Origin of the sequence: Novosphingobium jiangmenense (assembly GCF_015694345.1) — a bacterium.
Lineage (GTDB): Bacteria > Pseudomonadota > Alphaproteobacteria > Sphingomonadales > Sphingomonadaceae > Novosphingobium > Novosphingobium jiangmenense.
This window is the reverse complement of record NZ_JADQDC010000006.1, coordinates 55456-111936: the sequence shown is the minus strand read 5'-3', so window position 1 is coordinate 111936 and position 56481 is coordinate 55456. Positions and strand designations below refer to the sequence as shown.

Annotated in this window: 53 protein-coding genes (2 of these 53 cut by a window edge); 35 read left to right on the top strand and 18 right to left on the bottom strand. The window is 65.3% G+C overall.

Annotation, left to right across the window (positions count from 1 at the left end):
* Positions 1-1251, top strand: partial view of an NAD-dependent DNA ligase LigA gene (gene ligA, locus I2488_RS10625; protein WP_425492393.1) — the 3' portion only. 816 nt of this gene lie to the left of the window's left edge; the window shows 1251 of its 2067 coding nt (coding positions 817-2067); its start codon lies off the left edge, out of view; its stop codon occupies positions 1249-1251.
* Positions 1248-1754 carry a CinA family protein gene (locus I2488_RS10620; protein ID WP_196275776.1) on the top strand — a complete coding sequence of 169 codons (507 nt, stop codon included), beginning with the start codon at positions 1248-1250 and terminating at the stop codon, positions 1752-1754. The genes ligA and I2488_RS10620 overlap by 4 nt, the downstream gene beginning before the upstream one ends.
* Here I2488_RS10620 and I2488_RS10615 read toward each other — a convergent pair.
* From I2488_RS10615 to bla, 3 genes are all read right to left on the bottom strand, one after another.
* Positions 1739-2536, bottom strand: coding sequence for an enoyl-CoA hydratase/isomerase family protein (locus I2488_RS10615; protein ID WP_196275775.1), 798 nt, complete (start codon positions 2534-2536; stop codon positions 1739-1741). The genes I2488_RS10620 and I2488_RS10615 overlap by 16 nt on opposite strands.
* A 65-nt stretch (positions 2537-2601) precedes the next feature.
* Positions 2602-3558: a 50S ribosomal protein L11 methyltransferase gene (locus I2488_RS10610; protein WP_196275774.1), complete on the bottom strand. Its 957-nt coding sequence runs from the start codon at positions 3556-3558 to the stop codon at positions 2602-2604.
* A complete protein-coding gene (gene bla, locus I2488_RS10605; RefSeq protein WP_196275773.1) occupies positions 3555-4415 on the bottom strand; it encodes a subclass B3 metallo-beta-lactamase in 861 nt (286 codons plus the stop codon). Before bla ends, I2488_RS10610 begins: the two co-directional genes overlap by 4 nt.
* 161 nt (positions 4416-4576) lie before the next feature.
* Between bla and sdhC the strand changes: the two genes are divergently transcribed.
* The 4 genes from sdhC (at position 4577) to I2488_RS10585 (ending at position 8104) form a co-directional block, all read left to right on the top strand.
* Positions 4577-5002: a succinate dehydrogenase, cytochrome b556 subunit gene (gene sdhC, locus I2488_RS10600; RefSeq protein WP_196275772.1), complete on the top strand. Its 426-nt coding sequence runs from the start codon at positions 4577-4579 to the stop codon at positions 5000-5002.
* Between the two features lie 34 nt (positions 5003-5036).
* Positions 5037-5420 (top strand): succinate dehydrogenase, hydrophobic membrane anchor protein, encoded by a 384-nt coding sequence (gene sdhD / locus I2488_RS10595; RefSeq protein ID WP_039333991.1) that lies wholly within the window; start codon positions 5037-5039, stop codon positions 5418-5420.
* Between the two features lie 3 nt (positions 5421-5423).
* Positions 5424-7235, top strand: coding sequence for a succinate dehydrogenase flavoprotein subunit (gene sdhA / locus I2488_RS10590; RefSeq protein WP_196275771.1), 1812 nt, complete (start codon positions 5424-5426; stop codon positions 7233-7235).
* Between the two features lie 137 nt (positions 7236-7372).
* On the top strand, positions 7373-8104 hold the full coding sequence (locus I2488_RS10585) for a hypothetical protein (RefSeq protein WP_196275915.1): 732 nt from the start codon (positions 7373-7375) through the stop codon (positions 8102-8104).
* 9 nt (positions 8105-8113) lie between these two features.
* Here the strand turns inward: I2488_RS10585 and I2488_RS10580 are convergent, their stop codons facing one another.
* A complete protein-coding gene (locus tag I2488_RS10580) occupies positions 8114-8776 on the bottom strand; it encodes a hypothetical protein (RefSeq protein ID WP_196275770.1) in 663 nt (220 codons plus the stop codon).
* Between the two features lie 75 nt (positions 8777-8851).
* Entirely contained in the window at positions 8852-9709 is an 858-nt protein-coding gene (gene ypfJ / locus I2488_RS10575) for a KPN_02809 family neutral zinc metallopeptidase (RefSeq protein WP_196275769.1), read from the bottom strand.
* 95 nt (positions 9710-9804) lie between these two features.
* On the opposite strand from ypfJ, the gene I2488_RS10570 reads away from it, so the two are divergent.
* The 5 genes from I2488_RS10570 to I2488_RS10550 all read left to right on the top strand — a co-directional run bounded on the left by I2488_RS10570 (position 9805) and on the right by I2488_RS10550 (position 15561).
* A complete protein-coding gene (locus I2488_RS10570; protein WP_196275768.1) occupies positions 9805-10590 on the top strand; it encodes a 3-hydroxybutyrate dehydrogenase in 786 nt (261 codons plus the stop codon).
* Between the two features lie 118 nt (positions 10591-10708).
* Positions 10709-12241 carry a M28 family metallopeptidase gene (locus tag I2488_RS10565; protein ID WP_246465605.1) on the top strand — a complete coding sequence of 511 codons (1533 nt, stop codon included), beginning with the start codon at positions 10709-10711 and terminating at the stop codon, positions 12239-12241.
* A gap of 91 nt (positions 12242-12332) precedes the next feature.
* The gene (gene guaB / locus I2488_RS10560; protein ID WP_196275767.1) at positions 12333-13790 is read left to right on the top strand and encodes an IMP dehydrogenase; all 1458 of its coding nucleotides are present in this window, start codon (positions 12333-12335) and stop codon (positions 13788-13790) included.
* A gap of 10 nt (positions 13791-13800) precedes the next feature.
* Positions 13801-14988: an RsmB/NOP family class I SAM-dependent RNA methyltransferase gene (locus I2488_RS10555; RefSeq protein WP_196275766.1), complete on the top strand. Its 1188-nt coding sequence runs from the start codon at positions 13801-13803 to the stop codon at positions 14986-14988.
* 66 nt (positions 14989-15054) lie between these two features.
* Entirely contained in the window at positions 15055-15561 is a 507-nt protein-coding gene (locus I2488_RS10550; RefSeq protein ID WP_246465604.1) for a tetratricopeptide repeat protein, read from the top strand.
* A gap of 291 nt (positions 15562-15852) precedes the next feature.
* Here I2488_RS10550 and I2488_RS10545 read toward each other — a convergent pair whose 3' ends face one another.
* Positions 15853-16338, bottom strand: a complete 486-nt coding sequence (locus I2488_RS10545; RefSeq protein ID WP_196275764.1) for an RNA pyrophosphohydrolase — start codon at positions 16336-16338, stop codon at positions 15853-15855.
* Positions 16335-17288 (bottom strand): alpha/beta hydrolase, encoded by a 954-nt coding sequence (locus I2488_RS10540; RefSeq protein WP_196275763.1) that lies wholly within the window; start codon positions 17286-17288, stop codon positions 16335-16337. The genes I2488_RS10545 and I2488_RS10540 overlap by 4 nt, the downstream gene beginning before the upstream one ends.
* Positions 17289-17491: 203 nt before the next feature.
* Here I2488_RS10540 and I2488_RS10535 point away from each other — a divergent pair, with 203 nt between their 5' ends.
* The 3 genes from I2488_RS10535 (at position 17492) to I2488_RS10525 (ending at position 21460) form a co-directional block, all read left to right on the top strand.
* Positions 17492-19375 (top strand): 2-oxoacid:acceptor oxidoreductase subunit alpha, encoded by a 1884-nt coding sequence (locus I2488_RS10535; RefSeq protein WP_196275762.1) that lies wholly within the window; start codon positions 17492-17494, stop codon positions 19373-19375.
* An 11-nt stretch (positions 19376-19386) separates the two neighbouring features.
* A complete protein-coding gene (locus I2488_RS10530) occupies positions 19387-20439 on the top strand; it encodes a 2-oxoacid:ferredoxin oxidoreductase subunit beta (protein ID WP_196275761.1) in 1053 nt (350 codons plus the stop codon).
* 82 nt (positions 20440-20521) lie between these two features.
* The gene (locus I2488_RS10525) at positions 20522-21460 is read left to right on the top strand and encodes a metal-dependent hydrolase (RefSeq protein ID WP_196275760.1); all 939 of its coding nucleotides are present in this window, start codon (positions 20522-20524) and stop codon (positions 21458-21460) included.
* Here I2488_RS10525 and I2488_RS10520 read toward each other — a convergent pair.
* The gene (locus I2488_RS10520) at positions 21457-22197 is read right to left on the bottom strand and encodes a phosphatase PAP2 family protein (protein WP_196275759.1); all 741 of its coding nucleotides are present in this window, start codon (positions 22195-22197) and stop codon (positions 21457-21459) included. The two genes, I2488_RS10525 and I2488_RS10520, sit on opposite strands and share 4 nt — an antisense overlap.
* Before the next feature lie 82 nt (positions 22198-22279).
* Here I2488_RS10520 and I2488_RS10515 point away from each other — a divergent pair, with 82 nt between their 5' ends.
* Together I2488_RS10515 and I2488_RS10510 are read left to right on the top strand one after the other, a co-directional pair.
* Positions 22280-23659: an FAD-binding domain-containing protein gene (locus I2488_RS10515; protein WP_196275758.1), complete on the top strand. Its 1380-nt coding sequence runs from the start codon at positions 22280-22282 to the stop codon at positions 23657-23659.
* 37 nt (positions 23660-23696) lie between these two features.
* A complete protein-coding gene (locus I2488_RS10510; protein ID WP_196275757.1) occupies positions 23697-24965 on the top strand; it encodes an SAM-dependent methyltransferase in 1269 nt (422 codons plus the stop codon).
* 3 nt (positions 24966-24968) lie between these two features.
* Here the strand turns inward: I2488_RS10510 and I2488_RS10505 are convergent, their stop codons facing one another.
* From I2488_RS10505 to purF, 3 genes are all read right to left on the bottom strand, one after another.
* A complete protein-coding gene (locus I2488_RS10505) occupies positions 24969-25322 on the bottom strand; it encodes a PilZ domain-containing protein (RefSeq protein ID WP_196275756.1) in 354 nt (117 codons plus the stop codon).
* A gap of 91 nt (positions 25323-25413) precedes the next feature.
* On the bottom strand, positions 25414-26121 hold the full coding sequence (locus I2488_RS10500; protein WP_196275755.1) for an SDR family NAD(P)-dependent oxidoreductase: 708 nt from the start codon (positions 26119-26121) through the stop codon (positions 25414-25416).
* Between the two features lies 1 nt (position 26122).
* On the bottom strand, positions 26123-27613 hold the full coding sequence (gene purF, locus I2488_RS10495; protein ID WP_196275754.1) for an amidophosphoribosyltransferase: 1491 nt from the start codon (positions 27611-27613) through the stop codon (positions 26123-26125).
* 348 nt (positions 27614-27961) lie between these two features.
* On the opposite strand from purF, the gene I2488_RS10490 reads away from it, so the two are divergent.
* The 9 genes from I2488_RS10490 (at position 27962) to I2488_RS10450 (ending at position 37985) form a co-directional block, all read left to right on the top strand.
* Positions 27962-28897: an MASE1 domain-containing protein gene (locus I2488_RS10490; protein ID WP_196275753.1), complete on the top strand. Its 936-nt coding sequence runs from the start codon at positions 27962-27964 to the stop codon at positions 28895-28897.
* 100 nt (positions 28898-28997) lie between these two features.
* Complete coding sequence (locus tag I2488_RS10485; protein ID WP_196275752.1) at positions 28998-30239, top strand: lipoprotein-releasing ABC transporter permease subunit; 1242 nt, start codon at positions 28998-29000, stop codon at positions 30237-30239.
* On the top strand, positions 30232-30906 hold the full coding sequence (locus tag I2488_RS10480) for an ABC transporter ATP-binding protein (RefSeq protein WP_196275751.1): 675 nt from the start codon (positions 30232-30234) through the stop codon (positions 30904-30906). The genes I2488_RS10485 and I2488_RS10480 overlap by 8 nt, the downstream gene beginning before the upstream one ends.
* 52 nt (positions 30907-30958) lie before the next feature.
* Positions 30959-31222 (top strand): hypothetical protein, encoded by a 264-nt coding sequence (locus tag I2488_RS10475; protein ID WP_196275750.1) that lies wholly within the window; start codon positions 30959-30961, stop codon positions 31220-31222.
* Between the two features lie 64 nt (positions 31223-31286).
* Positions 31287-31520 (top strand): hypothetical protein, encoded by a 234-nt coding sequence (locus I2488_RS10470; RefSeq protein WP_196275749.1) that lies wholly within the window; start codon positions 31287-31289, stop codon positions 31518-31520.
* Positions 31517-32005, top strand: coding sequence for a glutathione peroxidase (locus I2488_RS10465; RefSeq protein ID WP_196275748.1), 489 nt, complete (start codon positions 31517-31519; stop codon positions 32003-32005). The genes I2488_RS10470 and I2488_RS10465 overlap by 4 nt, the downstream gene beginning before the upstream one ends.
* 324 nt (positions 32006-32329) lie before the next feature.
* A complete protein-coding gene (dnaE, locus tag I2488_RS10460; protein WP_196275747.1) occupies positions 32330-35920 on the top strand; it encodes a DNA polymerase III subunit alpha in 3591 nt (1196 codons plus the stop codon).
* A 20-nt stretch (positions 35921-35940) separates the two neighbouring features.
* Positions 35941-37569, top strand: a complete 1629-nt coding sequence (locus I2488_RS10455; protein ID WP_246465603.1) for a long-chain fatty acid--CoA ligase — start codon at positions 35941-35943, stop codon at positions 37567-37569.
* Positions 37566-37985, top strand: coding sequence for a DUF1330 domain-containing protein (locus I2488_RS10450; RefSeq protein WP_196275746.1), 420 nt, complete (start codon positions 37566-37568; stop codon positions 37983-37985). The genes I2488_RS10455 and I2488_RS10450 overlap by 4 nt, the downstream gene beginning before the upstream one ends.
* A 998-nt stretch (positions 37986-38983) precedes the next feature.
* Here the strand turns inward: I2488_RS10450 and I2488_RS10445 are convergent.
* The 4 genes from I2488_RS10445 to I2488_RS10430 are packed head-to-tail and all read right to left on the bottom strand — an operon-like array spanning position 38984 to position 43172.
* Complete coding sequence (locus I2488_RS10445; protein ID WP_196275745.1) at positions 38984-40051, bottom strand: PA0069 family radical SAM protein; 1068 nt, start codon at positions 40049-40051, stop codon at positions 38984-38986.
* A gap of 52 nt (positions 40052-40103) precedes the next feature.
* Positions 40104-40631, bottom strand: a complete 528-nt coding sequence (moaB, locus tag I2488_RS10440) for a molybdenum cofactor biosynthesis protein B (RefSeq protein WP_196275744.1) — start codon at positions 40629-40631, stop codon at positions 40104-40106.
* Entirely contained in the window at positions 40621-42417 is a 1797-nt protein-coding gene (locus I2488_RS10435; protein WP_196275743.1) for a lytic transglycosylase domain-containing protein, read from the bottom strand. The genes moaB and I2488_RS10435 overlap by 11 nt, the downstream gene beginning before the upstream one ends.
* A complete protein-coding gene (locus I2488_RS10430; protein WP_196275742.1) occupies positions 42393-43172 on the bottom strand; it encodes a uracil-DNA glycosylase family protein in 780 nt (259 codons plus the stop codon). The genes I2488_RS10435 and I2488_RS10430 overlap by 25 nt, the downstream gene beginning before the upstream one ends.
* Positions 43173-43282: 110 nt before the next feature.
* On the opposite strand from I2488_RS10430, the gene I2488_RS10425 reads away from it, so the two are divergent.
* The 8 genes from I2488_RS10425 (at position 43283) to I2488_RS10390 (ending at position 51976) form a co-directional block, all read left to right on the top strand.
* The gene (locus I2488_RS10425; RefSeq protein ID WP_196275741.1) at positions 43283-44932 is read left to right on the top strand and encodes an electron transfer flavoprotein-ubiquinone oxidoreductase; all 1650 of its coding nucleotides are present in this window, start codon (positions 43283-43285) and stop codon (positions 44930-44932) included.
* Between the two features lie 78 nt (positions 44933-45010).
* Positions 45011-45481 carry an endonuclease domain-containing protein gene (locus I2488_RS10420; RefSeq protein ID WP_343071051.1) on the top strand — a complete coding sequence of 157 codons (471 nt, stop codon included), beginning with the start codon at positions 45011-45013 and terminating at the stop codon, positions 45479-45481.
* Positions 45482-45539: 58 nt separating this feature from the next.
* Entirely contained in the window at positions 45540-46337 is a 798-nt protein-coding gene (locus I2488_RS10415) for a 4-(cytidine 5'-diphospho)-2-C-methyl-D-erythritol kinase (protein WP_196275740.1), read from the top strand.
* The gene (locus tag I2488_RS10410) at positions 46334-47056 is read left to right on the top strand and encodes an N-formylglutamate amidohydrolase (RefSeq protein WP_343071041.1); all 723 of its coding nucleotides are present in this window, start codon (positions 46334-46336) and stop codon (positions 47054-47056) included. The genes I2488_RS10415 and I2488_RS10410 overlap by 4 nt, the downstream gene beginning before the upstream one ends.
* Positions 47057-47177: 121 nt before the next feature.
* A complete protein-coding gene (gene ilvD, locus I2488_RS10405; protein WP_196275738.1) occupies positions 47178-49025 on the top strand; it encodes a dihydroxy-acid dehydratase in 1848 nt (615 codons plus the stop codon).
* Positions 49025-49381 carry a hypothetical protein gene (locus I2488_RS10400; RefSeq protein WP_196275737.1) on the top strand — a complete coding sequence of 119 codons (357 nt, stop codon included), beginning with the start codon at positions 49025-49027 and terminating at the stop codon, positions 49379-49381. Before ilvD ends, I2488_RS10400 begins: the two co-directional genes overlap by 1 nt.
* Positions 49365-50774 carry an NAD(P)H-hydrate dehydratase gene (locus I2488_RS10395; protein ID WP_196275736.1) on the top strand — a complete coding sequence of 470 codons (1410 nt, stop codon included), beginning with the start codon at positions 49365-49367 and terminating at the stop codon, positions 50772-50774. Before I2488_RS10400 ends, I2488_RS10395 begins: the two co-directional genes overlap by 17 nt.
* Positions 50771-51976, top strand: coding sequence for a class I SAM-dependent RNA methyltransferase (locus I2488_RS10390; RefSeq protein ID WP_196275735.1), 1206 nt, complete (start codon positions 50771-50773; stop codon positions 51974-51976). The genes I2488_RS10395 and I2488_RS10390 overlap by 4 nt, the downstream gene beginning before the upstream one ends.
* Here the strand turns inward: I2488_RS10390 and I2488_RS10385 are convergent, their stop codons facing one another.
* From I2488_RS10385 to I2488_RS10375, 3 genes are all read right to left on the bottom strand, one after another.
* Complete coding sequence (locus I2488_RS10385; RefSeq protein WP_196275734.1) at positions 51977-52411, bottom strand: MAPEG family protein; 435 nt, start codon at positions 52409-52411, stop codon at positions 51977-51979.
* 27 nt (positions 52412-52438) lie between these two features.
* Positions 52439-52885: an MAPEG family protein gene (locus tag I2488_RS10380; RefSeq protein ID WP_196275733.1), complete on the bottom strand. Its 447-nt coding sequence runs from the start codon at positions 52883-52885 to the stop codon at positions 52439-52441.
* Between the two features lie 63 nt (positions 52886-52948).
* A complete protein-coding gene (locus I2488_RS10375) occupies positions 52949-53959 on the bottom strand; it encodes a threonine ammonia-lyase (RefSeq protein WP_196275732.1) in 1011 nt (336 codons plus the stop codon).
* 91 nt (positions 53960-54050) lie between these two features.
* Here I2488_RS10375 and I2488_RS10370 point away from each other — a divergent pair, with 91 nt between their 5' ends.
* Both I2488_RS10370 and I2488_RS10365 read left to right on the top strand, forming a co-directional pair.
* Positions 54051-55256 (top strand): saccharopine dehydrogenase family protein, encoded by a 1206-nt coding sequence (locus I2488_RS10370; protein ID WP_196275731.1) that lies wholly within the window; start codon positions 54051-54053, stop codon positions 55254-55256.
* A 236-nt stretch (positions 55257-55492) separates the two neighbouring features.
* Positions 55493-56481, top strand: partial view of a carboxynorspermidine decarboxylase gene (locus I2488_RS10365; protein ID WP_196275730.1) — the 5' portion only. 211 nt of this gene lie beyond the right edge of the window; 989 of the gene's 1200 nt are visible here — the first part of the coding sequence; its start codon is at positions 55493-55495; its stop codon lies off the right edge, out of view.

The following is a 56481-nucleotide window of genomic DNA, read 5'->3' as shown; positions in this document are numbered from 1 at the left end:
GCCGCCGAGATGGTCGCGCACTATCGCTCCATCGGCGCGCAGCGGGCCGATCTGCCCTATGATATCGACGGTGTGGTCTACAAGGTCGACCGCCTCGACTGGCAGGAGCGCCTCGGCTTCGTCGCCAAGGCCCCGCGCTGGGGCATCGCCCACAAGTTCCCGGCCGAGAAGGCCGAAACCACGCTCGAAGCCATCGACATCCAGGTCGGCCGCACCGGCAAGCTGACACCTGTCGGGCGGTTGAAGCCGGTGCTGGTCGGCGGCGTCACCGTCACCAATGTCACGCTCCACAATCGCGACGAGATCGGTCGCCTTGGCCTTCGCGTCGGTGACCGCATCGTCCTCCAGCGCGCGGGCGACGTCATCCCGCAGGTTGTCGAGAACCTGACGAGGGAGGAACCGCGCGAACTTTACCACTTTCCCGATCATTGCCCCGAATGCGAGTCCGAGGCCGTGGCGGAGGAAGGCGAGGTCGACGTGCGCTGCACCGGCGGCCTGATCTGTCCGGCTCAGCGCGTCGAACGCCTCAAGCATTTCGTCAGCCGGGCGGCACTCGACATCGAGGGGCTGGGCGAGAAGACCATCATCGAGTTCTTCCAACTCGGCTGGCTCGAAAGCCCCGCCGACATCTTCCGTCTGCGCAAGCGCCGCAGCGACATCGTCGGGCGCGAAGGCTGGAAGGACAAGTCTGTGGACAACCTGTTGGCAGCGATCGAGGCCAAGCGCCAGCCGGACGCGGCGCGCCTGCTGTTCGGGCTTGGCATACGCCACGTCGGCGCAGTGACCGCGCGTGATCTGTTGAAGCGTTTCGTCACGCTGCCTGCCTTGCGCGAGGCGGCAATCGCGGAGCGGGAAGGGGGCGATGCTACTGCCGATCTCCTCTCCATCGAAGGCGTCGGCCCTGTGGTGGTCGAGGCGCTCGGTGACTTCTTCCACGAACCGCACAACATCGCCGTGTGGGATGACCTGCTCTCCGAAGTCTCCCCGCCACCCTATGTCGTCGAGACCAAGGACAGCGCGGTGGCTGGCAAGACCATCGTTTTCACCGGCAAGCTCGAAACCATGAGCCGCGACGAGGCCAAGGCCCAAGCCGAAGCCCTCGGCGCGCGCGCGGCAGGCTCGGTCTCCGCCAAGACCGACCTCGTCGTGGCGGGGCCGGGCGCAGGCTCCAAGCTCAAGCAGGCCGCCGCGCTAGGTATCGATGTGATTGATGAGGCCGCCTGGGCCGAGATCGTGCGGAATGCCGGATGATGCTTGAACAACTCGCCGCCATCGCTGCCGAAGCGGGCGCCCTGCTCAAGGCGAGCAAACAGACCATCGCCGTCGTCGATGGCTCCACCGGAGGCCTGATCAGCGCAAGCCTGCTCGCCATGCCCGGCGCTTCGGCGTTCTACCTTGGCGGCGGGGTGATCTACACGCTCAAAGGGCGACGGATCGTCCTGGGCCATGCGCCCGGTTCCTTGCGTGGCTATACATCGGCGCAAGAGGACTATGCGCTGGCGCAAGCCCGCCTGATCCGCGAGCGTTACGGCTCCGATTGGGGCATAGCCGAAACTGGCGCTTCCGGCGGCAGTTCGCACCCCTTGGGTGTCGCTTCCGGCACCAGCGCGATCGGCGTCGTCGGGCCTGGCGGGGTCGACGCCTCGGTGCGAGTGACCACCGAGAGCGACGACCGCCTTGCCAACATGCAGGCATTCACCCGCGCCGCACTGGAACTCCTGCGCGATACGCTGGCCGCTCACTCCGGCAGGTAATTCGGCTTCCGCTTCTCCAGAAACGCCTGCATCCCCTCGCGGAAGTTCGGACTGGCAGAGGTCATCAGCTGGTTTCGGTTCTCGATGGCCATCGCCGCCTCAAGGCTCGGTGCATCGATGGCGAGGTTGAGGCCCTCCTTGGTCATCCTGAGGCCCATTGGCGAGGCAGCGAGAAGGTCATCGACGTACGTCTGGCCTGTGGCTTCCAGTTTGTCGTCGGGCACCACTTCAGAGACGAGGCCGGTCGCCAGTGCGCGCGACGCATGGATGAAGCGGCCGGTCAGCATCAGCTCGCTCGCCACCGAAGTGCCGACAAGGCGCGGCAGGAAGTAGCTGCAGCCCATGTCGCAGGCGGACAGGCCGAGCTTGATGTAGGCGGCGTTCATCTTCGCGCTTGTCCCGGCAATGCGGATGTCCGAAGCCAGCACGAACGAGAAACCACCTCCGCAGGCTGCGCCATGGACGAGGCTGACGATCGGCTGGGGGCAGCGCCGCATCTTGATATAGACGTCCGCCAGATAGCCCTGAAAGCTGAAGCCGCCCGCGAACGGTATCTCCTCGCGGTTCTCTGCGCGCTCCTTGATGTCGAGCCCGGCGCAGAAAGCCTTGCCCGCGCCGCGCAGCACGACCACGCGCGTGTCACGGTCATGGAACAGCTCGCCGAAATAGTCCGAAAGCTCGCGCACCATCTGCAGCGAAATGGCGTTGAGAACCTCCGGCCGGTTGAGCGTTACCCAGTCGGCCGCGCCGCGCTTTTCGATGGTGAAGGTTTCGTAGGTCATCGCGCATCTCCCGCCTTAACCGGATGATTAAGCGTCGATGCGCGTCGCGCAAGCCTGTTCGCGCCTCACCAGCGCTTAGACCACTCCGGCAGAGCGCCAACGCGGCTCGAGCGAACACCGCCCGCCGCGCGTCGCCGCAGCCACAGGATCGACCAGTCGCCACGCACCATGCGCGCCGCGAGCCGCAAGCCCGCCTTGCGATAGGCCGCGCGCACCGCAGCCTCCTGCGTCTCGAGCAGTCCCGCCAGCAACACGCTGCCGCCCGGCACCACGGCGCGGGCGAATTCGGGAGCAAGCTCCACCAGCGGCCCGGCCAGAATGTTGGCGATCAGCAGATCATAAGGTCCGGCGGCTTCAAGAAGTGGATGATCCATGCCCGCCGCGATGACCATCGCCATGCGTCCGGCGCCGTCGCCCAGCGGAATGCCGTTGTTGGCTGCGTTCTCTGCGACGACCGGCCCGCACACCGCATCGATGTCGCTGGCGATGGCGCGCGCCCTCGGCCACAAGTGCAGCCCGGCAAAGCCGAGCAGTCCGGTGCCGGTGCCGATGTCTGCCAGATTTCGAACGGTCACGCCCTGTTGCTTCATGTGGCTGAGCATGGCGAGGCAACCCGCGGTCGTAGCATGTTGGCCGGTGCCGAACGCCTGGCTTGCCGGAATGACGAAGTCCCGAACGCCGCGCTCGTTCAGCGGTGGATACTCGGGCGTGTGGACATGAAACACGCCTTCGCGGATCGGTTCGACGCCCTGCTGGCTCAGCGTCACCCAGTCAGTCTCGGGCAGCTTCTCGATGTTCAGCTTGGGCGGCGTGCCCTCGAACAGGTCGGCGATAGCGTCCTGGTCGGCCTTGGTCGGCTTCCGGTCGAGCCATGCTTCGAGTTGCCAGTCCTCGGGCTTGTCCTCGGCGATCTCGCTTCCCGCGATCACGATGTCGTGGTCCCAGTCCCACGCATCCTCGTGCGCGATCAGCGCGGCCTGGACGACATCGCGCGGGGCGAAGACGGTTACTTTCCAGCTCACTTGGCAATGGCCCTTTCCAGACGATCCTTCGCGCCAGCCACCAGCGCCTTGCAGGCCTTCCGATCTTCCAGCGGTTGCGCGCCGCTCATGCGTTCGAACATGGCGCTTGAAGAAGGATGCGGCGTCAGCAGAATGCCGCACTCCAGCGCCTCGACTTGCGCGAAGGTCTTGCGGAACATCGCCACGCGCTCTGGGTGATCGGCAAAGCGATAGGTGCCGAGCGGCAGCGCGGTCAGGCTGTCGACGTAGGTGATCGTGCGGCAGTCACTTCCTTCGCACGATTTCCAGTGCCAGCTCGTCGAGCCCTCGGTGTGTCCCGGCGTAGCGAACGCCGTGATCTTCAGCGGCCCGACGCTGAACACGTCACCGGTCTTGAGGATGAAGTCCACCCGCGCCGGGCGCGAGCCATGAATCTCCTGCGCCTGCGGGTCAGCCGGGCTGACCTTGCCGCTGCGAATGACCTTGGCGGCCTCGGCCGTCGCGACGAAGCGCGCCCCCGTTGCCTTCTCCAACGCAGCCAGCCCGCCGACATGGTCGAAATGCTCGTGGCTGGAGACGATCAGGCCGATGTCCTTGGGGTTGAAGCCCAGCTTGCGAATGTTGGCGAGCACCTGAGGCGCGGCATCCTCCATCCCGGCATCGACCAGGATGTGTCCCTGCGGACCGGTGATCAGCAGGACCGTCACTCCACAAGTGCCGACATACCACACATTGCCGAAGACTCGCGCGGGCGGAGCCGGGTCGGAGAAGCCGTCCTTGCCTTCGCATGACCGCGCGAGCGCAACGGCATCGGACCGGGCGGGCGGGGCGGGTGGCGTCGCTGCGGTTGCGGCAAGCAGGGCAAGAGTGAGGCTCATGAGGTGCGTCTAGGCACCGTCCTGCGACAGCGCAACCGGCTGTCCTTTTTTACATCCCGCATACGCTTGCGCAGGCGGTCTTTTCGACTAATAGGACTCGCAATCCGTCGCGGGGGGCTGTCCTTTCCGCGATCCTTGTACCTAGTCGAGGGGGTATGTTCATGGCGCAGGCGCGCAAGGCACGGCCGATTTCTCCGCATCTCCAGATCTGGCGCTGGGGCCCGGCCATGCTGGTTTCGATCCTGCACCGCATCACCGGCAACGGCCTTGCGTTTGCGGGCCTTGGTCTCCTGCTGTGGTGGATCGGTGCGCTGGCGAGCGGGGCTTCGGCCTACCAGACCTTCCTCGATTACGTGTGGCTCGGCACCGGCGGCGGCCTGCAGACGGTCACGGCGATTCTCGGCAAGGTCGTGCTTGTCGGCCTGACCTGGGCCTTCTTCCAGCACGCGGCATCGGGCATCCGCCACCTGATTCTCGATATCGGCGCCGGCTACGAGCTGGAGACCAACGCCCGCTGGTCGAGCCTGACGATCGTCATTTCGGTCCTTCTGACCGTCGCATTCTGGGCCTTCGTGCTGCTGCGCTGAGCGCCGGCACGAACCTTAGCTAGAGAGGCATCTCATGGGTAACGGCACCTCCATCGGTCGCGTTCGCGGGCTGGGCTCCAGCCACGAAGGCACCCATCACTGGCTCACGCAGCGCCTGACGGCCGTGGGCAATCTCGTCCTGATCACGTTCCTGATCGTCAGCCTCGCGCTGCTGCCGGACTACAGCTACGCCACGGTGCGCGGCTGGGTTGCGCGCCCGCTGCCGTCGATCGCGCTGATCCTGATCATGATCAACACCTTCACCCATGCCCGTATGGGCGTGCAGGTCATGCTCGAAGACTATGTCCATGAAGAGGGCGGCAAGGTCGTCGCCTGGCTTCTGGTCAATGCAGTGCCCTTCGCGGCTGCTGCCTTCGGCATCCTTTCGGTTCTGCGCATTGCGCTCGGGGGCGCATAAGACATGACGACTCAGCCTGCCTACAAGATCATCGACCACACCTACGACACTGTCGTCGTCGGTGCCGGCGGTTCGGGCCTGCGCGCCACCATGGGTTCGGCCCAGGCCGGCCTGCGCACCGCCTGCATCACCAAGGTCTTCCCGACGCGCTCGCACACCGTGGCGGCGCAGGGCGGCATCGCCGCCTCGCTCGGCAACAACTCGCCCGACCACTGGACCTGGCACATGTACGACACCGTCAAGGGGTCGGACTGGCTGGGTGACCAGGATGCGATCGAATACATGGTGCGCGAAGCCCCGGCTGCGGTCTACGAACTGGAACACGCCGGCGTGCCGTTCAGCCGCAACCCCGAAGGCACGATCTACCAGCGTCCGTTCGGCGGCCACATGCAGAACATGGGCGAGGGCCCGCCGGTGCAGCGCACCTGCGCCGCGGCTGACCGTACCGGTCACGCGATGCTTCATGCGCTGTACCAGCAGTCGCTGAAGTACGACGCGGACTTCTTCATCGAATACTTCGCGATCGACCTGATCATGGAGAACGGTGAATGCCGTGGCGTGATCGCGCTGTGCATGGACGATGGCTCGATCCACCGCTTCCGCAGCCACGCGGTCGTGCTGGCAACCGGCGGCTATGGCCGTTCGTACTTCACCGCCACTTCGGCCCACACCTGCACCGGTGACGGCGGCGGCATGGTCCTGCGCGCAGGCCTCCCGCTGCAGGACATGGAGTTCGTCCAGTTCCACCCGACCGGCATCTACGGCGCGGGCGTGCTGATCACCGAAGGCGCACGCGGCGAGGGTGGTTACCTCACCAACTCCGAGGGCGAGCGCTTCATGGAGCGTTATGCGCCTTCTGCGAAGGATCTCGCCTCGCGTGACGTCGTCTCGCGTTCGATGGCCATGGAAATCCGCGAAGGACGCGGCGTCGGTCCGCACAAGGACCACATCTACCTGCACCTCGATCACATCGATGCAGGCGTGCTGGCCGAGCGTCTGCCGGGCATCACCGAAAGCGGCAAGATCTTTGCCGGCGTCGACCTGACCCGCCAGCCGCTGCCGGTGGTTCCGACCGTCCACTACAACATGGGCGGCATCCCCTGTAACTACCACGGCGAAGTCGTCACCATCGGTGCCGACGGCAACCCCGAAACGGTCGTCCCCGGCCTGTTTGCGGTGGGCGAGGCTGCCTGCGTCTCGGTCCACGGCGCCAACCGCCTCGGCTCGAACTCGCTGATCGACCTTGTCGTGTTCGGCCGCGCCACCGGCCTGCGCCTCAAGGAACTGATCAAGCCGGGTACGTCGCACAACTCGCTGCCCAAGGACAGCGCCGACCTCGCGCTGACCCGCCTCGATCACTTCCGCCATGCCAAGGGCGGCTCGCCTACGGCGGAAGTGCGCATCGAGATGCAGCGCACGATGTCGGCCCACGCTGCCGTGTTCCGCACCGACGAGCTGATGGCCGAAGGCAAGGTCAAGCTTGCCAACACCTACAAGCGCATGGAGGACATCCACGTGTCCGACCGTTCGCTGATCTGGAACTCGGACCTGGTCGAGACGCTCGAACTGGACAACCTGATCAGCCAGGCCTCCGTCACCATGCATTCGGCCCACAACCGCAAGGAAAGCCGCGGCGCCCACGCGCACGAGGACTTCCCCGATCGCAACGATGCCGAGTGGATGAAGCACACCGCAGCCTGGTTCAACGGCTGGGGCGGCAAGGGTGGCGAGGTTCGCCTCGACTACCGTCCGGTCCACGAATACACGCTGACCGACGACGTCGAGTACATCAAGCCGAAGAAGCGCGTGTACTGATCCGACGCTGGTCCAGCAGGACCGGCCGTTTGTCGATCACTGAATGATATGATGCCGGGGTAGGAATACTCCGGCATCAGTCATTTCTGGCCCGCGCACTGGACGAGGCGATATGGGCCGCCTGGGGAGGCAGATCGATGAAGAGCGGTTGGAAGCATTCGAAGTTGACGCTCATCGTAGGGGCCGCGCTGATCGTGAGTGCAGCGGGCGCGATGGCGCAAGGCATGACGGACATGCCGCCGCCACCTGCTCCGCCAGCGCCGCCCGCACCTCCGGCTCCACCGTCACCCCCCGCACCGCCAGCTCCGCCAGCTCCGCCAGCTCCGCCTGCGCCCGCTATGGGCCAGCAGATCGTCATCGTCGAACGACATGGCGGCGAGGATGGTCAGGAATACGTCCGCACCGTCACCCGCGATGGCAAGACTTTCGTTTTCAAGAGCGACAAGCCGATGTCGGATGCCGACGTCGCGGCGAAGATCGCCCGCGCCGAGGCCGGGATTCCGCCCGTACCGCCGGTTCCGCCGATGGCCGGGAAGGGCGAGCGCCGGACTCAGCGGGTGATCGTGGTCGATGGCGAGAACGATGGCGTCACCGACATCGTTTCGGAAACCGGAGAGCATTGCAAGGGCAAGGCCAATCTTGCCGATGTCGATGCGACCGAGGAGCAGGACGGCAAGGTCACTCGCGTGCGCATCCGCACTTGCGGCAGCGAGGCGGAGATCGAGCGGCACGCCATGGCCGAAGCGCTCAAGGGCATTCGCGAGGCGCGGGAAGAGATTGCCCGCGACAAGTCGCTCTCCGACAAGATCCGCAAGCAGGTGCTCGACGAGCTTGATGCCGAGATGGCCAAGCTCAAGGCGAAAGGCTGAGGCCGCCGCTTACTGGGCCCGCTGGACGACCGGCTTGCTTTCGAAGCGGGCCGGTTCGGCCTTCGAGGCCTTGTCCTTTTCGTCCTTCTTGTTGTCTCCGTCCTTCTTGTCGGACTTGGCCTTGGCTTCGGCGGCATCGCGCGCCAGCCAGAATGCGGCGACATCCTTGGGCGTGGCCGCGCGGGCGGGATACTTGCATCCACGCTGTTCGCCCACGCCTTTGAGATAGGCGCGGCGGACGGAACCTGCGTAGATCGCCTCGTTCCACTTGCGCTGCTGGGCATTGGCACCGCTGATCTCGCGGATCACGCCACCGAACGGGATCAGCGAGCCAACCAGCGACTTGGCTATGTTGCCCATCTTGATCGTGGAATTGCCGTCATCGCGCGCGACGTCGATGTCATCGCCCAGCACGGCGTCGAGTTTCGCGACTTCGGCGGCGATGGCCGGACACTTTTTCAGGCCGGTAACGTCGTAGGGCTTGTTCCGCGCGGCGACGAGGACGTCGGGAACTTCGTCCTTCTTAATGTTGAAATCCGACAGAGGCTTTGTAACCACATCACCCGCCGTCACCTTTTCCTCCGAAACCGCAGTCTGAGCGGCAAGAGGAAAGGCGACGGCGAGCGTGCAAGGCATTATCGTTGCGAACCGAAGGGCCTTGGTGAACTTCATGTCTTGCTCCCCGTTTAGCAGCATGAAGCCACGGCCTTGCTTTCCGTTCCATGAATTAATGTTAACGGCCTGCGCTTACAGTGCCGCGAAAGTATCGCACTGGTCTTCGTCTGCCGTTTCCAGACCCTTGCGCAGCCACTGCATGCGCTGTGCCGCGCTGCCGTGTGTGAAGGCGGCTTCCACCGGACGCCGACCCGCAGCCTTCATCAGCGTATCGTCGCCAATCTGATGCGCCGCGCGCATCCCTTCCTCGATGTCGCCCGCCTCGATCCGGTCGCGATTGCGGCCCGCCCAGACCCCGGCGTAGCAGTCCGCCTGAAGTTCCAGCGCGACGGAATAGCGGTTGGCCTGGCTCGGGCTTTGCTCCTGCAACTGGCGCACCTTGGTCGACGTGCCGAGCAGGTTCTGGATATGGTGCCCGTACTCGTGCGCCATGACATAGACGCGCGCGAAATCGCCGCCAGCGCCCATCTGTCGGTCCATTTCCGTGTAGAAATCGGTGTCGATGTAGATGCCGCTGTCCGTCGGGCAATAGAACGGCCCCATCGCGCTCTGCGCAGCGCCGCAGCCGGAGCGGCCGTTCTGCGAATAGAACACCAGTGTCGGGGCCTCGAACGGAATGTTGGCCTGCCTGAACAGCGGCCCCCAGGTCTTGTTGAGCGACGACAGGGCGTTGCAGCTTTCCTTGCTGAATTCGTTGACGGTGCAGCTTTCGGCAAGGGAGGTGCCGCCTTGCTGTTCGACCGGCGCCGAAACCTGGCCCTGCTGCATCGAACCCAGCATCTGCATCGGGTCGACGCCGAACACCACCGCTGCGATCAAGGCGATGACGATCGAACCGCAGCCGACCTTGCCGCCACCACCGAAGGGAAAGCCGCCGCCCCCGCGCTGGTCCTGAACATTGATGGAATTGTCGAAATCGTCGAGCCGCATGGGCAAACCCCTTTTTTGCGTTTGCGACTGGACAAGCGGCGAGCCGCCCGCAATGCCAGCGCGATCAATCCATCCAGAAACCCCGGAGTAATCGAATGTTCCTGAAGGGCAAGTGCGCGCTCATCACCGGCTCCACCTCTGGCATCGGCCTTGCCTATGCGCGGGCGCTGGCGGCGGAGGGCGCGAACATCGTTCTCAACGGTTTCGGCGATGCCGATCAGATCAAGGCGCTGTGCGGTGAACTGGCCGCAACCAGCGGAGGGCGCGCGATCTTCGCTGCCGGAGACCTGACCAAGCGCGAGGGCACGGAGGCCATGGTGGCAACCGCGCTGGCCGAGTTCGGCGCGGTCGACATCCTGATCAACAACGCCGGGATGCAACACGTTGCGCCGGTCGAGGACTTCCCGGTCGAGAAGTGGGACGCGATCATCGCGCTCAACCTCACCTCCGCATTCGACGCCTGCCGCCTGTGCGTTCCCGGCATGAAGGCCAAGGGCTGGGGCCGCATCCTGTTCACTGCGTCGGCGCATTCGCTCACGGCATCGCCCTACAAGGCGGCCTACGTCGCGGCCAAGCATGGCATCGCCGGGCTGACCAAGACGCTGGCGCTGGAACTCGCCACCGAAGGTGTAACCGCCAATTGCATCAGCCCCGGCTATGTCTGGACCCCGCTGGTCGAGAACCAGATCCCGGACACGATGAAGGCCCGTGGGCTGACGCGCGAGCAGGTCATCAACGACGTGATGCTCGAGCGCCAGCCGAGCAAGCAGTTCGTCCAGCCTGACGAGCTGGCAGCGCTCGCCCTGTTCCTGTGCCGCGACGAGGCGCGCAACATCACCGGGGCGAACTACAACGTCGATGGTGGCTGGGTCGCGCAATAACGGCTCGCCCTGCGGCTCAATGTAAAGTTCTGTTCATCATCGGCGGTTCAATTGGGAACTTGCGCCGCGCTCCTGCTTTTGAGAGCAAGGGGTTGCGACGAAGCGTTTGGGGTCGGCGATGAAGCGTTACGGGGGCTGGCGGAGTGCGATGACCGGGGCCTTGGCTCTCGGCGCCCTCCTGCTCGTCGCCGCGCGCCCCGTGCCAAGGAAGCCCACGCCGGTCGAAGTGGCGCTCAAGGCCCATGTCGAGACGCTTGCCAGCGATGACTTCGACGGCCGCGAACCCGGTACCGAGGGCGAGACCAAGACCTTGCGCTATCTCGCGCGGCAGTGGTTCGACATCGGCATGGAAGCGGGGACCAACAGCCCAGCCGATGGCTGGTTCGCCCCGGTCGAACTGGTCGAGCGCGAGCCGATGCTCTCGCGCGCCAGCTTCCTGCGCGGGCGCAAGCGGGTGACCCTGCCAGCCGACAGCGTGTTCGTGGTGACCTCCGGCCTGCGCAGCCTGGTTCAGGACGCGCCGCTGGTGTTTGTGGGCAAGGGGACGATGGCCTCTCCTCCACGCGCCGAACTAGCCGGGCGCATTGCCGTGATGCTTGACAGCCTGCCAGAGGGCATGACGCGCGAGCAGGCCGGGGACCGCGCCGGACGGCTGCTCGATGCAGGCGCCCTGGCAGTAGTTACCGTGCTCGACGACGATCGCAGCCTCGAAGACGTGATCGCCCGTCGGCGCCGCGCGGGCTATGCCATTGCCGGTGAAAGGATCGGCAACGAGATCGAAGCCTTCCTATCCCCCGCCACCGCCGACCTCCTGCTGGCGGGCACGGCTCATGCCACGACTGCCAAGCTTCAGAGCGACGCGCTGTCGCCGGGGTTTGCGCCCTATCTGCTGGGGATCACCGGCACGTTCGAGGCCACAAGCCGCGAAACGCGGATCAAGACGCACAACCTGATCGGCAAGCTTGAGGGGCGCAATCCTTCTGCCGGAGCCGTCCTGATGATGGCGCATTGGGATCACTTCGGGGAATGCGGCGCTCCTCCGGCGGCTGACATCATCTGCAACGGCGCGATCGACAATGCCTCGGGTCTCGCCGTTTTGACGGAGACTGCGCGCATCCTCTCGCGGGGGAAGCCGCTCGAGCGCGACGTTTATTTTCTCGCCACCACCGGTGAGGAACTGGGCCTGCTGGGCGCGATGGCCTTTGCCGAGAACCCGCCGATTCCGCTCGACCGGTTCGTTGCCGCCTTCAACGTCGACAGCACCGGGCTGGTGCCTCCGGGCGGACCGATCGGCATCGTCGGGAAGGGGCTTACCCCGCTCGATCCTCTGATCGGCGATGTCGTCAAGCGGATGAAGCGCAAGCTGGCGGCGGGCGAGGGGGCCAACGCCTACATCCGCCGCCAGGACAGCTTCATCCTGATGCAGCACGACGTGCCCGCCGTGATGGTCAGCAATTCCTATGGTGACATGGAGCGGACCGAGCGGTTCATGGAAGAGACCTACCACCGTCCCAGCGATCAGCCGGGGCCGTGGATCGACTATGCCGGAATGGCCGACGACGTGAACCTGCAGGTCGAACTCGTCCGTGCCTTTGCCGATCCGAAACGCTACCCGGCGCGTGCTCCGGCGGCATCTGCAAAGCGGCCCTGAAATCGGGAACCAAACCCCCTAGCGGAACCGCCCCTTCCTGTTTACATGGGCCGCCACGAATCTCCCCGGACCTTTGGAAGTGGCGCGCATCATGGATATCCCTCTCGGCCTTACCTTCGACGACGTACTGCTGCGTCCCGCCGAGTCGGATATCGTGCCTTCGATGGCCGATACGCGCACGCGGCTGACCCGTGGCATCAATCTCAACATCCCGGTCCTGTCCTCGGCGATGGACACCGTGACCGAGGCCGACATGGCCATCGTCATGGCGCAGCTGGGCGGGATCGGCGTGCTCCACCGCAACCTCTCGATCGAGGAGCAGTGCGCTGCGGTGCGCGCGGTGAAGCGGTTCGAGAGCGGCATGGTCGTCAACCCGATCACCATCTCGCCCGATGCGCCGCTCGGTGAAGCACAGGCGCTCATGCGTCAGCACAGGATCAGCGGCATTCCGGTGGTCGAGGCTTCGGGCAAGCTGGTCGGCATTCTCACCAACCGCGACGTGCGCTTTGCCGACAACCCCAAGCAGCCGGTGCGCGAGCTTATGACGCACGAGAACCTTGCCACGGTGAAGCTCGGCGCCAGCGGCGACGACGCGCGCCGCCTGCTGCACCAGCGCCGGATCGAGAAGCTGCTGGTGGTCGACGACGCGTTCAAGTGCATCGGCCTGATCACGGTCAAGGACATCGAGAAGGCCGTGACCTTCCCTGATGCCACCAAGGACGCCGCCGGCCGCCTGCGCGTTGCCGCCGCCACCACCGTTGGCGAGAAGGGCCTGCTGCGCACGCAGGCGCTGGTCGAGGCCGAGTGCGATGTCGTCATCATCGACACCGCGCATGGCCACAACCGTGACGTTGCGCGCGCCGTCGAGGCGGCCAAGAAGCTGTCCAACTCGGTTCAGGTGATCGCCGGCAACGTCGCCACCGCCGAAGCCACCCGTTCGCTGATCGACGCGGGCGCGGACGGCGTGAAGGTTGGCATCGGCCCTGGCTCGATCTGCACCACGCGCATCGTTGCGGGCGTTGGCGTGCCGCAGCTGACTGCGGTGATGGAATGTGCCGCCGAAGCAGAAAAGTCGGGCGTTCCGGTGATTGCCGATGGCGGCCTGCGCACTTCGGGCGACGCCGCCAAGGCTCTCGCCGCCGGGGCCAGTTCGGTGATGATCGGCTCGATGCTGGCCGGCACCGAGGAAGCACCGGGCGAGACGTTCCTCTACCAGGGGCGCGCCTACAAGTCGTATCGCGGCATGGGTTCGGTCGGCGCAATGGCGCGCGGCTCGGCTGACCGCTACTTCCAGCAGGACATCAAGGACCAGATGAAGCTGGTGCCCGAAGGCATCGAAGGCCAGGTGCCCTACAAGGGACCGGCCAAGGACGTGGTCCACCAGCTTGTCGGCGGCGTGAAGGCCGCGATGGGCTACACCGGCAGCAAGACCATCGAAGACCTGCGCAAGCGCGCGCAGTTCGTCCGCATCACCAACGCCGGGCTTCGCGAAAGCCACGTCCACGACGTGACGATCACGCGCGAGGCGCCGAACTACAAGGTTGGCTGAGGGTCTCTGAATGACCCCGGCTGCGCGGGTTCAGGCCGCGATCGACCTGCTTGATGCGGTGATCGCGGCGGCGCGCGGGCAGGGTGCCTCGGCTGACCGTATCGCGGCGGACTGGTTCAGGGCGCGACGCTATGTCGGCTCGAAGGACCGTCGCGCCATTCGCGGACTGGTGTGGAATGCGATCCGGGCCTGCGGTGAAGTGCCGGTGTCCGGGCGCGCGGCAGTCTTGAGGCTGGCGCAGGACGACGCGGCGCTGAAGGCGCTGTTCGATGGATCGAACTATGGGCCTGCGCTGATCGAGGCAGGCGAACCGGTGGCTACGGGCGGCGTTGCACCTGCGTGGCTGACCGTGCGATTGAACGCCTCTGGCCTTGATGATCGGGAGCAGGCGGCGCTGCTGGGCAGGGCGCCGCTGGATATCAGGGCCAACGCGCTGAAGATCACGCGCGACGATTTGCGCGCCCGTCTGCCGATAGAGGCCGAGCCCACCGTCGCGCCGGAGGGGCTGCGCTTGCCTTCGGGCACGGCTGTCGAATCCTGGCCCGAGTTTTCCGATGGGCTGTTCGAGGTACAGGACGCTGGCAGCCAGATCGCCTGCATGGCGCTGGGCGTTCAGCCGGGCGAGGCGGTGGTCGATCTCTGCGCCGGGGCAGGGGGCAAGACGCTCTCTCTGGGCGCAGCGATGGCAAATCGCGGCAAGCTGCTCGCCTGCGACATTGACCGGCCACGCCTGTCGCGCCTGCCCGAACGCGCCGTGCGGGCGGGCGTGCTGGTCGAGACGAGGCTGCTCAATCCCAGGCGCGAGGCCGAGATGCTGGCCGACTGGCAGGGCAAGGCCGATGCGGTGATGATCGATGCGCCATGCTCTGGCACCGGCACCTGGCGGCGAAATCCCGAGGCGCGCTGGCGGCTCGATGCCAAGGCGATCGAGCGTTACTGCGCGATGCAGGCCAATGTGCTCGATATCGGCGCTGCGCTGGTGCGGCCGGGCGGACGACTGACCTATGTGGTCTGCTCGCTGCTCGATGCCGAGGGCGCGGATCGTATCGAGACGTTCCTGTCGGCCAATCCGGGTTGGGATGTTGCGCTTCCGCCTCTCCCAGCGGGTCGCCCCCGCGGCAAGGGTTGGCGGCTTACGCCCTTTGGGGATGGCACCGACGGGTTTTTCTTCGCAACGCTCGTGCGCCGTGTTAACTGAAGCGTCATGGACGTGGGTTCATTCAATGCTGGTCCAACCCAAGGTAACCGGACCAAGGAGCTGCTGATGCGTTACGCCCCCTTTGCGCTTGCCCTTTCGCTGGTCGTCGGCGTGACGGGAAGCATGGGCGTGGCAAGGAACACGGCTCCGGCTGATCCGCGCGTTGAAGCTCTGCTCAAGGACGGTCGCACCGCGCTGGCCAAGGGTGACGTGGCGGCGGCGACCGACAGCTTCGAGGCAGCGCTCGCCATCGATCCCGCCAGCAATCCCACGCTTCTGGCGCTGGCCGATGCCGCCCGCCGCGATGGACTGCAGGGCAAGGCGATCCACTATTACCGTCAGGTGCTCGAACGCGATCCGAACAACGTCGTCGCCATTTCCGGTGAGGGCGGCGCGATGGTCGAGAAAGGCGCGCTGGAGAAGGCCAAGCGCAACCTGACCCGGCTTGAGGGCCTGTGTGGCAAGGGCTGCGCCGAAACCGCCGAACTCTCCGCCGCCATTGCGCGCGGTCCGGCCAAGAAGGTGGTGTCGGCCGAGGCCGTGATCCCGGCCGACAAGGTCGAGACGAACTGATCTTTCCGGCGTTGCGTATTGTCGGGTTTCGCGCAGAGGCGCAGAGGAAGCAGAGTTCGCAGAGAAGGGTACGGGCTTCGCCCGGGATGACTAACGCAAAGACGCAAAGACGCAAAGAGGTTGTCCCGCGCCGCAGGCCTTCTCGCCAATCGGATCAAGCACCAATCGAGCAAAGCGGGTTCGCCGCAAAGCACTACATCTTCGCGTCTTTGCGGCTTTGCGTGAGATATCCCTTTTCTTCTCCGCGCCGTCTGCTCGCTCCGCGCTAAACCAAAAAGCTGCCATCGGACGTCAGATCAGGTCGCGGAATTCCTCGACGACCTGCCGGTAGACCCGCTTCTTGAACGGCACGATCAGTTCCGGAACCTGCTCGGGCTCGACCCAGCGCCAGGCTTCGAATTCCGCATGTTCGTGCGCGTTGAGATCGATGTCGGTATCCTCGCCCGCAAAGCGCATCAGCAGCCACTTCTGGCGCTGGCCGCGGAACTTGCCGCCCCACATCTTGCCCATCAGGAAATCGGGCAGGTCGTAGAGCAGTTCCTCGCGCGTCTCGGCGATGATGGTGACGAGGTGGGAGGAGACGCCGGTCTCCTCCTGCAACTCGCGCAGGGCGGCGGCGTGGAGGTCCTCGCCGTCGTCGATCCCGCCCTGCGGCATCTGCCAGGCGTCCATTTCCTTGTTGTCGATCCGCTTGCCCACGAACACGCGCCCGGCGCTGTTCACGAGCATGACACCGACACAGGGACGGTAGGGAAGCCCGGCAAATTCGTCTGTCATTTCAACCTTTCCAATAGCAGCCGCACCGCCTTGAAGATCGACTGCATGTCGGCCTGCGCGCTCGGGATCGCCTTGCGCACCTGCGTAAACCCGTGGATCGTCCCTTTCATTTCAAGAAAGACGACTTCTGCTCCAGACCGGATGAGTTCCGCGCCATAGACCCGCCCGCTGTCGCGAATCGGATCGAGGCCTGCCGTCACTAGCACCGTCGGCGGCGTGGTCGAGTGTTCGCCATAGATCGGATAGGCGCGCTTGTGCCCGGTCACCGCCTGATAGGCATTGGCGAACCAGTTCATCGAATCCGAGGTGAGCAGGAAGCCCTCGGCGAAATCGAGGAACGACTGGTGATCGGGCTTGTCGTCGGAAAGCGGGTAGATCGGCACCTGCATGATCACCGGCACCGCAGCGGGGCTTTCGACGAGCGCCTGCGTGACGACGATGGTCAGGTTGCCGCCCGCGCTGTCGCCCATCGGGATCAGGCCGGTGATCTCGCGCCCCAGCGTGGCCGAGTTCGCCGCGATCCAGCGCGCAGCTGCCTCGCAATCGTCTGGCGCGGCGGGGAAGGGGTGTTCGGGGGCGAGGCGGTAGTCCACCGCGATCACCGGCAGGTCGAGCTCCGCCGCAATTTCGGTGCAGAGGCTGTGGTGGCTGTCGAGATCGCCGATCACGAAGCCGCCGCCGTGGAAGAACACCACCGCCGGGCCCGCCTCGCGCGTTTCGCGCAGGTCATAGAGGCGCAGGGGGATGTCGCCGGCGGGCCCGGGGCAGGTCAGATCGCGGATCACCGCCAGTTCGCGCGGGTCCGCTTCGGCGAGTTGACCCATCGCAATGTAACTGGCGCGCGCAGCCTCCAGACCCATCTGGCTCATCGGCGGGGCATCGGTGCCGTTGAGGAAGGCCAGGAAGGCCTGGACGTCGGGGCGCACGTAGTGGGTCTTCTGATCGGTCATTGCGGTTCCTCGCCCTGTTGACAGGATTCGTTATAAACACCGTGGTAAGTTGGCTTTTGCAACTTGACTGGCAAGCGCATCGGGAATCAAGCGCGCAGGAGGATTTTTCCGCTCGCGCAGATTTTCTTCTTTGCGAACGGAACATCAGGGGCATAGGCGCGTGTCAGCACTGGGTGAGAGTCCCGGGCGCATCAGAGGACGATATGGCTACACTAGTTGATGGACCGGACGCACTGACGGGCGGCAAGGACACTCCCGCTCCCGAAGCGGTGGTCGTGCGCTTTGCCGGTGACTCGGGCGACGGCATGCAGCTGACCGGCGGTCAGTTCACCCTTTCCACGGCGCTGGCGGGCAATGACCTCGCCACTTTCCCGGACTTCCCGGCGGAAATCCGCGCGCCGCAAGGTACGCTGTTCGGCGTCTCTGCCTTCCAGATCAACTTCGGCTCGACCGAGATCGACACTGCGGGCGACCAGCCTGACGTGCTCGTGGCGATGAACCCGGCGGCGCTGAAGACCAACGTCGGCGCGCTCAAGGCTGGTGGCCTGATCATTGCCGACACCGGCGAGTTCAACAAGCGCAACCTCGAGAAAGCAAAGTACGAGGTCAACCCGCTCGAAGACGGCAGCCTCGAGAAGTGGCAGTTGCTGGCGTTCGACATCTCGGCGCTGACGCTCGAGGCGGTGAAGCCCTTCGGCCTTGGCAACAAGGAAGCGCTGCGCTGCAAGAACATGTGGACGCTGGGCCTTGCCCTGTGGATGTTCGACCGTGACCGCCAGCCGCTGGTCGACTGGCTCAACGCCAAGTTCGCCAAGAACCCGGTGCTGGCCGAGGCCAACATCGCCGCGCTGAACGCCGGCCACGCCTATGGCGAAACCGCCGAGCTTTCGGGTCCGCTCAAGCAGTATCACATCGCTCCGGTCGAGAGCGAGCCGGGCCTCTACCGCACCGTCACCGGCGCCGAAGCGATCAGCCTCGGCCTCGTTGCGGGCGCGCAGCTGGCCGATCTGCACATGTTCTTCGGCGGCTATCCGATCACGCCGGCCTCGGCGATCCTGCACAACCTTGCAAGGCTCAAGGAATACGGCGTCACCACCTTCCAGGCAGAAGACGAGATCGCCGCGATCGCCTCGGCCATCGGCGCAAGCTATGCGGGCCAGCTTGGCGTGACGTCATCGTCGGGCCCCGGCATTGCGCTCAAGGGCGAGGCGATGGGCCTTGCCATCATGACCGAGCTGCCACTGGTCATCGTCAACTCGCAGCGCGGCGGTCCGTCGACGGGCCTGCCGACCAAGACCGAGCAGTCGGACCTCTACCAGGCGGTCTATGGCCGCAATGGCGATGCGCCGATGCCGGTGATCGCAGCGCGCAGCGCTTCGGATTGCTTCGAAGTCGCCATCGAGGCCTGCCGCATCGCGGTGGAATACATGACCCCGGTCATGCTCCTGACCGATGGCTACATCGCCAATGCGGCCGAGCCGTGGAAGGTGCCGGATCCCGAAAGCTTCAAGCCGTTCCCCGTGACGTTCCTCGAAGCGAAGAACGGCCCCAACGGCGAGCTGCTGCCTTTCGCGCGCGACGAAAAGGGCGCGCGTCCGTGGATCAAGCCCGGCACCCCTGGCCTGATGCACCGCATCGGCGGCATCGAGAAGAACCCCGGCACCGGCAACATCGACTACTCGCCCGCCAGCCACCAGATCATGACCGACGCCCGCAAGGCCAAGGTCGAAGGCGTGGCGAACTCGATTCCGCTGCAGGAAGTCAACCACGGCGAGACCTCGGGCAAGCTCGTGGTCGTCGGCTGGGGCAGCACTTATGGCCCGATCTATCAGGCCGTGCGCCGCGCTCGCCGCAAGGGGCTGGACGTTTCCCACGTCCACGTCCGCCACATCTGGCCAATGCCGTCGAACCTCGGCGATCTGCTGCGCGGCTATGACAAGGTGCTGGTGCCCGAAATGAACACTGGCCAGTTCAAGACCGTGCTGCGCGACCAGTTCCTGATCGACGCCCAGCCGCTCAACAAGACCAGCGGCCAGCCCTTCACCATCGCGGAAATCGAAGCCGCGATCGAAGCTGCGCTCGCATAAAGGTTACGACAATGAACGAGATGACCAAGATCGCGGTCCAGACCACGCTCAAGGACTGGGAAACCGACCAGGAAGTGCGCTGGTGCCCGGGTTGCGGCGACTACGCGATCCTCAAGGCGGTGCAGCGCACCCTGCCGGAAATCGGCGCCGATCCTTCGAACACCGTGTTCGTTTCGGGCATCGGCTGCTCGAGCCGCTTCCCGTATTATGTGGAAAGCTACGGCTTCCACACGATCCACGGCCGCGCGCCCGCGTTTGCCACCGGCATCAAGCTCGCCAATCCGGACCTCGATGTCTGGCTGGTGACCGGCGATGGCGACGGCATGTCGATCGGCGGCAACCACACGATGCACATCCTGCGTCGCAACGTGAACGTGCAGATCCTGCTGTTCAACAACGAGATCTACGGCCTGACCAAGGGTCAGTTCTCGCCGACCAGCCGCGAGGGCACCAATTCGCCGACCTCGCCGCTCGGTTCGGTCGACCGTCCCGCTCTGCCTTGCGCCTTCGCGCTGGGTTCGGGCGCGCGCTTCATCGCGCGGGCCTATGACGTGTCGAAGAACCTGCCCGGCGTGCTAAAGGCCGCTCATGCCCACAAGGGCGCGGCGTTCGTGGAAATCTTCCAGAACTGTATCGTCTACAACAAGGATCGCTTCGACGATTTCGTTGCCAAGGGCGTGGCCGACCAGAACCAGCTGTGGCTGACCGATGGCGAGCCGATGCTGTTCGGTTCTGAAAAGTCGGGCGGCGTGAAGGGCATCGCGCTCGACATGGAGACGCTGACGCTCAAGGTCGTCGACGTGGTTGACGGCGACTGGCAGGCGGCGGGCGTGATCGTCCACAACGTCAAGAACCGCGCGCTTGCGCACATGCTGGTGGAAATGCCGTTCGGCCCGTTCCCGATGGCGCTCGGCGTGATCTACGACGATGCGCGTCCTTCCTATGAGGAAGTGCTGCTCGGCCAGGACGAACAGGCCCGCAAGGGCAAGGACGCCAACCTCGCCAAGCTGCTCGGCAAGGGCCAGACCTGGACGGTGAGCGGAACGGCTGCCGATCCGGTTTGATTGACGGATTGCCTCAGGCTTCGAAGGCCGCGAGAGTGCGACAGGCGCGCGCTCTTGCGGCCTTTCTGTTTGAGGGAACCCATTGGACAACCTGACGCATAGCCTTGTCGGATGGGCGCTGGCCGAGACGGGGCTGAAGCGCCGGACGCGCAAAGGTCTGGCGGCGCTGGTGCTGGCGGCGAACATGCCGGACATCGACGTGTTCTTCGGCTGGGCACCGTGGGCACCGCTGGCGATGCATCGCGGGTTCACGCATGGGCTTGTCGGCGGGGTGGTGCTGATGCCGCCGTTGCTGGCGGGTTTGTTATGGCTGCTGGATCGCTGGCAGGTTTCGCGCGGCAAGATCGCGGCGGATTTAGAGCCGCTGCACATGGGTTGGCTGGTCCTGCTGAGCTACATCGGCGCGATCACCCATCCGCTGCTCGATCTGCAGAACGTCTATGCGATCCAGTTGCTCTCGCCGATGAGCGAGGCGTGGTTCCACACCGATGGCCTGTTCATCGTCTCGCCCTGGCTGCTCGCAGTGCTCGGAGCCGGGATCTGGTTCGCGCGGCGGCTGAGCAAGGGCTCGCCCGCTGTGTTGGCCCTTGCGGCCATGGTCCTGTTCATCGGCGCAAACATCGGAATTTCGGCGATGGCCCGTGACGCGCTGGTCATGAGCGAGCCCTATCCCCGGCCCGACCGCATCTTTGCCTCGCCCGCACCCTTGCGCTTCTGGGAGCGCGACATGGTCTGGCGGGAGAGAGGCGTCATCTCGTTCGGCCATTATGATCCGCTGCACGCGCTCACAAGGCTCGACGGGATTGGGCAGTCAATGACCGACAACATGGCGCTGCCGCTCGTCCAGCAGGCCGCAACAGCAACGCCGGAAGCCGTCAAGTTCCTGGCCTGGTCGCAGATGCCGGTGGCAAACTTGGAGCAGTCCGGTTGCAGGACACGGGTCACCTTCGCCGATGCGCGCTTCACGGGCCCTGCCATGTCCCGCAACTTCAACACCGTGGTCGGCCTGAAGACCTGCTAGCTCGCGGGGGTTAGCGTCTCGAGCATGTCATCCGCCTGCTCGGCAACCGCCTTGGCTGGCTTGTGCAGGAGCGCCGAGGCGAGGAAGGCCCAGCCTGCGCCGCCGAGCCAGCCGGCGGCGACGTCAGTCGGGAAATGGACGCCAAGCCAGACGCGGCTGAGCGCAATGGCGATGCTCAGGGCCATGGCGCTGACGATCAGTGTCCAGCGCACCGGACGGCGCGGGCTCATTGCGGCAAATGCCAGCGCAATGGCGATGTAGACCACTGCCGAGTTGAAACTGTGGCCGCTCGGAAAGCTCTGCCCGCCCGCCTCCGTCAGATGGGGCACGATCAGCGGGCGCGGGCGGCCCACGGCAGCCTTGACCAGGGTGTTGACGATCCAGCCGCCCATGACCGTGGCGGTCAGCAGCACCGCTTCGCGCTTCAGCCGCATGAACAGCAGCGCGGCGAGCACGCCGATCAGGATGAGGTTGCGCAGCAGTACGCCGCCAAGTGCCGTCAGGTCGCGCACCGCCTCGAGCAGCCATTGCGGGCCTGCGGGCACAAGATCGGCTCCGCGCCGCCAGAACAGCAGCCCGGCGCTGTCGATCCCGCTCCCCCGGCCGGACATCACGAGCCAGACGACGATGGCAAAGCCCATCCAGCACACCGCCGACGCGATCAGGGCATGGCGCGGAGAGATCCTCCAGCTTCGCGCCCTTTGGGGCAGGTGGCGTTCGGGGGCGGCTTGGACCATCGGTTATGCGGAACGAGATTTGCGCAAACGTTGTTCCCGAACAACGCGTTGCGAGGGTCGCAAAGCAGAAGAAAGGGAACGCGTGTCTTCCTCGACGCAGGCTGAGCCGTCAATCGTCTGGTTCAGACGCGACTTGCGTCTGGCCGATCAGGCGGCGCTGCTGGCGGCAGCGCAGGCGGGGCCGGTGATCCCGGTCTATGTGCTCGATGACGAGACGCCGAAGCATTGCCGCATGGGCGGAGCGTCGCGCTGGTGGCTGCATCACAGCCTTGCGAGCCTCGATGCGGGCCTGCGCAAGCTGGGCTCCCGACTGATCCTGCGGCGCGGCAAGGCTCACGAGGAACTGGCAGCGGTGCGGCGAGAGACGGGCGCGCGCTTGGTCCACGCCTTGCACCACTACGAGCCATGGTGGCGCAATGCCGAGAAGGCGGTCGCCAAGGGCATGCAGCTTGTCCTGCATGACGGCAACTACCTTGCGCCGGCAGGATCGGTGAAGACCGGGGGCGGCGCGCCATACAAGATCTTCACGCCGTTCTGGCACGCGCTGAAGGAGCGGATGCCACCGGCTCACCCGGCGGACGCGCCAGTGAAGCTGGACGCGCCGGAGCATTGGCCAGGCAGCGATGCGCTCGACGACTGGAAGCTCCTGCCAAGCAGTCCCGATTGGGCGGGCGGATTTCGTGAGGAATGGACGCCCGGAGAGCAGGGCGCGCTCTCACGGCTCGAGGACTTCGCCGATCGTGCGCGGCGATATGACGAATGCCGCAACCTGCCCTCGATCGAAGGCACCTCGCGCCTCTCGCCGCACTTGCACTTCGGCGAGATTTCGCCCGCCACGATCTGGCAGCGTGTCGCCGATGCGGGCGGTTCGGTCGATGTCTTCCTGAGCGAGCTGGGCTGGCGCGACTATGCGCAGAACGTGATCGTGCAGTTCCCGGAATACGGTTCGAAAAACGCGCGCGAGGCCTATGACCGGCTGCAGTGGCGCGACGATCCCGAGGGGCTTGCAGCATGGCAGCAGGGCTGCACCGGTTACCCCATCGTCGATGCCGGGATGCGCGAGCTGTGGCACACCGGCTGGATGCACAACCGCGTGCGGATGATCGCGGCGAGCTTTCTGGTAAAGCACCTGCTGATCGACTGGCGTGAAGGCGAGCGCTGGTTCTGGGACACGCTGGTCGATGCCGACTACGGCTCGAACGCGGTCAACTGGCAGTGGACGGCGGGGACGGGCGTTGATTCCAACATGTTCGTGCGGATCATGGCGCCGCTGACGCAATCGCCCAAGTTCGATGCGGCGAGCTATATCCGCAAGTGGGTGCCGGAACTGCGGCACTTGTCGGATTCGGACATTCACGATCCGACCTTCCTGCCACAGCGCTATCCGCGCAAGATCGTCCCCCATGCCGAGGCGCGCGCGCGGGCTCTGGCGGCGCATGATGCGATGAAGGCGCAAGGCTGACCTTGCGCGTTCCGCTTCCGAACCGCATATCGCAGGCATGACTGCGCAGACGCCAACGAGGGGACGGCATCTGGTGGCCGGGGGCTGGAACATGTCCGCCGCGGGCCGCTGGCTGGCACGCCTGTTTGCCGGACCGTTCGAGCGCGTGGTCGAAAGGATCGACCGCGGGCTGGTCCAGGGTACGATCCACGCCACGTTGCCCGACGGCAGCCAGCGCAGCGTCGGCGGACGCGGCGAGGGGCCGGTGGCGCGAATCCACCTGCGCAGCTGGAACGCGATCGTGCGGCTGGCCACGGCGGGCTCGATCGGCTGGTACGAGGCCTGGGTCGAAGGCGAATGGGACAGCCCGGACCCCGTGCCGATCTTCGACCTGTTCATGCGCAATGCGGCAACGCTCGGCGATGTCGGGCGGGCCAAGGGGCCGTGGCGGCTCGCTGGCCGGGCGCTCAACTTCCTGCGCAAGAATTCGAAAGAGCAGGCGCGCCGGAACATCGCCGCCCACTACGACCTCGGCAATGATTTCTACCGCCAGTGGCTCGACGAGACGATGAGCTATTCGAGCGCGCTGTGGGACGGGATTTCGCCCGAAGCGCCGCTCGCCGAGGCGCAGGCCAACAAGGTTGACCGGCTGGGGGCGCGGCTTGCGCTGAAGCCCGGCAGCGAAGTGCTGGAGATCGGTTGCGGCTGGGGCTTCCTTGCGCGGCGCCTCGCCGAGACGACCGGGGCGCGGGTGACCGGCATCAGCCTCTCGGACGAGCAGCTTGAATGGGCGCGTGATGCCTTGGCCGCCTCTGGGCTTACGGGCATTGAGTACCGACATCAGGACTACCGCGATGTCGCAGGGGCGTTCGATGCCATTGCCAGCGTCGAGATGGTCGAGGCTGTCGGGCGCGAGTACTGGCCTTCCTACTTCGATTGCCTTGCGCGCTGCCTGAAGCCGGGCGGGCGGGCGGCACTGCAGTACATCACCATCCGCGACGACCTGTTCGACGCCTATGCCGCCAGCGCGGACTTCATCCAGGCCTATGTCTTCCCCGGTGGTCTGCTGATCAGCGAACGGGAGTTTTCCCGTCTGGCTGCGGAGCGCGGGCTGACGTGGCAGGATCGGGAGGACTTCGGTCTCGATTATGCGCGGACGCTGAAGCTGTGGCGGGATGCGCTCGATCAGGCCGTGGCCGAAGGGCGCTTGCCGAACGGGTTCGACGAGCGCTTCGTCAACCTGTGGCGCTACTACCTGATGTACTGCGAGGGCGGGTTCCGCGGCGGCGGGATCAACGTCAGTCAAGTGACGCTGATCAAGCAGTAGCTCTCACGGCCTGCGGAAAACACCGTCGCCGCGATAGCGGGCGAGGATGTTGTCGTGGACGATCGGGCTGAGCAGGTTGGCAAAGGCGCAGCCCACGCGGCCGCTGTCCCACCATACCACCTCGGCCTGAAGCGCTTCCATGCCCGGCAAGGTCAGCCAGCAGCGGTTGCCCGGGTGCATGCGCTGCAAGGCGTTGGCGCAGAAGCCGCCGAGCGAGAGGTCGAGCACGACCGTCTGGAAGCCCTTGCCGCCCGAAGGCCTCAGGGTCGCCGGAATGTTGACGCGCTGGCGGGGTGCGCTGCGATCCTCGAGCGCGGCCTGGCCATAGATGTTCGTATTCCAATCCGTCGTCGTCATGCCGGGCGACCTCGACCCATTGCGTTTCCGGCCTGCCGACGGATCGGCAAACCTTTGCAAAGAATCGCCCTGCTGCGTTAATTCCGGACTATCAGTCCTGGTTAACGCGGATGCGGTGCGGGCTGGCGAACTGTTCACCAAGAAGCGCAACGATCCGGTCAGCAACGACTTCCGGAGCCTTGACCGTCTGCGGGTCTTCGCCGGGATAGGCGCGGGCGCGCATCTTGGTGCGGGTAGCGCCGGGATCGACCACGGCGACACGGATCGCGGCGGTATTGCGCACTTCCTGCCCGTAGCTGTTGAGCAGGTTGTCGAACGCGGCCTTGGAGGCGCCGTATGCTCCCCAATAGGCGCGCGGGGTGGCGCCGACGCTGCTGGTCACGCCGACGACGCGGGCGTCCTTGCTCTTGCGCAGCATGCCGTCAAATCCGGCGAGCAGCGCCTGCGTGGCGAGGACATTGAGGGTGAGCGCCTGGTTGAATTCGCGCGCATCGATCTGCCAGACCGGGGTGAGCGTGGGCAGGACGGCGGCGTTGATTACCAGAATGTCGAGCGCCTTCCAGCGGCCCGAGATTGCCGTGGCAAGGCGGGCGATGCCTTCGGGTTCGGCCAGATCGAGCGGGGCGATGGTGGCACTGCCGCCTGCCTCGAAGATCTCTTCCTCGATCTTCTCGAGGTCCTTGGCATTGCGCGCGACCAGCACGACGTGCGCCCCGGCAGCGGCCAGGGCCTTGGCCGTGGCCGCGCCAATGCCGCGGCTTGCGCCGGTGACCAGCGCGACTTGCCCCTCGAGGCTCATCTTACGCGACCTTTCCGACCGGCAGCGAAAGCTGGTCCGGGCTTTCGCGATCGGCAAGGTCTGTCAGCCGCGTCGGATACTCACCCGAGAAGCAGGCATCGCAATACTGCGGGCAGGCCTTGTTGCGCTCGGCTTCGCCGACGGCGCGGTAGAGCCCGTCGATCGAGACGAAGGCGAGGCTGTCAGCGTGGATGAACTCGGCCATGGCGGCCACGTCCATGCGCGCGGCGAGCAGCTTCGAGCGCTCGGGCGTGTCGACGCCGTAGAAGCACGAATGCTCGGTCGGCGGGCTGGCGATGCGCATGTGGACTTCGGCGGCCCCGGCATCGCGCATCATCTGCACGATCTTGAGGCTGGTGGTGCCGCGCACGATCGAATCGTCGATCAGCACGATGCGCTTGCCGGCGACCAGCGCGCGGTTGGCGTTGTGCTTGCGCTTGACGTCCGCATTGCGTGCCCCGTCGGAGGGCTGGATGAAGGTGCGGCCGACGTAGTGCGAGCGGATGATGCCGAGTTCGAACGGAATGCCGGACTGCTGGGCATAGCCGAGTGCGGCGGGCACGCCGCTGTCAGGCACCGGGATGACGAGATCGGCGTCCGCCGGGCTTTCCATGGCCAGCTGCGCGCCGATGGCCTTGCGCACCTGGTAGACCGAGCTGCCGCCCATGACCGAGTCCGGACGGCTGAAATAGACGTGCTCGAAGATGCAGGGGCGGGCGTTGGGCTTGCCGAACGGGCGGTGGGTGCTGAGGTTGCCGTCGAGGTCGACCTGAATCAGTTCGCCGGGTTCCACTTCGCGCACGAAGTCCGCGCCGACGACGTCGAGCGCGACGGTTTCGCTGGCAAAGACCACTGCATCACCCAGCTTGCCCATCACCAGCGGGCGGATGCCGAGCGGATCGCGGCAGGCGATCATGCCCTCGGGCGTCATGCAGATCAGTGAATAGGCACCTTCGACGAGGCGCAGGGCATCGACGAAGCGGTCAAGCAGCGTCGGATAGCGGCTCGTCGCCACGAGGTGGATGATCACCTCGGTGTCCGAAGTCGACTGGAAGATCGCGCCCTTGCGGACAAGATCGCGCTTCAGGAACATCGCGTTGGAGATGTTGCCGTTGTGCGCGATCGAGAAGCCGCCCGAGGCGAGATCGGCAAACAGTGGCTGCACGTTGCGCAGGCCCGCGCCGCCCGTGGTCGAATAGCGGACGTGGCCCGAAGCCATCGTGCCCGGCAGTTCGGCGATGGCCGAGCCGGTCGAGAAGTTCGCCGCGACATGGCCGATGCCCTTGCGCTGGTAGAACTCCTGCCCGTCGAAGCTGGTGATGCCGACGGCTTCCTGCCCGCGATGCTGCAGGGCATGGAGGCCGAGCGCGACTGTCGCCGCCGCGTCACGAACGCCGAGTACGCCGAAGATGCCGCACTCTTCGCGCAGCTTGTCGTCATCGGCCCCGATATCCCACGGCGTTGCATCGGAAAGTTCAAGATCTGTGGTCATGGGTCCCGTGGACTCGCGTGGGCGCGTGCGCGCCGGCCGATTTCTGGCGCCCAAATGGCGACGTTTGCGCCCCTTGGCAAGGGCAAGCTTTGCCATGCGCCTGACAGCAACCCCGGTTCCTGCCGGGAACCGTGAATCCTCTGGGGCGTAGTTGGTGCCACGAACCCGGCGGATGGAGATTTCAAGTGAAGATGGTGAGGATCGTCCTGCTGGCCCTGGTGGCGCTGTTCGTGGCGGCGGGGACGCTGTCCTACCTGCTTGGCGTTGTCCTGCGCTGATCAAGACCATCGATGTCACCGCGTTGTAAGCGCTGCGAAAAATTAACCGAAGTGGGGCAAAAACAGGCGCATGCGCCTTGCCCGCTCCCTTGCCGGTCCTGCCAGCACCGCCATCGCCTACTTCGCGTTGGCGTTCGGCGCCGTTGCCTTTGGCCGGTTTTCCGGTGGCGTCGCGATGGTGTGGATCGCCAGCGCATTGCTGGCGGGGCGGCTCGTGCATCTGCCCGTCGCACTCTGGCCGCGCTGGGTCATCCCCTGCGGTCTCGTGAGCACGGTCGTGACCGGGTATTTCGGGATGGGCTGGGCATCTGCAGTTCCGCTGGCGCTGATCAACATGGCCGAGGCTGTCGCGGTCGCGCTGGCGTGGCGCCGCATAACCGAGGCGTTCTGGCCACACGACATCCTGGAATGGGTGACTTCGTTCTACCTCGGCATCGGCCTGACCATTCCGCTGATAACCGGATCGCTCGCCTCGCTTGTCGCGTGGCTGGCGCTGGGACTGCCGCCGATCGAGAACTTCACGCACTGGATCATCGGGCACGCTCTCGGCCTGGTCGCCTGCCTGCCGGTGTTCCACTATATCTATCACCGGCTTGGGCGAGGGCGCAGCTTCCTGCCACCGGCGCGCCAGTTGCCGCTGGCGACGCTGGTGTTCGGCTCGTTCATGCTGGTCATCGGACTGGTTTTCCTGCTCGACATGCGTGCCCTGCTGGTATTCCCGCTGGTGTTCCTGATGATTTCCTCGGCGCTGGTTCCGGCCGCGATCACCACGCTGATGCCGCTCCTGCTGATCGGGCTGGGCGGCGGAATGACGGTCATGGGCCATGGCCCGATTGCGGGCATGGACATCGCGTTCGGAGACCGCATCCAGTTCTTCCAGCTCTATGTCGGGGTGAGCGTGCTCGCCGCGCTGCCGCTGTCATGCGAGCGCCATCGGCGGATCATCGAGATGCAGGAGATGCAGGACCGCATCGCCCGGCTCGAGCGGACAAGCTCCGCACTCTGACCCGCGCGATTTGGACGGCATTGCCGTTTGCCGCGCAGCCGCCTACATCCGCAACCGTCTCCGGCATTCCGGCGACGCATTCCTGCCAGAGGACCGCTGCTTGATCCTGTCTCCATTCGAATGGACCATCGCCAAGCGCTACATGCTGCCGGGGCGGGGCGAGGCTTTCATTGCCCTTGTGGCCGGTATCAGCCTTGTCGCCGTCATGCTCGGCGTGGCCGCGCTGGTCATCGTGATGAGCGTGATGAACGGCTTCCGCGCCGAACTGCTCGACAAGATCGTGGGCCTGAACGGCCATGCGATCATCCAGGCCTATGGCGGGCGGCTCGATGACTGGCAGGACATCCTCAAGAAGGTCGAGGCGACGCCCGGCGTTACCCACGCTTCGCCGCTGATCGAGCAGCCGCTGCTGGCCAGCTTCAACGGGCGGGTCGAGGCGATCCTCGTGCGCGGCAATACGGCGGGCGACATCAAGCGGCTCGAGGAAAAGCGCGTCGATGGCGTCATCGCCTCGCTGCGGCCGGGATCGGGCAATATCGCCATCGGCTCGCGGCTGGCGCAGAACCTCGGCGCACGGGTGGGAGACAGCATCACGATCATCAATCCGCAGGGCCGCTCGACACCGTTTGGCACTGTGCCGCGAGAGATTGCCTATACCGTCTCGGCGATCTTCGAGATCGGTGTCTATGATTACGACAACGCCTATGTCGTCATGCCGATCAATGACGCGCAGACGCTGCTGCTGACCGGCGACAGCATCGGCATGATCGAGGTGACCACGACCAATGCCGACACGGTCATGGAAACGCTCGCCAAGGTGAAGCAGGACCTCGATGGCATCGCCGTCGTCACCGACTGGAAGACGATCAACGCCAGCCTGTTCGAGGCGCTGGCGGTGGAGCGGGTGGCGATGTTCATCGTGCTGTCGATCATCGTGCTGGTGGCGGTGTTCAACATCCTGTCCTCGCTGATCATGCTGGTCCGCGCCAAGACGCGCGACATCGCGATCCTGCGCACGATGGGGGCGACGCGGAAGAGCCTGCTCAAGATCTTCGTGACCATCGGCTTCGTGATCGGCGCACTGGGCACGCTTTCGGGGCTGCTGCTGGGCTTCGTATTCCTGTTCTTCCGCCAGCCCATCGTCAACGCGATCCAGTGGCTGACGGGGCAGAACCTGTGGGACCCCTCGATCCGCTTCCTGACCGAACTGCCGAGCCGGTCCGACCCGGTCGAGATCACCACGATCTGCCTGATGGCGCTGCTGTTCTCGTTCCTTGCCACGCTCTATCCCGCGCTGAAGGCCGCCAGCACGGACCCGGTTCAGGTGCTGCGTTATGAGTGATCCCGTTGTCAGATTGCAGGACCTGCGCCGCTCGTTCAGCCAGGGTGGGGTTACCATCGACGTGCTGCGGGGGGTTAACCTCGAGATCCGGCCCGGCGAGATCGTCGCGCTGCTGGGGCCTTCGGGCTCGGGGAAGTCGACCATGCTGCAGGCGATAGGCCTGCTGGAGGGCGGCTTTTCCGGGCTCATCGAGATTGCCGGGACCAACGCCTCGCAGCTTTCGGGCGATGACCGCACCGCGCTGCGCCGCGATCACCTCGGCTTCGTCTATCAGTTCCACCACCTCCTGCCCGATTTCAACGCGATCGAGAACGTGGTGCTGCCGCAGATGGTGGCGGGCAAATCGCGGGACGAGGCCGAAGTGCGGGCGACCGAACTGCTGACGGCGCTCGGTCTTGCCAAGCGGCTCGATCACCGTCCGAGCCAGTTGTCGGGCGGTGAGCAGCAGCGCGTTGCCGTGGCGCGCGCGCTGGCCAACCGGCCCGAGATGGTGCTGGCCGACGAGCCGACCGGCAACCTCGACGAGGCGACGGCGGACCGCGTGCTCGAGGAATTCCTCAAGCTGGTGCGCGGCGAAGGCAGCGCGGCGCTGATCGCCACGCACAACGAGCGGCTGGCCATGCGCATGGACCGGGTGGTGCGGCTGCACGAGGGCGTGCTGGAATAGGGATACAACGTCTCCTTCGCGCGTTTTTGGGTGCAGAAGGAGATCGTATCATATGAACACCACGATCCGCGCCGAAGCCGCCGATGCGGCCTCGTTCTGGAGCGACCACGCCGTTGTCCTGCGCCGTGAAGCGGCCGACGGCGTGTTCCATGGTTTCGCCTCGCTGCATTCCGGCACCTTTGCCGACATGGTGCGCATGGTTGCGCGGATGCCGGAAGACGAGCGCCAGACCCTGGTGATCGAGAAGTCCGGGGATCGCCAGTACAGCCCCGCCGAAATCGCGGCGCTGGCCCGCCGGATCGACTTTCCGGCCTGAACCGATTTGCCGTTGATCCGCTCCCCTTGTCGTGCGAACCATTTGCACGACAAGGGGAGAAGACATGTCCGGTCTCGATTGGAATGCCGAGGCGACGCTGCACGAGCGTGACGACCAAGGCTCGGAACTTCAGTACAATTTCAGTTCGCTGAAGAAGGCTCCCTTGCGCGAGCTGGTCGCCGAAGTCGCGGCGATGGATGCCGCCCAGCGCGCGCGGCTGGTGATCGACGTGGCCGGGGGCAAGTCGCTCAACGTGACCGAGATCCTCGAAATTGCGGCGAAGGAGGGGCTGGCATGAGTGGACCGAAGACGATTGCCGATTTCAAGGCGAAGAAGCCCAATGGCGAGATGATCGATCTTGCCGAGAAGCAGGGCAAGGTCCTGCTCGTGGTCAACACCGCATCGAAGTGCGGCTTCACCCCGCAGTACGATGGCCTCGAGAAGCTGTGGAAGGACTATGGCGACAAGGGCTTCGAGGTGCTGGCCTTCCCCTGCAACCAGTTCGGCAAGCAGGAACCGGGCACGGCGGACGAGATCGAGAGCTTCTGCAAGGTCAACTTCGGCCTGAGCTTCCCGCTCATGGCCAAGATCGAGGTCAACGGCGACAATGCCGATCCGCTCTACGACTGGCTGAAGAAGGAGGCTCCCGGCATCCTCGGCTCGAAGGCGATCAAGTGGAACTTCACCAAGTTCCTGATCGGCCGCGACGGCAAGGTGGTGCGCCGTTATGCGCCGACCGACAAGCCTGAGAGCATTGCGAAGGATATCGAGGCGCTGCTCTGATCCTTGTTTCGCGCAGAGGCGCAGAGGACGCGGAGAAGGTTACGGGCTTCGCCCGGGATGACTCACGCGAAGACGCAAAGACGCGAAGAGATTGTGCGCGCCATAGGCCTTCATCGCTAATCGAATGAAGCGCCCGTCGAGCAGGGCGGCTTCGCCGCATCGCGCGACATCTTCGCGTCTTTGCGTCTTTGCGTGAGAAATCTCTCTTCTTCTCTGCTCCCTCTGCGCCTCTGCGCGAAACCACTTCTCTTCTGAACCATCACAACTGGGGATGATCGCGCAGGACCCCTCCTGAATCGCCGCGTCAGTTGCTATCTTGCAACCATGCCCCACGCCCCGTTCGTTCCGCTCCGCATCTACTCGTCCTACACGATGCTCGACGGGGCGATCGATCCCAAGGCGATTGCCAAGACGGCGGCGGAGCGGGGGTTTCCGGCGGCGGCGATTACCGATCGCAACGGGCTCTATGGCAGTGTCGCCTATGCCAAGGCGTGCAAGGACATGGGCGTGCAGCCGGTCATCGGCACGATGCTCGCCGTGGCCCGGCCCGAGCGCGAGGGCGCGGCGACAGGGTTCGGGCCTGCTGCGCCGACGGTCGACTGGCTGGCGCTCTATGCGCAGGACGCGCGGGGCTATGACAACCTCTGCCACCTCGTCAGCCGCGCGCATCTGGAGCGGCCGCTCGAGTTCGAGGCCCATGTCGTGCTGGCGGACCTTGTCGGGCATACCGATGGCCTGATTTGCCTGACCGCGGCGGGCGAGGGCGCGCTGGCGCGCTTGCTGGCAGGGCAGCAGCAGAGCGCCGCCGAGGCCTATCTCGACCGTTTGCAGGAGCTGTTCCCCGAGCGGTTGTACATCGAGATTGCGCGGCGGAACGAGCCGGTCGAGGAAGCGTCGGAAGAGGCGCTGATCGATCTGGCCTATGCGCGCAATCTGCCGCTGGTGGCGACCAATCCCGCCTGTTTTGCCGAGCGCGGGTTCTATGACGCACACGATGCCATGCTGTGCATCGCCAGTAGCACCCATGTCGACAGCGCCGACCGTCCGCGTTCGAGCAAGGAGTGGTGGATCAAGCCGGCGCCGGTGATGGAGGAGATTTTCAAGGATCTCCCCGAGGCGCTGGCCAACACGCTCGTCGTGGCGCAACGCTGCGCGGTAATGCCGCCCAAGCGCAAGCCGATCCTGCCGAGCCTCGCCGGCGACCAGGAAGGCGAGGCGCGGATGTGCGCCGAGGACAGCCGCAAGGGCCTCGTCCTGCGGTTGAAGCCATATTACCCCGAGGCAGCGCACGGCGAACTGGAGCGGGTGCTGTGCTTGGGCCCGGATGCCGAGCCAGACGCTGCGGACTATCCGCAGCTCAACGTTGCCGGGGTGTGGGAGGAAGTCCTCGATTACCGCAAGCGGTTAGAGTTCGAGATCGCGATCATCAACCGCATGGGCTTTGGCGGCTACTTCCTGATCGTGGCCGACTTCATCAAGTGGGCCAAGGAGAACGACATTCCGGTGGGGCCGGGGCGCGGATCCGGGGCAGGTTCGCTGGTGGCCTGGGCGCTTACCATCACCGACCTCGATCCGATCAAGCTGGGCCTGCTGTTCGAACGCTTCCTCAACCCGGAACGCGTCTCGATGCCGGACTTCGATATCGACTTCTGCGAAACCCGGCGTGGCGAGGTGATCCGCTATGTCCAGCGCAAGTACGGGCTGGACCACGTCGCGCAGATCATCACCTTCGGCAAGCTCAAGGCCCGCGCCGTGCTGCGCGATACCGGGCGCATTCTGCAGATGAGCTATGGCCAGACCGACCGCCTGTGCAAGATGGTGCCGAACCATCCGACCGACCCGTGGCCACTGCCGCGCGCGTTGAATGGCGTGGCTGAACTCAAGCGCGAGTACGACAGAGATCCCGAGGTCAAGCGGCTGATCGACCTTGCGATGCAGCTGGAAGGCCTGCCGCGCAACAGTTCGACCCACGCAGCCGGCGTGGTCATCGGCGACCGGCCGCTGGCGCAGCTGGTGCCGCTCTACCGCGATCCGCGCTCGGACATGCCGGTGACGCAGTTCGACATGAAGCATGTCGAGGATGCTGGGCTGGTGAAGTTCGACTTTCTCGGCCTCAAGACGCTGTCGGTGCTGCGCAAGGCGGTGGACCTGATGGCCAAGCGCGGGATCAGCATCGATCTGTCGGCGCTCGCCTGGGATGACGAGCAGACCTACAAGCTGCTGCAATCGGGCGACACAGTCGGCGTGTTCCAGCTGGAATCCGAAGGCATGCGGCGTACGCTGGCGGCGGTGAAGCCGACCAACTTCGGCGACATCATCGCGCTCGTCTCGCTCTATCGCCCCGGCCCGATGGACAACATCCCGCTGTTCGGTCGGCGCAAGAATGGCCTCGAAAGCATCGAGTACCCGCACGAGAAGCTGGCGGGCATTCTCGCCGAGACTTACGGGATCTTCGTCTATCAGGAACAGGTCATGCAGGCCGCGCAGATCCTGGCGGGCTATTCGCTGGGCGACGCCGACCTGCTGCGCCGCGCGATGGGCAAGAAGGTTCAGGCCGAGATGGACGCGCAGCGCCAGCGCTTCGTCGATGGCTGCAAGACCGTGTCCGACATTCCCGCGGCCAAGGCCAACGAGCTGTTCGACTTGATCGACAAGTTCGCAGGCTATGGCTTCAACAAGTCCCACGCTGCCGCCTATGCCCTGCTGGCGTACCAGACGGCGTGGCTGAAGACGCACTATCCGCACGAGTTCTATGCGGCCTCGATGTGCTTCGACATGCACCAGTCGGAAAAGCTCTCGGTCTTCGTCGACGATATGCGCCGCAACGGCGTGGCGCTGGCCGGGCCGGACATCAATCATTCCGAGGCCGAGTTCACCGTGGAGCGGATCAGCGACGGGTTTGCCGTGCGCTATGCGCTGGCCGGCCTGAGGAACGTCGGCGAAAAGGCGATGGAACAGATCGTCGAGGAGCGCGAGGCGAACGGGCCCTATGCCTCGCTCGACGACCTGTTCCGGCGCATCCCGGCAGGATCGATGAACCGGCGGCAGCTGGAAGCGCTGGCGGCGGGCGGGGCACTGGATTGCCTCGAACCGAACCGGGCGCAGGTGATCGCCAATGCCGAACTGCTGATGGCGGTGGCGGACGAAGCGGCGCGCTCGCGCACGTCGGGGCAGGGCGGTCTGTTCGGCGGGGATGACCACGCCACGCCCGCAACGCGTCTGGCCGAGACGAAGCCGTGGAGCCGGGCCGACCAGATGGCGGCGGAGCGCGAGAACTTCGGGTTCTATTTCGCCGCGCATCCGGTGGAGGAATATCGCGCGGTCGCCTCGGCCAATGGCGCGCGCTCCTATGGCAGCCTGATGACCAGCAGCGGCGAGCCGGGCGGGCGTTCGGGCGCGGTCATGGCGGCGCTGGTGGAGAACGTGCAGAAGCGCAAGACGAAGAAGGGCAAGGACTTCGTCATGGCGGACTTCTCCGACAGTTCGGGGCTGTTCTCGGCTTCGTGCTTCGAGGAAAGCCTGGTCGAACCCTTCCAGCAGTGGGCGCGCGACGGGACTTGCGTGCTGCTCAACGTCGAACTCGACCGGCCCAATCCGGACGAACCGCCGCGCGTGACAGTGCGCGGGGCGCGGCCGCTGGCTTCGGTGACGAGTTCGTCGCGGATGATGCTCAAGCTGGAAGTGAGCAAGCCCGAGGCGATCACGGAACTGGCGATGCTGCTGCCCCGTGGGTCCGGCGGCACCGGCGAAGTGCTGGCGCGGCTGCGGACCGGTGGGCCGAAGGAGCCGCTCGTCCGGCTCGGCAATGATTTTAAACTGGACAGCGACTTAATCGAGCGATTGATTCCCATAGAAGGACTCGCCAATGTCGCCCTGACCGCAAGACCGGAAAGGCATCTGCGGCTGGTCGAATAACAGAGCCAACGGAGAGAGAGATGCAGCAGCTTCGACAGACCTTGGGCGCGATGCAGGACTGGAAGCTGCGGGTCACACATCTGATCGATCACGCTGCGCGCGAACACGGTGCCCGCGAGATCGTCAGCCGCTGGGCCGATGGCAGCGAGACGCGGACCAACTGGGCCGGTATCCGTCACGACGCGCTGCGCATGACGCAGGCCCTGCGCAAGCTCGGCATTCAGCCGGGCGACCGGATTGCGACGCTGGCGATGAACCATCACCGGCATCTTGTTTCGTGGTATGGCGCCGTGGGCGTCGGCGGCATTCTCCACACGCTCAACCCGCGTCTGTTTGACGATCAGCTCGAATACATCGTCAATCACGCCGAAGACCGGGTGATGCTGTTCGACCGGCAGTGGGCGCCGATCGTGGAGCGCATGAAGGCGCGCTGGCCGACGGTCGAGCACTACATCTGCTTCGACAGCAGCGAACCGGCGCTGCACTTCGAGGAGTGGATTTCGGGTGAGGACGGCCAAGCCGAATGGCACGACGGTGACGAGCGCGATCCGTGCATGCTGTGCTACACCAGCGGCACCACCGGCAATCCCAAGGGCGTGCTCTACGAGCATCGCTCGACCATGCTCCATGCGCTGAGCGCGATCAGCCCGCCGGTGTTCGGCATGGATTGCCGCTCGGTCATGCTGCCGATCGTGCCGATGTTCCACGCGGCAAGCTGGGGCCTGCCTTGGGCTGGCGCGGCGGCCGGGGCGAAGTTCGTTTATTCGGCGGTGAATGACGGTGCCGTGCTGTGCGAGTTGATGAACCGCGAGAAGGTCACCTGCTCGGCCGGCGTGCCGACGGTGTGGCTGGCGTTGTTGCAACATGTCGACGCGCACAACGGCGGCGAAATTCCGCCGAGCCTGCAGACCATCGTTACCGGCGGTTCGGCCATGCCGCGCGCGATGATCGAGCGGTTCATGCGCGCCGGGCGTCGCGTGGCGCATGCCTGGGGGATGACCGAAACCTCGCCCATCGGCACGACCGGGGCCGAGACATGGAACTGGGACGAGCTTTCGTTCGACGAGCAGGTCACCGTCAAGGCAATGCAGGGGCGGCCGCCGTTCGGGGTGGAAATCCGCTGCGTCGATCTCGATGACCCTGAGAAGGTGCTGCCGCGTGATGGCGTGACGGCAGGGGCGTTGCAGGTGCGGGGTCCGTGGATCGTGAAGCGCTACTTCAAGGCGGAGAAGGATGCGGTCGTCGCCGGGCAGTGGTTCGACACCGGCGATGTCGGCGTGATCCATGGCGATGGTACGCTGCAGCTGACCGACCGGACCAAGGACGTGATCAAGTCAGGCGGTGAATGGATCAGTTCGGTCGAACTGGAGAACGCGGCGATCGGCCATCCGGCGGTGAGCGAGGCGGCGGCAATCGGCGTCTATCACCCCAAGTGGGACGAGCGGCCCTTGCTGGTCGTGGTGAAGAAGCCGGGGATGGAATGCAACCAGGAGGAGATCCGCAGCTTCCTGGGCGGCGTGGTGGCGAAGTGGTGGGTGCCCGATGCGGTGGTGTTCGTCGACGAGATCCCGCACACCGGCACCGGCAAGATCAGCAAGAAGGACCTGCGCGACCAGTTCCGCGACTTTGCCTGGGACAAGGTGGCGTGAGCGGAGGCGAAGTCTACATCGACCCGAGCCGCGAGAACTTCGAGGTCTTCAAGTCGCTGCCGCGCGATACGCCGCTGCACATGCTCAACCTGATCAAGTTCCGCGATCTGGCCGAGTATCCCGAAGGGCATCCGAACCATGGCAAGGGCCTGACGGGGCGGGAGGCCTATGCAATCTACAAGGATGCGTTTCAGGCTCTGGTGAAGGATTCGGGCGCGGCGATGGTGTGGCAGGCGCCGATGGAATGCGTGGTCACCGGGCCGCAGGGCGAATGGGACGAGGCTTTCGTGATGGGCTATCCAAATGCCGGCGCGTTCTTCGCGATGGTGAAGGATGAGGTCTATGCGCGCGAGGCGCTGCCGCATCGCACGGCGGCGGTGGCGGACAGCCGGTTGATCCGGTTTCGGGGGGCTTAGGTCTTCGCGGGGAGGCTGTGATTTCTGATACTCACGCAAAGCCGCGAAGACGCGAAGGTGTTGCGCTTTGCGGTGAGGGTGCGTGTGGATCAGATTGCGCTGGGCTGTGGTACGCCTGCGGCGGGCGCGGCCTCTTTGCGTCTTCGCGGCTTTGCGTGAGATCATTCAGGCGTTGCGTCTTTTGCCCACCCCGCTGCGACTAAGGGTCACCTCGTGACCCAAGTCTCGCGGCCCTCCCGCTTGCGGGAGGGCTGAAGGTCTCCCCTCCCGCAGGCGGGAGGGGTTGGGGGTGGGTATCGCGGATACGCGATATGAGGGCTCATCCGCTGGCGAGTGCGGACGGTTACGCCGGAGGGATAAGCACAGATCGCGCGACCGGTGCGGCGCCGTTGCGGCACGCGCGGGGAGGGCGCGGGACCGGTTGCGAATGGCCGGGGGGCGGTTCCGGACCCCTTGTCGGCTCAGCCTGAGGGCGGACATATGTGAGAGGACGAAGCTGTGGCAGCGGCTCGCGGGCTGCCTTGGCTTCTGGCAAGCGGCTGCGTGAAAAGAACCTGTCGTTTGTGCTGACAAGTCGCACAATCATGGCGGGTTCCGCATCCGCAGCGTCGCTCAGGGTTCGGCGCCGTGCTATCAGCCCTGGGGTGTCCTGTCTGTCCTTGGGTAACGGCAGGGATTGCCCGGTGGGTCCTGGGCTTTACGCCCCGCATTGAACCCGTGAGTACCTGCCGCACCGATCGCGCCGGAGGCCTTCACGATGTGTCAGCGTCCGAAGGGAGAGGAGCGGGATGGCCTTTTGCCCTCTCCTGACCTGTGGTGGGGCATATAACCTATATGGTTCGTTTTGTCAAGGTGCTCGCCCACACACCTCGTCATTCCCGCGCAGGCGGGAATCCAGATGGCACAAGGTTTGACGTCGCGGGGCGACGGTGTTGGCTTGTGGCTGGATTCCCGCCTGCGCGGGAATGACGAAGGAGTTGGGATGACGTGGACGAGGATCAGAACAGATCGAGTTGGCCGTTGGGACTGGGTTTGCGGAACCGGGTGCAGTCGAGATCGATGTGGGCCTTGCCGATGCCGTGCTTGCGGCAGGCGACGCGGAAGCGGGTGCGGAGGAGGTCGGCCCAGACGCCGTTGGGCTTCATGCGGGTGAAGAACTGTGCGTCGTTATCCTTGCCGCCGCGAACGGACTGGACGATGGCCATGACTTTGGCCGCGCGGTCGGGGAAGTGGGTGTCCAGCCATTCGCGGAACAGCGGGGCGACTTCGTGAGGCAGGCGCAGCATGATCCAGCTGGCCGAGCGCACGCCGCGCTCAGCAGCGGCTTCGAGAATCCCTTCGATGAACTGGTCGGTGATCGACGGGATGACCGGGGCGACCGACACGTGGGTCGGGACGCCCGCCGCGACGAGTTTTTCGAGTGCATCCAGACGCTTGGCCGGGGCGCTGGCGCGCGGTTCGAGCAGACCGGACAGGCGGGGATCGAGGCTGGTCACTGAAATGCCGACGGCGGTGAGGTTGTGGCGGGCGAGTTCGGCAAGGAGATCGAGATCGTCGAGCACGCGGGCCGACTTGGTGGTGATGGTGACGGGGTGGCGCAGTTCGAGGCAAAGTTCGAGCACCTGCCGAGTGATACGATAGCGGCCTTCGATTGGCTGATAGGGATCGGTGTTGGTTCCCATGGCGATGGGGGCTGGTGTGTAGGCAGGCTTTGCCAGCGTTTCGCGCAGGAGCTTGGCGGCATCGGGCTTGGCAAAGAGCTTCGTCTCGAAATCCAGACCCGGCGATAGGTCATGCCAGGCATGGGTCGGGCGGGCGTAGCAATAGACGCAGCCGTGCTCGCAGCCTCTGTAGGCGTTTACCGAGCGATCGAACGGGATGTCTGGCGAACGGTTGAAAGTGAGGATCGAGCGGGGGTGTTCCTCGGTGACGGTAGTGCGTAGTTTCGGACCGAGACCGTCGATATCCTCGCGCGCGTCCAGCCAGTCGCCATCCGCCTCGCGTGTGGCGAGGCCGAAGCGGGTGGGGACTTTTGCGGACTGAGCTCCTCTGCCGTGGATAGCCATGGCGGGGTTGGAACATAAGTGGAACGAAAAGGCAAGGGCGCTTTGGAAAAGCCTACTTTTCCAGCAACCTCGGCATCAGTTCGACGAAGTTGCAGGGGCGGTTGCGGCTGTCGAGCTGTTCGTCGAGGATGCCGTCCCAGCCGTCCTTTACCGCGCCGTTCGAGCCGGGCAGGGCGAAGATATAGGTGCCGCGTGCGACCACGGCGCAGGCGCGCGACTGGATCGTGCTGGTGCCGATGGTCTTGTAGGAGAGCCAGCGGAACAGCTCGCCGAAGCCGGGGATGTCGCGCGTCTTCACGCGGTCAAGCGCTTCGGGGGTGACGTCGCGCCCGGTGAGGCCGGTGCCGCCGGTGATGATCACCGCGTCTACGCTGCGGTCGTCGATCCAGTTGTTGAGGCGGCTGGCGATGCGGTCGGCATCGTCTTTTTCCATGGCACGGGCGGCGAGCTTGTGGCCCTTGGCCTTGATCCGTTCGGCGAGGATATCGCCCGAGGTGTCCTCGGCGGGGCCACGCGTGTCGGAGACGGTCAGCAGGGCAATGTTGATCGGCTTGAACTCGCGCGAAGTATCAATTGCCACGCGATGCGATCCTCACGTTTTCAGCGCCGGACAGGCCGGGGAACTTGGGCCACATGCCCTGGACGAGGCCCATGCGGCTTTCGGACGGGCCACCCGCCTGCTTCTCGTACATCCAGTAATTGCGCATGACGATCGAGACGTAGCCGCGCGTTTCCCAGTAGGGAATCGATTCCATCCACAGCAGCGGATCGTTGCCGCCGCGGATTTCGGTGTTCCAGCGCGAGATCGGCAGGGGGCCGGCGTTGTAGGCGGCCATGACCTTCGGCAGGAGGCCCTGCGTGGCTTCGGAATCGCGGAGCTGCTGCAGATACTGCTGGCCGAACGCGAGGTTCACGTCGGGCAGATCGAGCTGGCGATCGCGCCCGGCCATGAGCGGATCGACACGTGCCATATCCTTGGCTGTGCCGGGGCGGACCTGCATCAGGCCCTTGGCGCCCGCCGGGCTGGTGACTGCGGTGCGGAAGTTCGATTCCTGCAGCGAATGGGCGAAGAGCAGCGCGGGATCGACCTTCCAGCCGGTGGCCGGAGTCCACTTCGGCGCGGGGAAGCGTGCGGCTTCGTCCGGGCGCGCGCCGGCAGGGGCGTTGTAGGCCATCCACAGCTGGGTGGAGGGCAGGCCGAGATCGCGGGCGAGGCGCGAGAGCGGGGCGTATTGCCCGGGTGCGCCGATGCGGGCCTGGTGGCGCAGGATTTCGTCGGCAAGACCATCCTCGCCGATCTCGGCAAGCTGAACGGCGGTGCGGATGTTGGGCACGTCGCGCAGTTGCTGCCAGTCGTTCTGCGAGAAGTCCGGGGCGACCGGGGGGGCGCTTTCGCGCATGCCGAGAGCTTCGGCGGCCATCATGCCGTAGAGCGTTTCGCGGAAGCGCGCGGCGTTGCGCAGCGAGAGCGAGACCTTCTCGGGCTTGCGGCAGCGCAGCCAGGCGCGGCTGGCCCAGTAGTGGGCGGCCGAGGCGAGTTCGTCGTTTTGCGCGGAACCGGCGGTCTTCTCGAACGAATCGGCGGCGGCAAGGCAATCGCTCAAGCGCCAGCTGGCAAGACCTGCGGTCCAGTAGGCTTCGGAGACCCAAGGGCCGGTGCCTTCGGCGGCGGTCAGCGAGAGAGCGCGGGCGGTAGCGTCGTCGTTCTCGATGTAGAAGGCCCAGCCGACCTTCTGCCGCCATTCGGCGCGGGCATCGGGGGAAAGCGTGGCGTCGACGCCATCGAGCAGCACGCGCGCTCCGACGGGGTCGTCAAACTTGATGCGGTCCTGAATCGCGGCAGCGACGGTTGCGGGCATCGTGCCATCGTCGATCGAGCGCGGCTTGATGCGCTTGGAGACGTTGGGCAGGGTGACGAGGCGCTGCGCCTGCGGCAGGGCCGGGATTTCCGTGGCACCGCGCTTGAGGGCGAGGCGGCCGAGCTGTTCCGCCCACGGCAGGTCCGGGGCCTTGGCCAGAACGTCAGTGATCGGCGCCAGCTCTGCCTTGGGTGAAGTGGCGGCGAGCATGTACTGCGCGCGGGCGACGGTGTGGAGCGGGCCATCGGCGCGTTGGGCGAACAGCGTCTGGACCTGCGTCCAGTCCTCACGCTCGATCGCGGAGAACAGGCTCTTGTAGTAGGAGCGGTCGTCCGCGCTCAGCAGTGAGGGCACGGCGGTGCGATCGGCGCGGCCGCGGAAATAGTCGACCGCTGCGCTGTTGGCATGAGCCGGGACAGCGGAAAGCCCAAGCGACGAGGTCGCAAGCGTGAGCAGCGTGAACTTCTTGGCGCGAGCCAGCTTCAAATCGTTTCGGTCCCCGTCCATTCGAGCCAGCGGCTCCACAAGCCTACCTTGAGGGCAGGGCGTTGCAGCATGGCTTCGAGATCCCACGCCGGTAGCGCAGGAAGTGGTGGCCCTTCTTGATTAATTGCCCGTAAACTTTGAGCCAAATTCGGCGGGTCGTGGCCGAGAAGCGCTGAAATGCCGGATGCGCCGAGGATCAGCAGGCGTTTGGGGGCGGCAAGGGCAATGTGGTGGAGCAGGACGTCGCCAAGACCCGACTCCTTGTGGAGCTGCCAATCGGCCATCGGCACATGCGCCGGAAGCGCGGAAGCAAGGTAAGTCCGGGACCGATCAAGTCCGAAAGCGGCGAGCATGGCATCGAGCAAGCGTCCGGCGCGCCCGGAGAGAAGCGCGTCGCCATCGTCTGCCGAGGGCATCGGCACGAGGATCATCAGGTCGGCAGCTTGCGTGCCGAGCGGAGGCAGGCGCTTGAGCCCTGCCGGGGCGAGGGCGGGTTCGGCAAGCCACCAAGGCGTGAAGGCGTCGAGGGTCTGGGGCCAATCAGCCTTGGCACTGACCTTGGCCACCTTGGGCGAATCGTCGCGCTCGGCAGCGAGTTCGCGCAGCGGCTTCATCGGGGCTGGAGGTGCAGCATCCCTGGGCTTGCGTGCCTCGGCCAGCCAGTCCTGTGGGTCGTCGACGAAGGCATGGTCCACGCCCGCATCGCGCCACCAGTCGAGCGCCGCCGTAACGGCAGCATCCCAATCGGGGCCATTCGCGTTAGCGGTATCGGGCAACCTGTCTTTCCTTCCAGTCCGTTTTGCGGTCTTGACCTTGCCGGTGGCCTCTTTCAAGGCACAAACGGAAATCAAGTCAGCAATTAGTTCTAGTCGGGAGATATCGGGGCATGAGCGAACGGGAATCGATGCCGTATGACGTCGTCATCGTCGGCGGTGGGCCTGCTGGTCTGGCCGCGTCGATCCGGCTGAAGCAGGTGAACCCGGAAATCTCGGTCTGCATCCTGGAAAAGGGGTCGGAAATCGGCGCGCACATCCTTTCGGGTGCGGTGGTCGACCCGAAGGCGCTGGACGAACTGCTCCCCGAATGGCGCGAGCAGGGCTGCCCGATGGCCGAAGTGCCGGTGACCGACAACTGGCACTGGGTGCTGTCGAAGAAGGGCAAGGTCTCGATCCCGCACTGGCCGATGCCTCCGTTCATGTCGAACGAGGGCAACTATACCGGTTCGCTGGGCAACCTGTGCCGCTGGCTTTCCGAACAGGCGATGGAACTGGGCGTCGAGATCTTCCCCGGCTTCCCGGCAGCAGAGATCCTGTTCGACGAGAACGGCGCGGTGATGGGCGTCGCCACGGGCGACATGGGCATTGCCAAGGACGGCTCGAAGAAGCCCGACTATCAGCCCGGCATGGAACTCCACGCCAAGTACACGCTGTTCGCCGAAGGCGCGCGCGGGCACCTGACCAAGCGCCTGAAAGCGCACTTCGACCTTGAGCGCGATTGCCAGCCGCAGGTCTATGGCATCGGCATCAAGGAGCTGTGGGACATCGATCCCGAAAAGCACGTTCCGGGCCGCGTGATCCACACGCAGGGCTGGCCGCTTTCGGAATCGAATTCGTGGGGCGGCGGGTTCCTCTACCATCAGGCGAACAACCAGGTGGCGCTGGGCTTCGTCACCGCGCTCGATTACGCCAACCCCTATGTCTATCCGTTCGAGGAATTCCAGCGCTGGAAGCAGCACCCGGAAATCCGCGCGATCCTCGAGGGCGGTCGCCGCGTTTCGTACGGTGCGCGCGCGATCAACGAGGGCGGCTGGCAGTCGGTGCCGCGCCTTTCGTTCCCCGGTGGCGCGCTGATCGGGTGCTCGGCCGGCTTCGTCAACGTGCCGCGCATCAAGGGCAGCCACACCGCGATGAAGAGCGGGATGCTGGCGGCGGAGTCCATCGCGGCGGCGATGGCAGCGGGCCGCGAGAAGGACGACATGGTCGAGTACGACGCAGCCGTGCGTGAAAGCTGGATCGCCAAGGAACTCAAGAAGGTCCAGAACGCGCAGCCGCTGGTTGCCAAGTTCGGCGGCGAGCTGGGCACGGTGCTGGCGGGTGCGGACATGTGGCTGCGCACGATCGGCGGGTTCGGTATCTGGAAGCCGATGAAGCACCACCGCGACAGCGAAGCGACGCAGCGCGCCGACCTGTACAAGCCGATCGCCTACCCCAAGCCCGACGGCGTGATCACCTTCGACCGCCTGACCAGCGTCTCGTTCTCGTACACCAACCACGAGGAAGATCAGCCGAGCCACCTCGTGCTGAAGGACCCGACGGTGCCGACGCGGATCAACCTGCCGCTCTATGCGGGGCCTGAGCAGCGTTACTGCCCGGCAGGCGTCTATGAGTACGTCGGCGTGGAGGAAGGCAACCCGCGCCTGCAGATCAACGCCCAGAACTGCGTCCACTGCAAGACCTGCGACATCAAGGACATGACCCAGAACATCGAATGGGTCACGCCCGAAGGCGGCGGCGGGCCGAACTATCCGAATATGTAAGGTTTCGTTCCTCCCCGGCACGGGGAGGGGGACCATCGCAGATGGTGGAGGGGCACCCGCAAGTTTGCGAACCCCTCCATTGAAAGGCTCGACAAGCTGATCACCGGACCCTCAGGCGCGGTCAAGCTCGCCCGCAAGCTGCGGAGCGAGATGACTTTGCCCGAGGGGCTGTTGTGGCGGGAGTTGCGCAAGCGGCCGGGTGGTTTGAAGTTTCGCCGGCAGCATCCTTCGGGCGCTTTCGTGATCGACTTCTATTGTGCAGCGTTGAAGCTGGCGATTGAAGTCGATGGTTTTGCGCATGGCACCGCCGAAGGGATCAAGCGCGACACTGCGAAGTCGCATTTCCTTCGTTCGCAAGGTATTGCAACCTTGCGTGTGCCAGCCAAGGCCGTGCTGGAGGATATGGAATTGGTGGTGCGGCGGATTGTTCAGGTTTGCGATGAGCGGGCGGCGCGGTTGGCAGGTGCCGACCGGGACCGTTTGGAGAACTTGCGGGTGCCCCTCCACCATCCTGCGGATGGTCCCCCTCCCCGGGGCGGGGAGGAATGATGGGCGTGCCTCTCTACCATCTTGCGGATGGTCCCCCTCCCCCGGTGGGGGAGGAATGATGCGCGAGACCGCTTATGCCAAGATCAACCTAGCGCTGCATGTGCGGCGGCGGCGGGGTGATGGGTATCATGAGCTGGAGACGCTGTTCGCCTTTGTCGATGCGGGGGATGAGCTGAGCGCTTCGCCCGCGCAGGCGGATTCGCTGCGGGTTGTCGGCGAGTTCGGCGGGGCGCTGGACGATCCGTTCGGGAATATCGTCGCCAAGGCGCTGCATTCGCTACCGCATGGGCCGGGGTGGGCGGTGACGCTGGAGAAGAACCTGCCGGTGGCGGCGGGGCTTGGCGGTGGTTCGGCGGATGCCGGGGCGATTTTCCGGATGGTGCGTGACAGCCATGGTTTGCCGGAGGACTGGCATGCACGGGCGGCGAAGCTGGGGGCTGACGTTCCGGCTTGCGTCGAGAGCGTGGCTTGCATCGGACGCGGGACCGGGACTGAACTGGATCCGATTGCCAACGATCTGGCGGGGACGCCGGTGCTGCTGGTCAATCCGCGTATTCCGCTGGCAACCGGGCCGGTGTTCAAGACTTGGGATGGCGTCGATCGGGGGGCGCTGGAAGGTGAGAACCTGCGGGACATGACTTTGCGCGGGCGCAATGATCTTGAGGCACCGGCCTTGTCACTGGTTCCGGAAATCGGCGCTGTGCTGGCGGCTCTGGGGCGGACTGGTGCGTGGTTGACGCGGATGTCAGGCTCTGGCGCGACGTGTTTTGCGCTTTACGACACGCCAGACCAGAGGGATGCGGCGCTGGCGGCGATGCCCGCCGGATGGTGGACTCTGGCGGGGGCGTTGCGGTGAGCGAGGCTTACACCATTCTTGGCGAGCCGCGCTTCGGGGGCATCCTTGTGGTGTCGGACCATGCTTCGAACCATGTGCCGACAGACATCGACCTAGGCATAGCTCCCGAATTGCTCGGCCAGCATATCGCGGTGGATATCGGCGTGGCTGAAGTCGGCGCGCTGATGGCGCAGCGGCCCGGCATTGCCGCATTTCAGGGCGGAGTGAGCCGTCTCGTCTGCGATTTCAACCGTGAGGAACATCTGCCGACCGTCGTGCCCATTGCCAGCGACGGGCATGCCATTCCGGGCAATGCGCTCGATCACGCAGGCCACGAGGCGCGGCTGGCGCGGTTTTTCCGGCCTTATCATGAAGCGCTGGCCGGACTGCTGGCCGATGTACCGCAGGCGCTGATCCTGTCATTGCACAGCTTCACCCCGCAGCTTGCATCGAGCGACGAGCCGCGTCCGTGGCATGTCGGCGTGCTCTATAACGAGGATGACCGGGCTGCGCGGATCGCGATTCCCATGCTTGAGGCGGAAGGTTTGTGCGTCGGGGATCAGCTGCCCTATTCGGGCAAGCTGCTCAACGCGACGATGAACCGTCATGCCGAGGCGGACGGTCGACCCTACCTTGGTATCGAAGTGCGCCAGGACCTGATAGGTGACGCCAAGGGGCAGGCCGAATGGGCCGAGCGGCTGGCCCGCATCGCCAATCAGGTTGCCGTTGCAATCACCTAGGATTTCCGCCGTTTTCCGGCTGACATAGTTGTAATTAATACCTTCGACATCGGCCGATTCCGTGGGCTAGGGAACGATCCCAAGTCGCCATAAAACTGATTCCCTGACCGGAGTTTGCACCATGCCTCCCTATCGTTCACGCACCACCACCCACGGCCGCAACATGGCCGGCGCGCGGGGCCTCTGGCGCGCAACGGGCATGAAGGACGAGGATTTCGGCAAGCCGATCATCGCGGTGGTCAACTCGTTCACGCAATTCGTGCCGGGCCACGTCCACTTGAAGGACCTGGGGCAAATGGTCGCGCGCGAGATCGAGGCGGCGGGCGGGGTTGCCAAGGAATTCAACACCATCGCGGTGGATGACGGCATCGCCATGGGCCATGACGGCATGCTCTATTCTCTGCCGAGCCGCGACCTGATTGCCGACAGCGTCGAATACATGGTCAACGCCCATTGCGCCGACGCGATGGTGTGCATCTCCAACTGCGACAAGATCACGCCCGGCATGCTGATGGCGGCGATGCGGATCAACATTCCGGTGGTGTTCGTCTCGGGCGGGCCGATGGAAGCGGGCAAGGTCGTGCTGAACGGCAAGGAGCATGCGCTCGATCTGGTCGATGCCATGGTGGCCGCTGCCGACGACAAGTTCTCCGACGAGGAAGTGACCGCGATCGAGCGTTCGGCCTGCCCGACCTGCGGTTCGTGCTCGGGCATGTTCACCGCCAATTCCATGAACTGCCTGACCGAGGCGCTGGGCCTGTCGCTGCCGGGCAATGGTTCGACGCTGGCGACCCATGCCGATCGCAAGCGCCTGTTCCTTGAAGCCGGGCGCCTCGCGGTGGACCTGTGCAAGCGCTACTACGAAGAGGACGATGCGAGCGTCCTGCCGCGCTCGATCGCCAGCTTCGATGCGTTCGAGAACGCGGTGTGCCTCGACATTGCGATGGGCGGATCGACCAACACCGTGCTGCATCTGCTGGCGGCGGCTCATGAGGCAGGTGTGGACTTCACGATGTCGGACATCGACCGGCTGAGCCGCCGCGTGCCGTGCCTTTCGAAGGTGGCACCGGCCAAGTCGGACGTCCACATGGAAGACGTCCATCGCGCTGGTGGTATCTACGCGATCCTCGGCGAGCTTGACCGTGCAGGGCTGATCCACACGCACTTGCCGACCGTGCACAGCCGCACGCTGGCCGAGGCGCTTGATCGCTGGGACATCAAGCGCACCAATTCGCCGAGCGTGCAGGAGTTCTTCCGCGCCGCCCCCGGTGGGGTGCCGACCCAGGTGGCGTTCTCGCAGGACCGCCGCTGGAAGGAACTGGACCTCGACCGCGAGAGCGGCGTGATCCGTTCTGCCGAACATGCGTTCAGCAAGGACGGTGGCCTCGCCGTGCTCTATGGCAACATCGCGCGCGACGGCTGCATCGTGAAGACGGCGGGCGTGGACGAGAAGATCCTCAAGTTTACCGGCCCTGCCAAGGTCTATGAAAGCCAGGATGCGGCGGTGACGGCAATCCTGACCGGGCAGGTCGTTGCGGGCGACGTGGTGGTGATCCGCTACGAAGGGCCGAAGGGCGGTCCGGGGATGCAGGAAATGCTCTATCCCACCAGCTACCTCAAGTCGAAGGGCCTCGGCGCGGCTTGTGCGCTGCTGACTGACGGGCGCTTTTCGGGTGGCACTTCGGGGCTGTCGATCGGCCATGCCTCGCCCGAGGCGGCGGAAGGTGGCGAGATCGGGCTGGTCGAGAACGGCGACATGATCGAGATCGACATTCCCAATCGCACGATCCATCTGGCGGTGAGCGACGAGGAGCTTTCACACCGTCGCGCCGCGCAGGACGCCAAGGGATGGAAGCCGGCGCAGGAGCGACCGCGCCAGATCTCGACGGCGCTCAAGGCCTATGCGGCGATGACCACCAGCGCGGCGCGCGGTGCGGTGCGCGATCTCAAGCAGATCGGCATCGATTGATGCGTGCAGGTTTGCCAGCGCTGCTGATCTGCGCGGCGCTGGCTGCCTGTTCCAAGGCCGAGGAGACGCCCAGGGGCCGCGTGATCGATTGCGCGGTGGGCGGGGCGGCGAAGTTCCTGCCGGAATGCTTCGTCGAGGATTCGCGCGCTGGCGGGAAGCGGTTCCTGACGGTGCGGCACAAGGCCGGTGGCTTCCGCCGGTTCGAGATGGTGGACGATGGCCGCGGCGTGGTATCGGCTGATGGTGCCGACGAGGCGACCGCCCAGTGGTCATCCGAAGGCGTGCTCGAAGTTTCGGTGGCGGGGGACCGCTATCGCTTTCCGGCAAGGATGAAGGACGATGCCCCGCAGCAGTGATGCCGTGCTTTCGCAGGTCCTGACCGTGGCGCAGATGCGCGCCGCCGAGGAGGACCTGATCGCGGCGGGCACGAGCGTCGATGCTCTGATGCAGGCGGCGGGGCGCGGCGCGGGCGAATGGGTGCGGCGGATCGCAGGTGGCGGTTCTGTCACCGTGCTGTGCGGACCCGGCAACAACGGCGGCGATGGCTGGGTGATCGCCGAATATCTTCGCGAACATGGCAATTCCGTGCAGGTCGTGCAGGCGCGCGAGCCAGCGACGGAGGCGGCGCGCAATGCCAAGGCCTTGTATGGCGGCGCGGTTGTTTCGGCTGATAGCGTGACGACACGTGATGTGTTCGTCGACTGCCTGTTCGGCAGCGGGCTGACGCGGGCCTTGCCGGATGACTTGTACGACATGCTCTGCGGGCTGGCGGGCCGGCACCGGCATCGCATTGCCATCGATGTTCCCAGCGGGATCGATAGCGACAGCGGGGTGGCGCTCAATGCCGACCTGCCGCACTGGACACTGACGGTGGCGCTTGGGGCCTGGAAGCATGCGCACTTTGCCATGCCCGCGTGTGCCGCCATGGGGGCGACGAGGCTTGTCGATATCGGTGTAACGGCGGTGCCGGGAGCGGCGCGGGTGCTGCATCGGCCTCGCATTCCGGCGCCTGCTGCGGATGCGCACAAGTATCGGCGGGGGATGCTCGGGCTTGTCGCGGGAGAGATGCCGGGGGCGGGGCTGCTTTCCGCCACGGCGGCGCTGCGGGCTGGTGCCGGTTACTTGAAGATGGCGGCGAAGTTAGCTCCAGCCGGTGTTCCGCCCGAGCTGGTCGTGACGACGGACGTTGATGCGATGCTGGCTGATGCGCGGGTTTCTGCGCTGCTGGTGGGGCCGGGGCTCGGGCGGTCGGACGAGGCAGCGCGGCTGCTGGCGAGAACCTTGCACGCGGGCAGGCCGACGGTGATTGATGCCGATGCGCTGGTGTTACTGCGTCCGGCAATGTTGACAGGAGCGCCCTGCGTGCTGACGCCGCATGAGGGCGAGACAGCGGCGTTGGAGCGGGCTTTCGGGCTTTCGGGTCAGGGGCTGCGCCGTGAGCGGGCTGGAGCTTTGGCCGAGGCAACGCGCGCCGTCGTGGTGCTGAAGGGGCCGGATACGGTGATTGCCGGGCCGGGGGGCGAGATGGTCGTATCCCCGCGCGCGTCGTCGTGGCTGTCAGTCGCGGGGACGGGCGACGTACTTGCCGGGACCATCGCCAGCCGTCTTGCGACGAATGGCCAAGCCTTGCGCGCGGCGGAGGAAGGCCTATGGCTCCACGGCGAAGCGGCGCGGCTGTGTGGGCCAGCGTTCACGGCGGGCGAACTCGCCCATGCCGTGCAGGCGGCACTTAAGGAATGTCTTGAATGAGTGAGTCCGGTCTGATCGTGCGTGTTGCCGCGAAGGGGGAAGGCGCGACGGCAGACGGCAGATATGCGGCGCTGGCGGCTCCGGGGGATGTGCTGCAGGCCGATGGTTCGCTGCTTCATGGCCCGAACCACGTTGATCCGCCGTGTCGGCACTTTCCCGCGTGCGGTGGTTGCCAGTTGCAGCACCTGTCCGAGAGCGCGCTGGCGGAATATGTGCATGACCGTGTGGTCGGCGCGGCCAAGGGGCAGGGGATCGAGGACGCGGTGGCCACTGCGGCGCATCTCTCACCAGCTCGGTCACGCCGCCGCGCAACGCTGCACGCGCAGGCGATCGGCAAGCGCGTGGTCATCGGCTTCCGTGAGCAGGGTTCGCACAAGATTGTCGACATGCGCGAGTGCCATGTGCTGGCGCCGGAACTGTTCGCACTGGTTGCGCCCTTGCGCGCACTGCTGGAGCAATGGGGCGAGCGCAAGCTGGCGGTGGACGTGGAGCTGGCGCTGGCGGACCAAGGCGTGTCGGTAGGCCTGAAGGGCCTGACCGCCGAGGGGCTGGCGAAGACGGAGGCGCTGCTCGACTTTGCGCGCGACAATGGCCTTGCCCGGCTGACGATGGATTCAGGCTATGGGCCTGAGGGTGTGTGGGAGCCCGAGCCGGTGACCGTCACGCTCGGTGGCACGCCGGTTGCGCTGCCGCCGGGAGCGTTCCTGCAGGCAACGGGCGATGGCGAGGCGGCGCTTGTCGGCGCGGCGCGCGAGTGGCTGGCCGGGGCGGCGACGGTGGCCGATCTGTTCTCGGGGCTGGGCACGTTCGCATTCGCGCTGGCAGGTCCGAAGACCAAGGTTCTCGCGGTTGAGGCGGCGCGTGATGCGCATCTTGCCTGTCAGGCTTCGGCGCGAATGAATGGATGTCCGGTGCATCCGCTTCATCGCGACCTGTTCCGCAATCCCCTGCGGGTTGAAGAGCTGGATCGTTTTGGTGCCGTGGTGCTCGACCCGCCCCGCGCGGGCGCGCAGGAGCAGGTGGAGCAGATCGCGCTGAGCAAGGTGGCGCGGGTGGTCTATATCAGCTGCAACCCGGCCAGCTGGGCGCGCGATGCGGTGAAGCTGATCGCGGGCGGTTACAGGCTGGCGGAGCTGCGGCCGGTCGGCCAGTTCCGCTGGTCGACCCACGTCGAACTCGCCAGCCTGTTTGTCCGCGACTGATCAGGCGGCGAAGACGATCTTCGCGGCGTGGTAGATCAGCGCCATCAGCGCAATGCTCGACAGCGAGAACAGGATGAAGCGGACCATGACCTTGTTCACGGTTGCCTGCACCAGTGAGTGGATGACGCGCAAGGCCACATAGGCCCATGCGACGGTTGCGCTGGTGCCATTGCCTGCGCCCGCCACGGCAATGACCAGGCAGACGGCGTAGAACAGCGTCGGCGCTTCGTGCAGGTGGTTGTAGTTGTGGGCCTTCCACTGGACGCTGGCGGGCAGCAGATCGTCGAGCGTCTTGGTGGGGTCCTTGGCGAGGTTGTCGGGATCGAGCTTGGCGGCGTTCATTGCCGGGATGCGCGTGACGTACATCCACAGCCACATGACCATGGTCCAGGCCATCAGCGCGACGGCGGGTTGCAGGATCTTGGCAATCATCATTGGCATTCTCCCCCTCTTTTGAAGTTATTATCCGTGGCCCATCGTCGCTCCCCCCAGCGTTGCTCCCAGGGCGCGAAGGGCGAGGCCGATCAGGCACAGCGTGGACAGCAGGAACAGCGTGAAGCGCACCGGAACGCGGTTGACCGTGGCCTGCCAGATCGAGTGGACGATGCGTAAGACGACATAGGCCCAGGCCAGCGCCACATCGAGCGAGGCCGCGCCCATGATCGCGAGGATCATCACCGTTGCGTAGAACAGCGTCGGCTGTTCCATCAGATGGCTGTAGTTGTGCGCTTTCCAGTTGATCTCGTCAGGCAGTACGCCTTCGAGGTCCTGTCCGCGCCCGCCGGGCTTTGCCTTGCCGAGGCCGCCCTTCTGCTTGAGCGCCGGCAGCCGCGTTCCGGCCATCCAGAACAGCATGACGATCGACCACAGCACGAGCACGGCCGCTGGCGTGAGGATTTGCGCCTGCATTTCAGATCTCCCCCGAGATTTGCCGGGAGAGTGCTGGCTGGAGGTTAGATTGTCAAATGCAACTTATAGCGGCTGCGCAATCACATGGGCGAAGGCGGCGGGATCGACGTTGCCACCTGAGAGGATCACGGCGGTGCGGCCGTCGGCGGGGACCTTTCCGGCGAGAAGCGCAGCAAGGCCTGCTGCGCCACCGGGTTCGATGACCAGGCGGAGTTTGCTGAAGGCGTAGCGCTGCGCGGCACGGACCTCTTCCTCCGAGACGCCAAGTCCCTTCAGCCCGCGCGCGGACATGACGGCGAAGTTGATCGGGAACGTTGCGGGCGTCTGCAGGGCATCGCAGGCGGTTTTGGGGGCATCGCGGGGGACGCGCTGGATCACGCCGGTCGCAAGGCTACGGGCGACATCGTCCCAGCCCTCGGGCTCTACCGGGACAATCTCGGCATCGGGCAGGGCGAGCGCGAGGCCGGAGGCGAGACCGCCGCCGCCGCAAGGTGTGACGACACGGGTCGGCCCGCCGTCAGCAAAGCACTCCAGCTGCGCGGCAAGTTCGATCCCGGCGCTGCCCTGGCCTTCGATCACCCACGGATCGCCATAGGCGTGGACCAGCGTTGCGCCGGTTTGCGCAACGAGATTGGCGGCAACGGTATCGCGGTCTTCGCCGCCGGGACGGTCGTAGAGCACGACTTGTGCCCCATGTTCGCGGGTTGCGGCGAGCTTCACCTGCGGGGCGTCGTTGGGCATGACAATGGTGGCGGCGATGCCGAGCTTGCGAGCGGCCCACGCCACGCCTTGCGCGTGATTGCCGCTTGAGACGGCGACGACGCCGCTGGCGCGCTCTTCATCGGTCAGGTCGGTCAGGCGGTGCCACGCGCCGCGGATTTTGAACGCGCCAACTGGCTGGAGGCTTTCGACCTTGCACCAGACGGTGCCGCCATTCGGCAGTTCCAGCGGCAATAGCGGCGTTTGCGGCAGGAGTTGCGCAATCTTATCGGCCGCGCGGAGGACGCCCTCACGGGTTGGTTGGCGGGCTTCGACAGAAGGACTTGGGCCAATATCGGGACTTGGGTTTGTCATGGCACTACTCTAAAGGGCCTTCCCATGAATGTCCTGCGCGTTCGGCCCAAGGGTCTGGAACGCGGCGGGACAAATGGCATTTGGAGTTACCATGGCAAAAGTTCTCGTCATCGGCGCAGGCGGCGTCGGCTCGGTCGCGGTCCACAAGATGGCGATGAATTCGGACATCTTCCCCGGCATCGCGCTGGCCAGCCGCACCAAGAGCAAGTGTGACGCTATCGCTGCATCCGTGAAGGAGCGCACCGGCGTTACCATCGACACCTACCAGATCGACGCCGATGACGTTGCCGCGACGACCGCGCTGATCAACGAGGTCAAGCCGGTGCTGGTGGTGAACCTGGCGCTGCCGTACCAGGACCTCAACATCATGGATGCCTGCCTTGCAGCGGGCGTCAACTACATGGACACCGCGAACTACGAGCCGATCGACGAGGCCAAGTTCGAGTATTCGTGGCAGTGGGCCTATCAGGACAAGTTCAAGCAGGCAGGCCTGATGGCGCTGCTGGGTTCGGGCTTCGATCCGGGCGTGACCAGCGTTTTCGCCACCTGGCTCAAGAAGCACAAGCTCGACACGATCCGCACGCTCGACATTCTGGACTGCAACGGCGGCGATCATGGGCAGCACTTTGCCACCAACTTCAATCCGGAAATCAATATCCGCGAAGTCACCGCGCCTGCGCGTCACTACCTCAACGGTGAGTGGGTCGAGACCCCGGCGCTGACCATCCGCCAGCAGTTCGACTTCGAGGAAGTCGGCCCCAAGAACATGTACCTGATGTACCATGAGGAACTCGAAAGCCTCGCGCATCACCTGCCCGAGATCGAGCGCATCCGCTTCTGGATGACCTTCGGCGATGCCTATATCACGCACCTCACCGTGCTGCAGAACGTGGGCATGACCCGGATCGATCCGGTGATCTACGAGGGCAAGGAAATCATCCCGCTTCAGTTCCTGAAAGCCGTGCTGCCCGAGCCTGCCAGCCTCGGCCCGACGACCAAGGGCAAGACCAACATCGGCGACATCGCCACCGGTCTGAAGGACGGTGAGGAAAAGACCTTCTACATCTACAATATCTGCGACCACGAGGACGCCTATCGCGAGACCGGCAACCAGGCCGTCAGCTACACCACCGGCGTTCCGGCCATGATCGGCGCGGCGATGATGGTGCAGGGCGTGTGGAGCGGCGCGGGCGTGTTCAACATGGAACAGTTCGATCCCGATCCCTACATGGACATGCTCAACAAGCACGGTCTGCCCTGGCAGGTGAAGGAACTGGCGGGTCCGCTGGCGTTCTGATTTTTGTGTTTCACGCAGAGACGCAGTGAGAAGTAGAAAATTGTCTCACGCGAAGACGCAAAGGCGCGAAGAGGTTGTGCTTTTGGCGAAGGGGCGCTCCTCAGCGATCCTCGGTGCCATGCGAAAGCAGAAACCGGCGGCGCTCGCGACATCTTGGCGTCTTTGCGTCTTTGCGTCTTTGCGTGAAAATCACATTTAGCTCCGCGTCTCTGCGTGAACCAATCCGAGGTATGAAAATGGAAACCAGAGCCGGCGATCCGGGGGCGTTTGCGCAGTTTGACTTGGGCCGGGTGGATAGTCCGGCGTTCGTGGTCGATGCGGCGAAGTTGCGGGCCAATCTGGCGGTGCTGGCCGATGTGCGCGACCGGGCCGGGATCAAGGTGCTGGCGGCGCTCAAGGCGTTCTCGATGTGGAAGGTGGCGCCGATTGTCGGGGAGTATCTCGACGGGGTGTGCACGTCCGGCCTGTGGGAAGCGCAGCTGGCGGCGGAGCATTACTCGGGCGAAATCGCGACGTATTGTGCGGCCTACAAGGCCGAGGACATGGGCGAGATCCTGCGGCTTTCGGACCATGTGATCTTCAACTCGCCGGGCCAGCATGCGCGCTTTGGCGGGGAGATTGCAGCGGCCAAGGCTGCGGGTGAGGCGTTCGACATCGGCCTGCGGATCAATCCCCTTCATGCCGAGGGCGAGGTGCCGCGCTATGACCCTTGCGCGCCGCATTCGCGTCTGGGCTTTCCGGTGGACCAGTTGCTGCCCGAGCATCTGGAAGGGGTTTCGGGCCTGCATTTCCACACGCTGTGCGAACAGGATTTCGTACCGCTCAAGCGCACGTGGCAGGCGCTGGAGGCGCGGATCGCGCCGTACTTTGGACAGCTCAAGTGGCTGAACTTCGGCGGTGGCCATCACATCACCCGCGCCGACTACCAGCGCGAGGACCTGATCGCGTTCCTGCGCGAGGTGAAGGCGCGGAGCGGTTGCGAGATATATCTCGAGCCGGGCGAGGCGGTGGCGCTCGATGCGGGCATTCTGGTCGGCACGGTGCTCGATACGCACTGGAACGGGATGCAGCTTGGCATCACCGACATTTCGGCGACCTGCCACATGCCCGACGTGATCGAGGCGCCCTATCGCCCCGCGATGCTGGGCGAGTTGCCGATTGACGAGTATGAGGACGGCGGCGAGGGTGGCGCTCCGGTGCGGCTGGGCGGGCCTTCGTGCCTCGC

Excerpts from the sequence above, each read along its gene's own strand:
- I2488_RS10620 (WP_196275776.1), top strand. The coding sequence starts at position 1,248 with ATGATGCTTGAACAACTCGCCGCCATCGCTGCCGAAGCGGGCGCCCTG.
- I2488_RS10615 (WP_196275775.1), bottom strand. The coding sequence starts at position 2,536 with ATGACCTACGAAACCTTCACCATCGAAAAGCGCGGCGCGGCCGACTGG.
- bla (WP_196275773.1), bottom strand. The coding sequence starts at position 4,415 with ATGAGCCTCACTCTTGCCCTGCTTGCCGCAACCGCAGCGACGCCACCC.
- sdhC (WP_196275772.1), top strand. The coding sequence starts at position 4,577 with ATGGCGCAGGCGCGCAAGGCACGGCCGATTTCTCCGCATCTCCAGATC.
- sdhD (WP_039333991.1), top strand. The coding sequence starts at position 5,037 with ATGGGTAACGGCACCTCCATCGGTCGCGTTCGCGGGCTGGGCTCCAGC.
- sdhA (WP_196275771.1), top strand. The coding sequence starts at position 5,424 with ATGACGACTCAGCCTGCCTACAAGATCATCGACCACACCTACGACACT.
- I2488_RS10585 (WP_196275915.1), top strand. The coding sequence starts at position 7,373 with ATGAAGAGCGGTTGGAAGCATTCGAAGTTGACGCTCATCGTAGGGGCC.
- I2488_RS10580 (WP_196275770.1), bottom strand. The coding sequence starts at position 8,776 with ATGAAGTTCACCAAGGCCCTTCGGTTCGCAACGATAATGCCTTGCACG.
- ypfJ (WP_196275769.1), bottom strand. The coding sequence starts at position 9,709 with ATGCGGCTCGACGATTTCGACAATTCCATCAATGTTCAGGACCAGCGC.
- I2488_RS10570 (WP_196275768.1), top strand. The coding sequence starts at position 9,805 with ATGTTCCTGAAGGGCAAGTGCGCGCTCATCACCGGCTCCACCTCTGGC.
- I2488_RS10565 (WP_246465605.1), top strand. The coding sequence starts at position 10,709 with ATGAAGCGTTACGGGGGCTGGCGGAGTGCGATGACCGGGGCCTTGGCT.
- guaB (WP_196275767.1), top strand. The coding sequence starts at position 12,333 with ATGGATATCCCTCTCGGCCTTACCTTCGACGACGTACTGCTGCGTCCC.
- I2488_RS10555 (WP_196275766.1), top strand. The coding sequence starts at position 13,801 with ATGACCCCGGCTGCGCGGGTTCAGGCCGCGATCGACCTGCTTGATGCG.
- I2488_RS10550 (WP_246465604.1), top strand. The coding sequence starts at position 15,055 with ATGCGTTACGCCCCCTTTGCGCTTGCCCTTTCGCTGGTCGTCGGCGTG.
- I2488_RS10545 (WP_196275764.1), bottom strand. The coding sequence starts at position 16,338 with ATGACAGACGAATTTGCCGGGCTTCCCTACCGTCCCTGTGTCGGTGTC.
- I2488_RS10540 (WP_196275763.1), bottom strand. The coding sequence starts at position 17,288 with ATGACCGATCAGAAGACCCACTACGTGCGCCCCGACGTCCAGGCCTTC.
- I2488_RS10535 (WP_196275762.1), top strand. The coding sequence starts at position 17,492 with ATGGCTACACTAGTTGATGGACCGGACGCACTGACGGGCGGCAAGGAC.
- I2488_RS10530 (WP_196275761.1), top strand. The coding sequence starts at position 19,387 with ATGAACGAGATGACCAAGATCGCGGTCCAGACCACGCTCAAGGACTGG.
- I2488_RS10520 (WP_196275759.1), bottom strand. The coding sequence starts at position 22,197 with ATGGTCCAAGCCGCCCCCGAACGCCACCTGCCCCAAAGGGCGCGAAGC.
- I2488_RS10510 (WP_196275757.1), top strand. The coding sequence starts at position 23,697 with ATGACTGCGCAGACGCCAACGAGGGGACGGCATCTGGTGGCCGGGGGC.
- I2488_RS10505 (WP_196275756.1), bottom strand. The coding sequence starts at position 25,322 with ATGACGACGACGGATTGGAATACGAACATCTATGGCCAGGCCGCGCTC.
- I2488_RS10500 (WP_196275755.1), bottom strand. The coding sequence starts at position 26,121 with ATGAGCCTCGAGGGGCAAGTCGCGCTGGTCACCGGCGCAAGCCGCGGC.
- purF (WP_196275754.1), bottom strand. The coding sequence starts at position 27,613 with ATGACCACAGATCTTGAACTTTCCGATGCAACGCCGTGGGATATCGGG.
- I2488_RS10490 (WP_196275753.1), top strand. The coding sequence starts at position 27,962 with ATGCGCCTTGCCCGCTCCCTTGCCGGTCCTGCCAGCACCGCCATCGCC.
- I2488_RS10480 (WP_196275751.1), top strand. The coding sequence starts at position 30,232 with ATGAGTGATCCCGTTGTCAGATTGCAGGACCTGCGCCGCTCGTTCAGC.
- I2488_RS10475 (WP_196275750.1), top strand. The coding sequence starts at position 30,959 with ATGAACACCACGATCCGCGCCGAAGCCGCCGATGCGGCCTCGTTCTGG.
- I2488_RS10470 (WP_196275749.1), top strand. The coding sequence starts at position 31,287 with ATGTCCGGTCTCGATTGGAATGCCGAGGCGACGCTGCACGAGCGTGAC.
- I2488_RS10465 (WP_196275748.1), top strand. The coding sequence starts at position 31,517 with ATGAGTGGACCGAAGACGATTGCCGATTTCAAGGCGAAGAAGCCCAAT.
- dnaE (WP_196275747.1), top strand. The coding sequence starts at position 32,330 with ATGCCCCACGCCCCGTTCGTTCCGCTCCGCATCTACTCGTCCTACACG.
- I2488_RS10455 (WP_246465603.1), top strand. The coding sequence starts at position 35,941 with ATGCAGCAGCTTCGACAGACCTTGGGCGCGATGCAGGACTGGAAGCTG.
- I2488_RS10445 (WP_196275745.1), bottom strand. The coding sequence starts at position 40,051 with ATGGCTATCCACGGCAGAGGAGCTCAGTCCGCAAAAGTCCCCACCCGC.
- I2488_RS10435 (WP_196275743.1), bottom strand. The coding sequence starts at position 42,417 with ATGGACGGGGACCGAAACGATTTGAAGCTGGCTCGCGCCAAGAAGTTC.
- I2488_RS10425 (WP_196275741.1), top strand. The coding sequence starts at position 43,283 with ATGAGCGAACGGGAATCGATGCCGTATGACGTCGTCATCGTCGGCGGT.
- I2488_RS10415 (WP_196275740.1), top strand. The coding sequence starts at position 45,540 with ATGCGCGAGACCGCTTATGCCAAGATCAACCTAGCGCTGCATGTGCGG.
- ilvD (WP_196275738.1), top strand. The coding sequence starts at position 47,178 with ATGCCTCCCTATCGTTCACGCACCACCACCCACGGCCGCAACATGGCC.
- I2488_RS10400 (WP_196275737.1), top strand. The coding sequence starts at position 49,025 with ATGCGTGCAGGTTTGCCAGCGCTGCTGATCTGCGCGGCGCTGGCTGCC.
- I2488_RS10395 (WP_196275736.1), top strand. The coding sequence starts at position 49,365 with ATGCCCCGCAGCAGTGATGCCGTGCTTTCGCAGGTCCTGACCGTGGCG.
- I2488_RS10390 (WP_196275735.1), top strand. The coding sequence starts at position 50,771 with ATGAGTGAGTCCGGTCTGATCGTGCGTGTTGCCGCGAAGGGGGAAGGC.
- I2488_RS10385 (WP_196275734.1), bottom strand. The coding sequence starts at position 52,411 with ATGATGATTGCCAAGATCCTGCAACCCGCCGTCGCGCTGATGGCCTGG.
- I2488_RS10380 (WP_196275733.1), bottom strand. The coding sequence starts at position 52,885 with ATGCAGGCGCAAATCCTCACGCCAGCGGCCGTGCTCGTGCTGTGGTCG.
- I2488_RS10375 (WP_196275732.1), bottom strand. The coding sequence starts at position 53,959 with ATGACAAACCCAAGTCCCGATATTGGCCCAAGTCCTTCTGTCGAAGCC.
- I2488_RS10370 (WP_196275731.1), top strand. The coding sequence starts at position 54,051 with ATGGCAAAAGTTCTCGTCATCGGCGCAGGCGGCGTCGGCTCGGTCGCG.